The sequence below is a fragment of the Pseudomonas sp. UMAB-08 genome (assembly GCF_900095225.1).
GTDB lineage: Bacteria > Pseudomonadota > Gammaproteobacteria > Pseudomonadales > Pseudomonadaceae > Aquipseudomonas.
This window is the reverse complement of sequence record NZ_LT607424.1, coordinates 31597-86978: the sequence shown is the minus strand read 5'-3', so window position 1 is coordinate 86978 and position 55382 is coordinate 31597. Positions and strand designations below refer to the sequence as shown.

The following is a 55382-nucleotide window of genomic DNA, read 5'->3' as shown; positions in this document are numbered from 1 at the left end:
TTCTTGCGCTTCATGTATTCGCGGCATTCCATAGTGGATATTTATGCGAGAGTGCTGCGCTTGAGGATGCGACCCACAGGTTTAGCGGTAAAGCCCATGCAAAACAATACCTAGGATAAGCTCAGCTTATGTATGACGCTCTTGGTGATCTTTCACTGGATCTGCTGCGTGCTTTTGAAGCCGCCGCGAGGCTGCGCAGCTTTACGGCGGCAGCTGTCGAGCTGGGCACCACGCAGCCAGCCGTCAGCCAGCAAATAAAACGCCTGGAAGAGCAGCTTGCGACCCGGCTGTTCGACCGCATCTACCGGGGCATCGAGCTGACAGAGGCGGGCGAGGTGCTGTTCGGTTATGTGCAAGCCGGGTTGCAGTCCATCGACGGCGGGCTCAATGCCGTCACCGCCCAGCGCCAACATGAGGTGCTGCAGGTCGCCACTGACTTTGCGTTTGCCGCCTATTGGTTGATGCCGCGTCTGCATCGGTTTCACCAGGCCAATCCGGACGTGGACGTCAGCCTGGTCACCAGTGAGCGTAGTTACAACATGTTGCGCGCCGATGTCGACGTCGCGGTGTTGTTCGGCGATGGGCGTTTCAAGCAGGGCGAAAGCCGTTGGTTGTTCAGCGAAGAAGTGTTCCCGGTGTGCAGCCCGCAATTGCTTGTTGGGCGTTCTTTGCCCTTGCCCACGGAAGCGCTACTGGAGCTTCCGCTGCTGCACTTGCGCGGCGAAGGCAGCAGCAACTGGTTCGACTGGAACGGCGTGTTCCGTGCGCTGAATATTCAGCAGGCACCTGCCCCCGGCCAATTGCGCTTCGACAATTACACCCTGCTGATCCAGGCTGCAATTGCCGGTCAGGGCGTGGCCATCGGTTGGCGGCATCTGGTCGACGCGCTGCTGGAGCAAGGGCTGCTCTGTCGCCCCATCGCCGCCACCGCCATCTCGGCCCACGGTTATTACGTCGTACTGCCCCAGCGAAAACGGCGAGTGCAACTGGTGCAGCAATTCGTCGACTGGCTGGCGACCGAGCAGGCGCAGAGTGGAGACTTGCTGGCGGGCAGGCCGTTGCCATCGATTGCGGTGTGATCCGGTAGTCGCCTGCACATTTCATTTAGCACACAAAATTCACGTGCTCTCGCACATGCAGGTTCAAGAGCAATTCATCAGCGATGCCTGCGGCCACTCGAGCCAGCCGCTCCAGGGGTTCAGCCAGGCCCGGTTCAAGGGTGTCGCTGATCTGGCTAAAGTGCTCGATGCTCAGCCCGAGCACGCCTTGGGGAGCGTTGACCAGCGTCCAGTTCAGGTCACTGTCGCGCAATAACTCGACGATTGTTTCCGCCGCGTTTCGCTGTTGCTCGTCAGTTTCAGGCGCCTCGTCAAGCACGGCGAAGTTGCCCGCCAGCACCAGTCGCTTGATACCCATGCGTTGCATGCCTTGGATCAAGTTCCGGGTGGCGCTGATTTGATCTACTGGCCCCGGCGTTATCGCGGGTCGCGTTGCACCGCTGCCCACCGGCAATACGTGGGCGTCCAGCAGGCAAATGACCGCCGAGCAGCCGGCTACGCTTTGACTGACACGCTCGGCGTCGAACAGGTTGCCGACTTTGGTGCGCAAACCCGGACGCGGTGCCAAGGCGTTCAAATCATCGAGAATGGCGATGACTTCATGCTGGCGCCGCAGGAATTCTGCCATCAAGGCGCTGCCAAAACTGCTGATGGCACCGTACAAAACCAGCTTCAGAACCGGAGTTTCGGCATTCTTCATGGCGAGTAATCCTTGTCTGTGGATAACGTCTCTCTAAGGTTCTGACCCTTTTTATCCCGCAGCAGTTCGCGTCCGCGCAGCGGTTATTTGGAGATTGAGCAATGCACGGTGTTGAGGGCTACCACGCCCACGTTTATTTCGACGAACAGACCATCGATCAGGCCCGTGCAGTGTGCGAAGAGGCTGCGCAGCGTTTTGGGGTGAAGATGGGGCGGATGCATGAAAAACGGGTGGGTCCGCACCCGAACTGGAGCTGCCAGCTGGCGTTTGATCACGCCCAGTTGGCGGATGTGCTGCTGTGGCTGGCGCTTAATCGCAAGGGGTTGGTGGTGTTGCTGCACCCGCTGACGGGCGATGAGCTGGCTGACCACACGGAGCATGCGATCTGGATGGGGGCGGTGCGGGATCTGGATGTTTCGATGTTCAAGCGATCAGAAGGTTAGTTAGCGCGAAGAATCTGCAGGAGCAACCGCGACGGGCAGTCGTATTGGCTCCTGCAGAGAATCAATCAGTTCAACACGCCATTGAGGATGGTGTAGATCACACCGGTGGCCACCGCGATCAACACGACGTCGGGGCCCACGCGACGCCATTCGTAACCGTCATAACGCGGCAGGTATTGCAGCGAGCGGCTGTCCAGGCGTTTGCCGTAACCGCGAGGTAGCGGATGACCTTCACGGATGTAAATGCCTGGCGGAAGCGGCTGACCACGGCCGATCATGTCGCGGTGCTGATGAAAGGTCTGACGAACCTGGTCGAAATTCTGTGGCGGACGGTTGCCACCACGGTTGTCCTGATGGCCCTGCTGCTGACGATTGTCGCCGCGGTTGTCACTGTGGTTGTCCTGGCGGTCCGGTTGCTGATGATTGTCACCGGGACCCCGGTCGTTGCCGTGTTGATCGTTGCCACCGTTTTGCGGACCCTTGCCATGATCAGCGCCTTGCTGTTGGCCTGGACGATTATCATCAGGGCCACGCTGATCTTGTGGAGCTGCTTGCAACAACGGACTGGCACTGATCATCAAGATACCCAGACCTGCAATCAAACGGGTTGGTACTTTCATGTGTCGCTCCTGGAAATTCGGAAAGCAAAAAGGGGTTCAGTGCCATTGGCACTGAACCCCTTTTGCCTAACTACTTAGTGTGCGTGCCGAGGTATAGATTCCTCGTCAGTCCAATCTTTACTCTTAATTGACACGGGCCTTGCGCACGCCTTCGGCCAAGGCCGAGCACAGGCTCAACACGTCGTCGATTGCCTGCTCCGGTGACGCGGCGGTCGCAATCTTGTCCACCAGTGCCGAGCCCACTACAACGCCGTCAGCCAGCCTGGCAATCGCGGCCGCCTGCTCTGGGGTACGGATACCGAAACCGACGCTGATTGGCAGGTCGGTGTGGCGACGCAGACGTTCGATGGCGGTTTTAACTTGATCCGAGGTCGCGGAACCGGCCCCGGTGACACCCGCGACCGACACGTAGTAAACGAAGCCGGAACTGCGTTCGAGTACGCGTGGCAGGCGCGCGTCATCGGTGGTCGGTGTGGTCAGGCGAATGAAGTCGATGCCCGCGGCCTGGGCCGGGGTTGCCAGTTCGGTGTCATGTTCTGGCGGCAGGTCGACGATGATCAAACCGTCGACCCCGACTTCTTTGGCTTGAGCGACGAACGCTTCGACGCCAAAGCGGTGGATCGGGTTGTAGTAACCCATCAGCACAATCGGTGTGGTCTGGTCATTGACGCGGAACTCGCCAACCATTTTCAGGGTTTTTGCCAGCGTCTGCCCGGCGTCCAGCGCGCGCAGGGTCGCCAGCTGGATTGCCACGCCGTCGGCCATTGGATCGGTGAAGGGCATGCCCAACTCAATCACATCAGCACCCGCTGCCGGCAGGCCTTTAAGAATGGCCAGCGATGCATCGTAGCCAGGGTCGCCAGCAGTGACGAAGGTCACCAGTGCCGCACGGCCTTCGGTTTTCAACTCGGCAAAGCGTTGTTCCAGGCGGCTCATACCCGTTTCTCCTGAGTCTTGGCGTCGGCGGCCATATGGTCCATCACGGTTTGCATGTCTTTGTCGCCACGGCCCGAGAGGCAGACCACCATCAAGTGGTCATCGCGCAGATTGGTTGCGCGTTTCATGGCTTCGGCCAGGGCGTGCGCGGTCTCCAGAGCGGGGATGATGCCCTCCAGGAGGCAGCAGTGGTGGAAGGCTTCGAGGGCTTCGTCATCCGTGATGCTGACGTATTCAACGCGCTTCACTTCGTGCAGATAAGCGTGCTCAGGGCCAATGCCAGGGTAATCCAGGCCGGCTGAAATCGAGTGCGCGTCGGTGATTTGACCGTCGGCATCCTGGAGCAGATAGGTGCGATTGCCGTGCAATACGCCGGGAACACCGCCATTCAGGCTGGCGGCGTGCTTGCCAGTATGAACCCCGTGACCACCGGCTTCGACGCCGATGAGCTGGACGCTGGCGTCATCGAGGAACGAGTGGAACAGGCCCATGGCGTTGGAACCGCCACCGACACATGCGATAAGGCTGTCTGGCAGGCGGCCCTCTTTTTCCTGCAGTTGTACTTTGGTTTCTTTGCCGATGATCGACTGAAAGTCGCGGACCATCGCTGGATACGGGTGTGGGCCGGCCACGGTACCGATCATGTAGAAGGTGTCGTCGACGTTGGTCACCCAGTCGCGAAGGGCTTCGTTCATGGCGTCTTTCAGGGTGCCGGTGCCGGAGGTGACCGGGACGATTTCCGCGCCCAACAACCTCATCCGGAACACGTTGGCCTGTTGACGCTCAATGTCGGTAGCACCCATATAGATCACGCACGGCAGACCGAAGCGGGCCGCGACGGTGGCGGTGGCCACGCCATGCATGCCAGCGCCGGTTTCAGCGATCAGGCGCTTCTTGCCCATGCGCTTGGCCAGCAACACCTGACCAATGCAGTTGTTGATCTTGTGCGCGCCGGTGTGGTTCAGCTCTTCGCGCTTGAAGTAGATTTTCGCGCCGCCGCAATACTCGGTCAGGCGTTCCGCGAAATACAGCGGGTTTGGACGGCCGATGTAGTCGCGCTGGAAATAGGCCAGTTGCTCAATAAATTCAGGGTCAATCTTGGCGGCTTCGTACTCGCGGTTCAGGTCGAGTACCAGTGGCATCAGGGTTTCAGCCACGTAGCGGCCGCCGAATGAGCCAAACAGGCCGTTGGCATCAGGGCCGCTGCTGAACTTGGTCTGGGTCATGGGACCTCCAGGTGATTTGACGAAAAGGATTAGCCAATCAGGCAATGAGCCCACTTTAACCAGCACGAGCATCGATGAAAACCGATAAGATCGACGCAACCTGTCAGGAAAACTCACAGATACCATGAGCCGCGATCTCCCTCCTCTCAACGCCCTGCGCGCTTTCGAAGCGGCGGCGCGTTTGAACAGCGTCAGTCAGGCTGCCGAGCAGCTGCACGTCACCCACGGGGCGGTCAGTCGCCAGCTTAAAGTGCTTGAAGAGCATCTGGGGCTGGCCTTGTTCGTCAAGGATGGGCGCGGCCTTAAACTCACAGATGCCGGCATTCGTTTGCGAGATGCCAGTGCCGAGGCATTTGAACGGTTGCGTACCGTGTGTGCGGAGCTGACCCACGATAAGGCCGATGCGCCTTTTGTTCTCGGCTGTTCGGGCAGCCTGCTGGCGCGCTGGTTTATCCCGCGCCTGGGGCGACTGAATGCCGAGCTGCCGGATCTTCGTCTGCACTTGTCGGCGGGCGAAGGCGATCTAGACCCGCGTCGACCAGGTCTGGACGCGTTATTGATCTTCGCCGAGCCGCCTTGGCCTGCGGACATGCAGGTCTATGAACTGGCCAGCGAGCGTATCGGCCCGGTCCTCAGCCCACGGTTTGCGCGTTTCGAGCACCTGCGCCAAGCGCCAGCTCAAGCGTTGCTGAGTGAGGCATTGCTGCAAACGACGTCGCGTCCGCAAGCATGGCCTCTTTGGGCGCAGCAAAACGGCATCGAGCCTGCGGCTTTGCATTACGGGCAGGGTTTCGAGCATTTGTATTATTTGCTGGAGGCAGCCGTCGCCGGGCTGGGCATCGCCATTGCCCCGGAACCCCTGGTTGCCGATGACTTGCGCGCTGGACGCCTGGCTGCGCCTTGGGGCTTTAGTGAAACCCCGGCGCAGCTGGCGTTATGGGTACCTAAACGCGCCGCAGACGGGCGTGCTCAGCAGTTGGCGCAGTGGCTCAAGACTGAGCTTGAGCGTGCTGCCAGCGGCTGATCAATGAGCGCGTTTGCACAATAGGTAGGCTGCCAGCAGACCGACAGCGCCTACGGCCACACCTGCGGTGGTCCACGGGTGTTCTTGAGCGTAATCGCGGGTAGCGACACCGGTTTCACGGGTCTTTTCTTTGACGTCTTCATACACATCACTGAGCAGGTGGCGTGAATGGCTCAGTGCGCTTTCGGCGTTGGCTTTCAAGGCTTTCAGGGTTTTATGCGACTCTTCCGAGGCATCGGACTTAAGGCTCTCAAGGGACTTGAGAAGGCTTTCGATCTCGGCTTCCATGCTTTGCAACGAGGCTTTACGTAAAGAAGTGTTGGCCATGGTGGATCTCCTGCATTGATGAGAGGCGTGTGTTCTTTCGGACTGCGGGGTTCGAGGAAAGTGCAGTGTAGATGAGCATTTCAAAAGAATTTGCCCACAAAGCTGCGAGCAATTTCACTGCTACGCTCTTACGGACACCTTCAGGAGAACTACCATGACTGATCACCATACCTACAAGAAAGTCGAGCTGGTCGGCTCATCGTCCACAACGATTGAAGACGCCATCAATAATGCAATCACTGAAGCCGCCAAGAGCATCAAGCATCTGGAATGGTTCGAAGTGCTGGAAACCCGAGGCCACATCAGAGAGGGCAAGGTTGCGCACTATCAGGTCACCCTGAACGTCGGCTTCCGGATTGAGAATAGCTGACCGCGCTGAACTTTCGCGCTGGCCGATTGCCATAATCTCCGCTACATACAGAGAACCCGCTGTCGCGAAACCGTTGGCGCGGTTAATGACTTGGGTTGTTTTTCAACCCAGTTAACCTAACGAGGGAGTGTGACCGATGAAGAAGTTTCTACTGGCGGTTGGTTTGTTGAGCATGGCGGGAACCACGATGGCGGCGGGCAAGTCCTGTGATGATTTGAAGTCGGAAATCGACGCGAAGATCAAGGCAAAAGGCGCCTCGACCTACACGCTGGAAGTCGTCGCCAAAGGCAGTGCGGCCGACGGGAAAGTGGTCGGTACCTGTGAAGGCGGCACCAAGGAAATCGTGTACAAACGCGGCTGATTTATCACTGATTCATAAAAAACCGACGCACATGGCGTCGGTTTTTTATGTCCAGTGAAAGGGTTTTCCCCCTACCCTTTTTTGGGGTGAGCCTCAGCCCTGCACGGTTTGCGCGAGAATTTCATACGAGCGCAGTCGATCCGCGTGTTCATACAGGTCACAGGTGAAAATCAGCTCATCGGCTTGGGTCTGCTCCAGCAGCACATCCAGCTTGGCGCGGATTTTCTGCGGGCCGCCGACCATCGCCAAGCCGAGGAAACTCGCGACCGCTTCGCGCTCATGGGGCAACCACAGGCCGTCCATGGTCTCGACCGGCGGGCGCTGCATCAGGCTTTGGCCGCGCATCAACGCCAGAATCCGCTGATAGACCGAGGTTGCCAGGTAATCAGCTTGCTCGTCGGTATCGGCCGCCACCAAGGGCACGCCGAGCATGACATACGGCTTTTCCAGATAGGCCGAGGGCTTGAAATGGTTGCGGTAGACGCGAATGGCTTCGTGCATGTAACGCGGCGCGAAGTGTGAGGCGAAGGCGTACGGCAGACCGCGCTCCCCTGCCAGTTGCGCGCTGAACAAGCTGGAACCCAACAACCAGACCGGAACGTTAGTGCCCGAACCTGGCACAGCGATCACTTTTTGATCAGGTGTGCGCGGGCCGAGATAGCGCAGAAGCTCGGTGACGTCTTCAGGGAAATCGTCGGCGCTGCCGGATCGCTCACGACGCAGGGCGCGAGCGGTCATTTGGTCGGAACCGGGTGCGCGACCGAGGCCCAGATCAATCCGGCCTGGGTACAGGCTGGCGAGGGTGCCGAACTGTTCGGCGATCACCAGCGGTGCATGGTTCGGCAGCATGACGCCGCCCGCCCCGACCCGAATCGTCGAGGTGCCGCCGGCCAGATAGCCGAGCAGCACCGCCGTCGCCGAGCTGGCGATGCCGTCCATGTTGTGGTGCTCAGCGACCCAAAAACGGTTGTAACCGAGCTTTTCAACATGCTGCGCCAAATCCAGCGAGTTACGCAGAGACTGTGCCGGGCCGGCATCCTGGCGCACGGGCACCAGGTCGAGCGTTGATATTTTGATATCCGCTAAACGTTTCATAAGCCGCTAAATAGCCTCTGGAGTGTGTCTTGCAGGCTTGACCGGTGAAATCCGATGATGACCAAAACCCATCCTGATCTCTAATGAGTGTGGGCAAATCTCTGAGTTTCAATGGCTGGGCAGGAAAAGACCTACTAAAACACTGGGTTTTTCCGACAGTTGAACTTTATTGAGACGACTATCCTCAGAACCTTTGTCCCTGTGCGAACCCCCTCGCACACTGTCATGAGGAGAGACCATGAGCATAATCAAGAAAGCATCGGCACATTGGGAAGGCGATCTGAAGAGCGGTATTGGTAGCCTCTCCACCGAAACCAATGTCCTTAACAAAGCACCCTACGGCTTCAAGGCGCGCTTCGAAGGCGGCAAGGGCACCAATCCGGAGGAGCTGATCGGCGCGGCTCATGCGGGCTGTTTCTCTATGGCGCTGTCGATGATTCTCGGCGAAGCCAATCTGAAAGCCGACAGCATCGATACTGAAGCCCAAGTGACCCTGGAGCAATTGGCTGACGGTTTTTCCATCACTGCCGTGCACCTGATCCTTAAAGCGAAGATCCCGGGCGCCACGCAGCAGCAGTTCGACGAACTGACCAGGAAAGCCAAAGAAGGCTGCCCGGTGTCCAAAGTCCTGAACGCGAAAATCACCCTGGACGCAACGCTGGTCAGCTAATCGACCTCGTTGCCACGACCAACTCCGCACAGCTCAGCCTGTGCGGGTTGTTCACTCGCTCTGCCCTCCGTATTCAGCCGCTATTGACGTCACACGTGGCCGACGTAATGAAAGTCGAATGGATCGTTGCAGCGTTAGCGCAGTACTCTGTGCGCCGTATCGAAGGAGTCGAGCATGAAACGTTTCGTTTTAGCTGTTATCTGTACCGTATCGGCCACCAGTGTGCTGGCGGCAGTCAAACCCTGCGAGGAACTCAAGGCCGAGATCGAGTCCCGAATCCAGGCCAATAATGTGAGTTCCTACACCCTGGAAATTGTCAGCAATGACGAAGTGCATGACCAGAACATGGTCGTTGGCACGTGCGAGGGCGGCAGCAAAAAAATCATCTACCAAAAGAACGACAAGTGATCACAGGCAGGTGACCTCGTGGTCTTCGGCGACCATCTGGCGCTGGGCGTCATACAGGCGGCCGCTGATGGTGATGCCAGCCGAGCGTCCTTCGAGCCGGTAACGTTGCCCTGGAGCGAAGTGGTCATAACGCACGACGATGTAACACGTCCGCTGCGTGCTCTCGAACATCCCGCCAAACCCGCCGCCATAGATCTCGTAGTCATACCGCATCTGCAACTCATGGCTGCCGGGAGGCACTTGAAAGTAACGCCCGTCGTCCAGTCGCTTGCCGTCGAGCTTGTCGGCCATCACCAGGTTCCCGGTGTAGGTGAACATCTCGACCCACGCCTGTTGCGGGTCAGCGGGGGGCACAGGGCTGGCGCACCCGGCGAGGGCAATCAGGGCAGATATCAACAGTGGCTGGCGCATGGCAGGCTCCGTGATCGAACACGTGTTGATGATAGTTGCGTCAGGGGTCGACTGTCCGGCATAACGCGTACTCAATAAGACATTAAGGCCGGGGCATGATTCGACACGACAGGTTGTTTCTCAGCCATGGTTTTGCGCTACTGATGTTGCTCTTGCTTGGTGGCTGCTCCAGCATCGATTACTACAGCCAACTGGCCAGCGGCCAATGGCGCTTGCTGCATGCCCGTGAACCGGTGGCCGAGGTCATCGCCGACCCCAATAGCGCCCCGGCATTGCGCGAGCATCTGATCAAATCGCAGCAGGCTCGGGCTTTCGCCAGTCGTCAGCTGCACCTGCCGGATAACCCCAGCTACCGCCTGTATGTCGATGTCGGCCGACCTTATGTGGTGTGGAATGTATTCGCGACAGGGGCGTTCTCGCTGGACCCGGTCACCCATTGTTTTCCCGTCGCCGGGTGCGTCGCGTATCGCGGTTACTACAGCCAGGGCGCAGCCAGAGGCGAGGCCGCGTTGCAGCGTCAGGCAGGCATGGATGTCTACGTCAGCGGGGTAGAAACGTATTCCACGCTGGGCTGGTTCGACGATCCCATTCTGAGCTCGATGCTCAGCCGAGGTGACGAGCGCATGGCCGCGCTGATTTTTCATGAGCTGGCGCATCAGCGTTTTTATGTGAAGGACGACACTGAGTTCAACGAGTCCTACGCCAACTTCGTCGAGCAGGAAGGCGCCCGCCAATGGCGCGTGGCACGAGGGCTGGCCCCGCAAAGCCTGGCGGCTTCGAAACAGAATGATCAGTTTATTCAGTTGGTTCTGGATGTGCGGGAACGCTTGAAAACACTGTACGGTCAGCCACTCGCGGCGGAGGTAATGCGTGAGCGCAAAGCGGCGGAGTTCGAGCGGTTGCGCCGTGATTATCGGCAGATGCGCGATGCTCAATGGGCAGGCGATAAACGCTTCGATCCCTGGATCAATGCGCCGATGAACAACGCCAAACTGCTGCCCTTTGGGCTCTACGACCAGTGGGTGCCGGCATTCACCGCGCTGTTCAAGCAGGTCAACGGTGACTGGCCCGCGTTCTACAGCGCGGTGGAGAAGCTGGGAGCGCTGCCGATGGAACAGCGCAAGGCGGCGTTGCGGAGGCTGGCTGGATCAGACACATGACTGTAGGAGCTGCCGAAGGCTGCGATCGACCGGGAACCGGTCGCTTTCTTGAGACCGCTGAAGGTCGTACCGACCTTATCGCAGCCTTCGGCAGCTCCTACGGGGACCCGGTTTGCTGCGCGACAGCGCGGCGTCGCAGACGGGGCGACAGCTCCTAGGATTTGCGATCAACACACTTCCCGGCACTCATTCATGTCACCGCAGGTTTTGCGGCAGTTACTTCGTCTTCAAAAACGCCGCATGCAACTCGGCCAACGTCGCGAAGTGATAGGTCGGCGACTCGGCCACCAGCTCGTCATGACTGCCAAATCCATAACCTACGGCGGCGACGTCCAGGCCGTTACGCTGGGCGCCGATCAAGTCGTGTTTGCGATCACCGATCATCAACGTTTGCCCGGGGTCCAGACCTTCTTCGGCCAGCAGATGGCGGATCAGTTCGACTTTGTCGGTGCGGGTGCCGTCCAGTTCGCTGCCGTAAATCACTTTGAAATGCTTGGCGAAGTCAAAATGCCGGGCGATTTCATGGGCGAATACCCACGGTTTTGAGGTCGCGATGTACAGCGCACGGTTCTGGCTGGCGAGGGTTTCCAATAGCCCGAACACACCGTCGAATACCTGGTTTTCATAGAGACCGGTGACTTTGAAGCGCTCGCGATAGAACCCCACCGCTTCCCAGGCTTTGGCTTCGTCGAAGTCGTAGAACTGCATGAATGCCTGCAACAAGGGTGGGCCGATAAAGTGCTCGAGCCTGGTGAGGTCCGGCTCATCGATACCCAAGCGGCTCAGGGCGAACTGGATCGAGCGCGTTATCCCCAGGCGAGGGTCGGTCAGGGTGCCATCGAGGTCGAACAGAATATTTTGGTAATGCATGGTCTTCCCGTTTCTAATGCGTGGACGTGGCCTGTGGATAACTCAACGAGTCATTCACAGCGGCTGATCGTAACCTTCGGCCAGGTGTTGATCCTTGAGCTTCACGTAGTTGCTGGCGCTGTAGCTGAAGAACGCGCGTTCTTTGTCTGTCAGCGCCCGCACCTGTTTCACCGGGCTGCCGACGTACAGAAAGCCGCTCTCCAATCGCTTGCCAGGCGGTACCAGGCTACCCGCGCCGATGATCACCTCGTCCTCGACCACTGCACCGTCCATGACGATGCTGCCCATGCCGATCAGAATACGATTGCCGACTGTGCAGCCATGCAGCATGACTTTATGGGCGATGGTCACTTCATCACCGATCAGCAACGGGAAGCCGTCCGGGTTGAACGGGCCTGCGTGGGTGATATGCAGCACGCAACCGTCCTGGACGCTGGTGCGCGCGCCGATGCGGATGCGGTGCATGTCGCCGCGAATCACCGTCAGCGGCCAGATCGAACTGTCGGCGCCGATCTCGACATCGCCGATCACCACCGCCGAATAGTCGACAAATGCGCGCTCGGCGAGCACTGGAATGTGGTGCTGATACTTGCGAATAGCCACGATAGGTTCCTTCTCTGAGACTTATAGATGGGTCTGAGTGCTGCGGTCAGCGTCGATTGTAATTAAGATGTGCCAGTGATTCTTCCAGCCAAGGTGCTAAACCGTGAGCGCGAACAACCCTCTTTTGCAGCCGTATGACTTGCCACTCTTCTCGGCGATCCGCGCCGAGCACGTCAAACCGGCGATTGACCAGATCCTTGCCGACAACCGTAGCGCGATTGCCGAGATCCTCGTTACCCAGGCCAAACAGCCGACCTGGGCCGGCCTGATCCTGGCCATGGACGAGCTCAATGACCGCCTGGGCGCGGCCTGGAGCCCGGTCAGCCACCTGAATGCCGTGTGCAACAGCGCCGAATTGCGTGAGGCCTATGAGTCTTGCCTGCCAGCGTTGAGTGCCTACTCTACCGAGATGGGCCAGAACCGCGAGCTGTTCCAGGCCTTCGAGGCATTGGCCAGCAGCCCGGAAGCCGCAAGCTTCGATGTGGCGCAAAAAACCATTATCGAGCACTCGCTGCGTGATTTCCGCCTGTCGGGTATCGATTTGCCGCCTGCACAGCAACAGCGTTATGCCGAGGTGCAGAGCAAATTGTCTGAACTGGGCAGCCGCTTCTCCAACCAACTGCTCGACGCGACGCAGGCGTGGACCAAGCTCGTCACCGACGAGGCCGCCCTCGCCGGCCTGACGGATTCGGCCAAAGCGCAGATGGCCGCTGCCGCCAAGGCCAAGGACCTCGATGGCTGGTTGATCAGCCTGGAATTCCCGAGCTACTACGCGGTGATGACCTACGCCGAAGACCGTGCCCTGCGTGAAGAGATTTACGCGGCCTATTGCACCCGTGCGTCCGATCAAGGCCCGAATGCCGGTCAGAACGACAACGGTCCGGTCATGGTCGACATCCTCGACCTGCGCCACGAACTGGCCCAATTGCTTGGTTTCACCAGCTTCTCCGAGTTGAGCCTGGCGACCAAGATGGCTGAGACCAGCGATCACGTATTGAGCTTCCTGCGTGATCTGGCCAAACGCAGCAAGCCGTTCGCCGTTCAAGACCTGCAACAGCTCAAGGCTTATGCCGCCGAGCAAGGCTGCGCCGATCTGCAAAGCTGGGACAGCGGGTTCTACGGGGAAAAACTCCGTGAGCAACGCTACAGCGTCTCCCAGGAAACCCTGCGCGCTTACTTCCCCATCGATAAAGTGCTGACCGGTCTGTTTGCTATCGTGCAACGCCTGTATGGCATCGAAATCGCCGAGCAAACAGGTTTCGACACCTGGCACCCGGATGTTCGCCTGTTCGAAATCACAGAAAACGGCCAACACGTCGGGCGCTTCTTCTTCGACCTCTATGCTCGCGCCAACAAACGTGGCGGCGCCTGGATGGACGGCGCACGGGATCGTCGCCGCACCGCTAAAGGTCAGCTGCAAAACCCGGTAGCAAATCTGGTGTGCAACTTCACACCAGCGGTCGGTGGCAAGCCTGCGCTGCTGACCCACGACGAAGTGACCACCCTGTTCCACGAGTTCGGTCATGGCCTGCATCACCTGCTGACCCGCGTCGAACACGCGGGCGTGTCGGGTATCAACGGCGTGGCATGGGATGCGGTCGAGTTGCCGAGCCAGTTCATGGAGAACTGGTGCTGGGAGCCTGAAGGTCTGGCGCTGATCTCAGCGCATTACGAAACCGGCGAAGCACTGCCGCAGGACTTGCTGGAAAAAATGCTCGCTGCGAAGAACTTTCAGTCCGGGCTGATGATGGTGCGCCAGCTGGAATTCTCGCTGTTCGACTTCGAACTGCACGCCACCCATGGCGACGGTCGCACTGTGCTGCAAGTGCTTGAGGGCATTCGCGATGAAGTGTCGGTGATGCGTCCGCCGGCCTATAACCGCTTCCCCAACAGCTTCGCGCACATCTTTGCCGGCGGTTATGCGGCGGGTTACTACAGCTACAAGTGGGCTGAAGTGTTGTCGGCCGATGCGTTCTCGAAGTTCGAGGAAGAAGGGGTGTTCAACTCCGACACCGGTCGCGCGTTCCGCGAAGCGATTCTGGCGCGCGGCGGCTCACAGGAGCCGATGGTGCTGTTCGTCGACTTCCGCGGACGTGAGCCGACGATTGACGCACTCTTGCGCCATTCAGGCTTGAGTGAGGGAGCGGCACTATGACCGAGGCATCGGTAACGATCACCAAAAGGCGCTTTATCGCCGGGGCTGTCTGCCCGGCGTGCAGCGAGCCTGACAAGTTGATGATGTGGAGCGAGAACGACGTCCCTCACCGCGAATGCGTGGGCTGCGGTTACTCCGATACCCTCAACGAGCAGGGGCTGTCCGTGCCTAAAGAGCTCGGCACGCGGGTTAACAAACCGGTGGTAAAACCGGCAGATCCAAAGGTGCAGGGTGTGCAGTTTTTCCCTAATCCCAAGCTGAAAAAGCCAGTCGACCCGAGCTGACCTTTCTGTAGGCGCTGCCGATGGCAGCGCCTACAGACGCTTTTATCTCTCAGTTCGCGCCAGCGGACTTGAACAACGCTTTCATCGCGCAAATCGCAAACGGGCTGGTGCTGCATGCACCACTGGCCAGCGCACTGCGCAGCGCGTCTACATCGGCACCTTTAAGGTATTTGATGGCGTATTTTAGCTGCGCTATATCGCCAAAACCGCCTTGGGTCATTTCATCCAGCGCGGCCTCCTTGCTCCACCCCTGCACGACCACGCGATACATGGCCGACACTATCCCGGTGCGGTCGAGCCCGTGTTTGCAGTGAATCAATACCGGACCTTTGAGTTCAGCGGCCTGAATCGCCCGCAGCGAGGTCAGGATGTCGGCGTCATCGATATGGACGGTTCGCAGCGGGATCTGCACTTGCGTTATTTCTGGCGATGACAACCAGCTCGAATCGCTTTCCTTGAGGAAGTCGATCACGGTCACCACACCCAGCTTCTGCAGCAACGGGAGAGCCTGTGCGTCAGGCAACTTGCTGCGATACAGCGTGGGCGTCATTTTGTAGAGGTTGTATTTAGGGTCTATCGATTGCGCCCATTGGGTTGGACGTGGGCTCAATCCTGGGGTGGCGTCGTCAGCCTGCGCCAATGGCGCGAGCAGCGGGGCGATGAAAGCAAGGCACAGCGTAAGGAGCAGCTTATTAGGCATCGGGAGAACCGTCTGACAGGGCATGGTTGACCGGCGAGACTGAGGTTTTGGGGGTCAACGCTGTGTGAGAAAGATGTCAAAGAACTGTGATTTGCAGACTGATACCGGTTTCATTTGTCGGAATGATCTGATTTTTTGATGCTGAATCGATTTTTCTTATCGTTAGCCTGCTACCATTTGTAACTTAAGTTCGCCGGCGCGTTCTGTACTTAAAGTCGTGGCACCTTGTCTGTGCGACCCAACAGCCCCGAAAAGACTGGCCGCCCAAGAGCGGCTCCTTAACCGTGATCGCAAGATGAGGCATCCCATGTCTGAGCAAGACAATCCGCGGCGTGAGTTTCTGCGCAAAACCCTGACGTTGATCCCCGTGGTAACGGTCGCCAGTGCGGGCTTCGGTCTGGGCAGCAGCGTCGTGCTGGCTCAACCACCGGCCGTGACCACCGCGACACCGCCGCCCGAAGCCCCTGCCAGTAATAAGGTGTATGAGCCGAGCTATTTCACGGCTGAAGAATGGGCCTTCATCAATGCGGCGGTCGCGCGCCTGATTCCGGATGACGAACAAGGCCCTGGCGCCCTTGAAGCCGGGGCGCCGGAATACATTGATCGGCAGATGAACACGCCGTATGCCAACGGTGCGCTGTGGTTCATGCAAGGGCCTTTCGTGGCCGACGCGCCGAAGGAAATGGGTTGGCAGAGCAAGCTGGTGCCCAAAGACATCTACCGTCTGGGCATCGCTGCCTGCGACGTCTGGTGCAAACAGCAACACGGCAAGGTCTTCGCTGAGTTGAGCCCGTCTGCGCAGGACGAGGCACTCAAGCAGCTGGAAGCAGGCAAGGCGACGTTCGACAGCGTGCCGCCGAGTCTGTTTTTCAATCTGTTGCTGCAAAACACCAAGGAGGGGTTTTTCTGCGACCCGATCCACGGTGGCAATAAGGGCCTGGTCGGCTGGACCATGGTCGGTTTCCCGGGCGCTCGCGCCGATTTCATGGATTGGGTCGAACGCAACGAGCCTTACCCGTTCCCGGCAGTGTCTATTCGCGGCGAGAGGGCTTGAGCATGGCAACCATCATGAAGAAGGTCGATGCAGTGATCATCGGCTTTGGCTGGACCGGCGCAATCATGGCCAAGGAACTCACCGAAGCCGGGCTCAATGTGCTCGCCCTTGAACGCGGACCGATGCAAGACACCTACCCGGACGGCAACTATCCCCAGGTGATCGACGAACTGACCTACAGCGTGCGCAAAAAGCTGTTCCAGGACATCTCCAAGGAAACCGTGACCATCCGTCACAGCGTCAATGACGTGGCCCTGCCTAACCGCCAGCTCGGTGCGTTTCTGCCTGGCAATGGTGTGGGCGGCGCGGGTTTGCATTGGTCCGGTGTGCATTTTCGGGTCGACCCGATCGAGCTTCGCATGCGCAGTCATTACGAAGAGCGCTACGGCAAAAGCTTCATCCCCAAGGACATGACCATTCAGGATTTCGGCGTCAGCTATGAAGAGCTGGAGCCGCACTTCGACTTCGCCGAGAAAGTCTTCGGCACCTCTGGTCAGGCGTGGACGGTCAAGGGCGAAAATGTCGGCCAGGGCAAAGGTGGCAATCCATATGCACCTGATCGCTCCGATCATTTCCCACTGGTGCCGCAGAAAAGAACCTACTCCGCGCAGATGTTTCACACAGCTGCCGGCGTCGCGGGCTACAAGCCGTATGACCTGCCCTCGGCCAACACCTCAGGGCCTTACACCAACCCTTATGGCGCGCAGATGGGGCCGTGCAATTTCTGCGGATTTTGCAGCGGTTACGTGTGCTACATGTATTCCAAAGCATCGCCCAACGTGAACATTCTGCCGGCGCTCAAACAGACCCCGACGTTCGAGCTACGGCCCAACGCCCATGTGCTGCGGATCAACCTCGACAGCAGCAAAACCAAGGCCACCGGCGTGACCTACGTCGATGCGCAGGGCCGGGAAATCGAGCAGCCGGCGGATCTGGTGATCCTCGGTGCGTTTCAGTTTAATAACGTGCGCATGCTCCTGCTTTCCGGGATCGGCAAGCCTTACGACCCGAAAACCGGAGAAGGCGTGGTTGGCAAAAACTTCGCCTACCAGAACATGGCAACCATCAAGGCGTTCTTCGACAAAGACGTGTACACCAACAACTTCATCGGTGCGGGTGGCGCGGGCGTTGCGATTGATGACTTCAACGCGGACAACTTCGATCACGGGCCGCACGGTTTCGTCGGGGGCTCACCGATGTGGGTCAACCAGGCGGGCAGCCGGCCGATTGCCGGTACGTCCAACCCGCCGGGCACGCCAGCCTGGGGCAGCGCCTGGAAGCGCACCACCGCCGATTTTTATTCGCACCAAGTGTCGATGGACGCCCACGGCGCGCATCAATCCTACCGGGGTAACTACCTGGATCTCGATCCGACCTACCGCGATGCCTACGGCCAGCCTTTATTGCGCATGACCTTCGACTGGCAGGAAAACGACATCAAGATGAACCAGTTCATGGTCTCGAAAATGAGCAAAATTGCCGAAGCCATGAACCCCAAAGCCATCGCCTTGCTGGGCAAAAAAGTGGGCGAGCACTTCAACACTGCCGCTTACCAGACCACCCACCTTAACGGTGGCGCGATCATGGGCACCGACCCGAAAACCAGTGTGATCAATCGCTACCTGCAGAGCTGGGACGTGCATAACGTTTTCGTCCCGGGGGCGTCCGCTTTCCCACAAGGTCTTGGTTACAACCCGACAGGTCTGGTGGCTGCACTGACCTACTGGTCGGCCAAGGCGATTCGCGAGCAGTACCTGAAAAACCCAGGCCCGCTGGTTCAGGCATAAGGAGCGATGATCATGAAAAATCTGCTTATCGCGACCTTGGCCCTGTGTTTCGGCGTCCCTGCTTTTGCTGTTGATAACCCGGACCCGGCGTTGATCAAACAGGGCGAGTACCTGGCGCGTGCCGGTGACTGCGTGGCTTGCCACACCGCGAAGGATGGCAAGCCATTCGCCGGTGGGCTGCCCATGGAAACGCCCATTGGCACGATTTACTCGACCAACATCACCCCGGACAAGACCGGCATAGCCGCCTACAGCTTCGAGGACTTCGACAATGCCGTGCGTCAGGGCGTCGCCAAAAGCGGCAGCACCTTGTACCCCGCCATGCCGTATCCGTCGTATGCGCGAGTGACCGAAGCCGACATGCAGGCGTTGTACGCGTACTTCATGAAAGGTGTAGAGCCCGTTGCTCAGGACAACAAGGCCGTCGACATCCCTTGGCCATTGAGCATGCGCTGGCCGTTGACGGGCTGGCGCTGGATGTTCGCGCCGAAGGTCGAGGCCTATCAGGCACCGGCTGCGCAAGATGCCGTGGTCAGTCGTGGCGCCTACCTGGTTGAAGGCCTTGGCCATTGCGGCGCGTGCCACACACCACGGGCCATCAGCATGCAGGAAAAAGCCTTGAGCGCGAATGAAGGCAACACATTCCTGTCCGGCAGCGCACCGCTTGAAGGCTGGATCGCCAAAAGCCTGCGTGGCGATCATAAAGATGGCCTGGGGAGCTGGTCCGAGGCGCAACTGGTGCAATTCCTCAAAACCGGCCGCAGTGACCACAGCGCCGTGTTCGGCGGTATGACCGATGTGATCGTGCACAGCATGCAATACATGAGCGATGAAGATTTGACCGCCATTGCCCGCTACCTGAAAGCCCTGCCCGCCAACAACCCTGACGATCAGCCCCATCAATACGATGAGCAGGTCGCCAAAGCGCTGTGGAAAGGCGATGACAGCAAAGCCGGCGCTGCGGTCTACATCGATAACTGTGCCGCCTGTCACCGCACCGACGGTCATGGCTATACCCGCGTGTTCCCGGCACTGGCGGGCAACCCGGTGTTGCAGTCCGAAGACGCGACCTCGTTGATTCACATCGTCCTCAAAGGCGGCACGCTGGCGGCGACCCATACCGCGCCGTCGACCTTCACCATGCCTGCCTACGCCTGGCGTCTGTCGGACCAGGAAGTGGCTGACGTGGTCAATTTCATCCGCAGCAGTTGGGGGAATCAGGCCAGCGTGGTCAAGGCGGAAGATGTCGCAAGCATCCGCAAGGCGGGTTGATAAATGTGTGTGGGAAGGGAACCGCTCGCCCGGTGGTGCTAGGCAAAAGAGTCGATCGCAGATACTGTATGCATACACAGTATCTGGAGAGCCCTCATGTCCACTGCTCTGCCTCCCCGCGGGCGCGGAACCGCCAGTAATCCACACAATCGCTTCGCGCCCAACCGCTCGGTCGCGGAGGATGACGGCTGGTATCAGGAAGTGCCGCTGACCCAAGGCACCGAGGTGCGTAGCGAGACGGCGAAAACCATTATTACGCGCAACACTTCGCCGGACATCCCTTTCGACCGCTCCATCAATCCTTACCGGGGCTGTGAGCACGGCTGTATTTATTGTTATGCGCGGCCCAGCCACGCCTATTGGGACATGTCGCCGGGGCTGGATTTTGAGACCAAGCTGATCGCCAAGACCAACGCTGCTGCGGTGTTGGAGCAGCAGTTGTCCAAGCCAGGATACCGCTGCGCGCCGATCACGCTGGGGTCCAATACCGATCCTTATCAGCCGATTGAGCGTGAATACAAAATCACCCGCGCGACCCTGGACGTGTTGTTGCGCTATCGTCATCCAGTGACGATCATCACCAAGGGTTCGTTGATTCTGCGTGACCTTGATCTGCTCGCCGAGTTGGCAAAGCAGCGGCTGGTGTCGGTGTTTATCAGCCTGACGACCCTCGATGATGAGCTCAAACGTATCCTTGAGCCTCGTGCGGCGGCGCCCAAGGCGCGGCTGAGGGCGATTCGGGTGATGCGTGAGGCGGGCATTCCCGTTGGCGTGTTGTGCGCGCCCATGATCCCGATGATCAACGACAGTGAGCTGGAAAGCTTGCTGGCCGAAGCCAAAGCGGCCGGTGCATTGAGCGCAAGCTACGTGATGCTGCGTTTACCGCTGGAGGTCGCCCCGTTGTTCGAGGAGTGGCTTCAGGCGCACTATCCACAGCGGGCAGCGCATGTCATGAGCCTGATTCGACAGAGTCGCGGCGGCGAGGTGTATGACAGTCGTTTTGGCGTACGAATGCGCGGTGAAGGACCATTCGCAGATTTGCTGGCCCGGCGTTACAGTGTGGCGATCAAGCGGCTGGGCTTGAACCGGCGCGAAGGCTTTGATCTGGATTGCGAGGCGTTTTGTCCACCAGGGGGGCAGATGTCGTTGTTGTAGTGAGGCAGCCCCCATTGGCCCCGGGAACCGCGGCCTAGAGCGTTATATTAAGTTTCAATTAAGCTTGGACGGCTACTGTCGACCCTGGAGTGACTGATCAGTCGCGTTCCAGGAGCAGCAGGAAAATCCACATCAATCCGTCAGAGAGAACCAGACATGAGTGACAGGGATAAACAGCCTCCAGCTGCGTCGGCCAGCGCCTCGCCAGAGACGGAAAATGCCGAGGCAGCGCTTCAGCATATCGTTGACGGTTTTTTGCATTTTCGTCATGAGATCTTCCCGCAGCAGGAAGAACTCTTCAAAAAGCTCGCCACGGCCCAGCGTCCTCGGGCCATGTTCATCGCCTGCGCCGATTCACGCATCGTCCCTGAGTTGATCACCCAAAGCGCCCCCGGCGACCTGTTCGTTACCCGCAACGTCGGGAATGTCGTGCCACCTTACGGCCAGATGAATGGCGGCGTTTCCACCGCCATTGAATACGCGGTCATCGCCTTGGGCGTGCAGCACATCATCATTTGCGGGCACTCCGATTGCGGCGCCATGCGCGCCGTCCTCAATCCTCAAACCCTGGAGAAAATGCCCACGGTCAAGGCGTGGCTGCGGCATGCCGAAGTCGCCAAGACGGTGGTCGAAGACAACTGTCATTGCGCCAACGAGCAAGAAAGCATGCACGTGTTGACCCAGGAAAACGTCATCGCCCAGTTGCAGCATTTGCGCACGCACCCTTCGGTGGCGTCGAAGATGGCCAGCGGTCACTTGTTCATCCACGGTTGGGTCTACAGCATCGAAACCAGCGAAATCCTGGCTTACGATGCCTCGCAAGACCGGTTTCTGCCGCTTGATGGCACCCATCCGATACCGGTGGCAACACCCAGAGCACGGTTTTAGGCGCTCGCGTCTGATTCACAGCTGACTTTCATAAAATCCTTCTTGGGCCTTTAGCGGCAGCGCTTCCTATGCGCTGGCGGGCCTTGTCACGTCTGAAGAATCCCGGAGAGTCATCATGGGTACTGCAGAACTGAAATCCGTTTTGCCTCGGGAGCTATTGGCTTCCGTGGTGGTGTTCCTCGTCGCCCTGCCCTTGTGCATGGGTATTGCGATTGCCTCGGGCATGCCGCCTGCCAAAGGGCTGATCACTGGCATCATCGGTGGTCTGGTGGTGGGTTGGCTGGCCGGCTCGCCGTTGCAGGTCAGCGGTCCGGCCGCAGGCTTGGCGGTCCTGGTCTTTGAAGTGGTGCGCGAGCACGGGATGGCGATGTTGGGACCGATCCTGCTTCTGGCGGGTCTGCTGCAGGTTTTGGCGGGACGCTTCAAGCTGGGCTGCTGGTTTCGGGTCACCGCGCCTGCGGTGGTCTACGGCATGCTCGCCGGGATCGGCGTGCTGATCGTCCTGTCTCAAGTGCATGTGATGTTTGATGGCGGACCCAAACCGTCTGGGCTGGATAACCTGATCGGGTTCCCCGCGACCTTGATTCAGGCCATCGGGCCGGGCACCGGCTTACAGGCCGGGATGCTCGGGCTGGGTACGATTATGGTGATGTGGCTGTGGGACAAATGGCGACCAACGGCGTTGCGCTTTGTACCGGGCGCGTTGCTGGGTGTCGGTCTTGCGACCCTTGTCAGCCTGGCGTTCGCCCTGCAAATCAAGCGCGTCGAGGTGCCGGCCAATCTCGCCGAAGCCATTGACTGGTTGCGCCCCGCCGACCTGCTGAGTCTGGCGGATCCGGGTATTTTGATCGCGGCCTTCGCGGTGGCATTTATCGCCAGTGCCGAGACGCTGTTGTCCGCTGCTGCGGTGGATCGCATGCACAACGGCCCGCGTTCGGATTTCGATCGGGAACTGACCGCCCAAGGGGTGGGCAACATGCTCTGCGGTTTGCTCGGCGCGCTGCCGATGACCGGCGTGATAGTGCGCAGCTCGGCCAACGTCCAGGCCGGCGCTCGCACCCGGCTGTCGGCGGTTTTTCATGGCGTCTGGTTATTGGCCTTCGTGTTGCTGCTGTCCAGTGTGCTGCAAAGCATCCCGGTCGCCAGCCTGGCGGGCGTTCTGGTCTATACCGGGTTGAAACTGGTCGACCTCAAGGCCTTTCGCGGGCTGGGTCGCTATGGGCGGATGCCGATGTTCACCTACGCCGCAACCGCAGTGGCGATCATCTTCACCGACCTGTTGACGGGTGTATTGATTGGCTTTGGTTTGACCCTGGCCAAACTGGCGTGGAAGGCATCGCGTTTAAAGGTCAGCCTGGTTGATCTGGATGCCGAGGGGGAAATGGAGCTGCGATTGATGGGCGCTGCGACCTTTCTCAAAGTCCCGGCGTTGACCCGGATTCTGGGCACCGTTCCGCACGGCAGCACGGTGCATGTGCCGCTCAATAACCTGAGTTATATCGACCACTCGTGTCTTGAGCTGCTTGAAGAGTGGGGACGCGCCAATGCGGCGACAGGCTCGCGGTTGATTATCGAGCCTCGTGGCCTTAAGCGTCGACTGGAGGGGAGATTGCGCACAACGGCAGGCGTCGGTTCGGCCTGAGTCGTGCGCAGTGTGGCGGTGCGCTGCAAGCAGTGATGTCAGACGGCGCGGGTTTGCTCTAGATCAAGCCCGACGCCCAGCTGGCGCGACAGGCACGGCCAACGCTTCCACGCGGCTTCGGTGTCCGGGCTGATCAGGCGGTCGCGATAGGCTTCGACGGAATCGAGCGCGAAGCTTTCATCGTCGAGCATTTCGTCTACGGCATGATGGACCGCTTCGTCCAGTTGATTGGCGAACGCTTCGCCAATCAACTGGTGGGCAATCACGCTGGCCACGGTGGTATTCGATGGAATCAGCGGTTGGCCGAAGTGCTTGATGTAGAGGTCATTCACTTCTTCGACCAGACGATGGGCCAGATAGGCTTCATCCAGCAGGCTGTCCAGGCCCTCGTGGCCGGCCATGATGCTCGGCGGCTGAAGAAAAAAGTGTTCGGCGATCTTCAATACGGGTTTGATTTGATCCTCGATACCGGCTTCGAGCGCAACCTCGTGGGCGGCGTCGAGCAAGTCCGGAACCAGTTCGATATAAGCTGCAACAAAACGTGTCAGAACACCCTTTGCGTCCAGTTCAGGTAGGTGAATGGCAGGGTGAAGGTGAGGCAATTGAGTTTCCAGCTGACGCGACAATTGGCCGGTTTCGGCCTCATGTTGATGCGCACGTTGAATCTGCTCGCGCAAAGCGGCGGTGTTCATGAAGGCTCCTGAAAGCAGTGAAGCAGGATTGAAAAGAAAACGAAGTCATACGGTAGCGCGCTTATAAAATTTGCTAAGACGCATTTGTCATAACAAATTCACATTTATGTGAATGAGATCTAAGACGCGTCCGATTGCGTTACACATTTCGCGCCCGATATAGCCCCGAATCGACAATTTAGCCAGCTAACTAGTTTTCCCACATCGCATTGCGAGGTCTGAGTCGCTGTCTATACTCGGGGCTGAAGGAAGATTAGCTGGTGACGCCCGACTGCATTTGCAGCCCTGGCCCCGACCGCCAAGTCCCCATTCTTGGCCGCCGCTCCCTTGGCCGCAGGTGAAAGCCGGCGGGATAACAAGAACGATAAGGGGAACCCGCAATGATGCGACATCCACATGTCTGGATGGGCCTCCTGTTGTGGTCGGTATTCAGCCAGGCACAAGCCGCCTGGACCACGAATATGGCGCCGGGAGCGACTGTAGTCAGTCACGAAGTATTCGACCTGCACATGACCATTTTCTGGATCTGTGTGGTGATTGGCGTTGTGGTATTTGGCGCCATGTTCTGGTCGATGATCGTCCACCGTCGCTCCACCGGCCAGGTGGCAGCCAAGTTTCATGAGAGCACGACCGTCGAAATTCTCTGGACGATTGTGCCCCTCCTGATCCTTATCGTAATGGCCATTCCGGCGACCAGAACCCTGATCAAGATGTACGACACCAGTGAGTCGGCGCTTGATATTCAGATCACCGGTTATCAGTGGAAATGGCATTACAAATACCTGGGGCAAGACGTCGAGTTCTTCAGCAACCTGGCGACTCCGGCTGATCAGATTCATAACAAAGAAGCCAAGGGCGAACACTACCTGCTGGAAGTTGACGAACCGCTGGTGGTTCCGGTGGGTGTGAAAATACGCTTTTTGGTGACTGCCGCCGACGTGATCCACTCCTGGTGGGTGCCGGCCTTTGCGGTCAAGCGCGACGCCATCCCGGGGTTCGTCAACGAAGCCTGGACCCGCGTCGAGACGCCTGGCATCTACCGCGGCCAGTGCTCTGAACTGTGCGGCAAGGACCACGGTTTCATGCCCATTGTGGTCGAGGCCAAGTCCCAGGCCGATTTCGATACCTGGCTGGCGGGCCGCAAAGCCGAGACTGCCAAACTCAAGGAACTGACCTCCAAAGAGTGGACGCTGGATGAACTGGTCGCCCGTGGCGACAAGGTTTACCACACCACCTGCGTGGCGTGTCACCAGGCCGAGGGCCAGGGTTTGCCGCCGATGTTCCCGGCGCTCAAGGGTTCGAAAGTGGCCACCGGGCCTAAGGCAGACCACTTGAGCACGGTCTTCCATGGCCGGCCAGGCACAGCCATGGCGGCGTTCGGCAAACAGCTTTCCGAGGTCGATATCGCGGCGGTGGTGACCTACGAGCGTAATGCATGGGGTAACAACAAAGGCGACATGGTCACCCCCAAAGACGTGCTGGCTCTGAAACAGGCGGACAGCAAATGATCCCTTCAATTGCCTATTCCTCTCGTTTCGCCCTGGCGTGTTTCGCTCCCCGTTTTGCAGGAGACAGGACATGAGTGCAGTGATCGATGACCATGGCCACGCCGGCCATGATGAGCACGCTCACGGCCCCGCAAAAGGCCTGATGCGTTGGGTGCTGACGACTAACCACAAAGACATTGGCACGCTGTACCTGTGGTTCAGCTTCTGCATGTTTTTACTGGGCGGCTCTTTCGCCATGGTCATTCGTGCGGAGCTGTTCCAGCCGGGTCTGCAAATCGTCGAGCCGGCCTTCTTCAACCAGATGACCACCATGCACGGGCTGGTGATGGTGTTCGGTGCAGTGATGCCCGCGTTCGTCGGCCTCGCCAACTGGATGGTCCCGTTGATGATCGGCGCACCGGACATGGCCCTGCCGAGGATGAACAACTTCAGTTTCTGGTTGCTTCCGGCGGCGTTCCTGTTGCTGGTGTCGACCCTGTTCATGCCGGGTGGCGGGCCGAACTTCGGCTGGACCTTCTACGCCCCGCTGTCGACCACCTACGCGCCGGAAAGCGTGACCTTCTTCATCTTCGCCATCCACTTGATGGGCATCAGCTCGATCATGGGCGCGATCAACGTGATCGCGACCATTCTCAACCTGCGTGCGCCCGGCATGACTTTGATGAAAATGCCACTGTTCGTCTGGACCTGGCTGATCACGGCCTTCCTGTTGATTGCGGTGATGCCGGTGCTGGCGGGTTGCGTGACCATGATGTTGATGGACATCCACTTCGGTACCAGCTTCTTCAGTGCGGCGGGCGGCGGTGACCCGGTGTTGTTCCAGCACGTGTTCTGGTTCTTCGGGCACCCTGAGGTGTACATCATGATCCTGCCGGCATTCGGCGCGGTCAGCTCAATCATCCCGACCTTCTCGCGCAAACCGCTGTTTGGCTACACGTCGATGGTTTATGCCACGGCGAGCATCGCCTTTCTGTCGTTCATCGTCTGGGCCCACCACATGTTCGTGGTCGGTATCCCGCTGGTGGGCGAGTTGTTCTTCATGTATGCCACCCTGCTGATCGCGGTGCCCACCGGGGTCAAGGTGTTCAACTGGGTCAGTACCATGTGGCAGGGGTCGCTGAGCTTCGAGACCCCGATGCTGTTCGCGGTGGCGTTCGTGATCCTGTTCACCATCGGCGGTTTCTCCGGGTTGATGCTGGCGATAGCCCCGGCGGACTTCCAGTATCAGGACACCTACTTCGTGGTCGCGCATTTCCACTATGTACTGGTGCCGGGTGCGATCTTCGGGATCTTCGCGTCGGCCTATTACTGGCTGCCGAAATGGACCGGGCACATGTACGACGAAACCCTCGGCAAGCTGCATTTCTGGCTGTCGTTCGTGGGCATGAACATGGCCTTCTTCCCGATGCACTTCCTTGGTTTGGCGGGCATGCCGCGCCGGATTCCGGATTACAACCTGCAGTTCGCCAACTTCAACATGGTGTCGTCCATCGGTGCCTTCACCTTTGGCGCGACGCAGCTTTTCTTCCTGTTCATCGTGATCAAAACCATTCGTGGTGGTCCGCCAGCACCGGCCAAACCGTGGGACGGTGCCGAGGGCCTGGAGTGGAGCATTCCTTCACCGGCGCCCTATCACACCTTCACGACGCCCCCGGAAGTGAAATGACATGAGCGAAGCGCGCTCGATCAAACGCCTGGTGATCCGCCTGTTATTGCTGGTGGTCGTGATGTTCGCCTTCGGTTTTGCTTTGGTGCCGCTGTACGACGTGATGTGCAAAACGCTCGGTATCAACGGCAAGACCGGCGATAAATATGAAGGGTCGCAGGTGGTTGATCTGAATCGCCAGGTGCGGGTGCAATTTGTCTCGAGCAACAACGTCGACATGGCCTGGGACTTCTACCCCAAGGCTGAGGAGCTGATTGTGCATCCCGGTGCGGTCAACGAGATGCTGTTCGTGGCCCATAACCCGACCAACAAGGCGATGACGGCGCAGGCCGTCCCCAGCATTTCGCCGGGCGACGTCGCGGTTTACTTCCACAAGACCGAATGTTTTTGCTTCACCCAGCAAGTGCTACAGCCGGGGGAACGCATTGAAATGCCGGTGCGCTTCATCGTTGATCGCGACCTGCCCAAGAACCAGAAAGAACTGACGCTCGCTTACACGCTGTTCGATATCACCGCTCGCCAACCACCGGCTGCAAAAGTGGCAAGCAATGGCGGTTAGGACCTGGATTCATCCAGGGCGCCCGATAAGGAGAACAATAAGATGGCAATTTACGAGCATTACTACGTTCCCGCGCAAAGCAAATGGCCGATCATCGCCACGGTTGGCATGTTCGTCACGATGTTCGGCCTGGGCACCTGGTTCAACGACATGAAGGCAGGACGGCCCGACTCCCACGGGCCACTGATCTTTTTCGTCGGCGGCCTGCTACTGGCCTACATGCTGTTCGGCTGGTTCGGCACCGTGATCAAGGAAGGCCGCAGCGGTCTGTACAGCGCGCAGATGGATCGCTCGTTCCGCTGGGGCATGAGCTGGTTCATTTTTTCTGAAGTGATGTTCTTTATCGCCTTCTTTGGTGCCCTGTTTTACGTGCGCAACCTGTCGGGTCCCTGGCTGGGCGGCGAGGGCTCCAAGGGCATCGCGCATATGCTCTGGCCTAATTTCCAATACGCCTGGCCGCTGATGAATACCCCGGACCCAAAACTTTTCCCGGGTCCTAAAGAGATCATCAATCCGTGGCACTTGCCGCTGATCAACACCATTCTGCTGGTCAGCTCCAGTGTCACGGTCACCATCGCTCACCATGCGCTGAAAAAAGGCCATCGCGGCGCCCTGAAAGTCTGGCTGGCGCTGACGGTCTTGCTGGGTCTGGGGTTTTTGGCGTTGCAGGCTACTGAATACATCGAGGCCTATCACGAGCTGGGGCTGACCCTCGGCTCGGGCATCTACGGCGCGACCTTCTTCATGCTCACCGGGTTTCACGGGGCCCACGTGACCATCGGCACGATCATTTTGTTTGTGATGCTGATGCGGGTGATGCGCGGGCACTTTGATGCCGATCATCAATTCGGTTTCGAGGCGGCAAGTTGGTATTGGCACTTTGTCGACGTGGTGTGGATCGGCCTGTTTGTCTTTGTCTACGTCTTGTAGAAGCAAGGCTTACCAGCTGACGTGAGAGACCAATTGACCGCTGTAGAAGCCCCACGCAATCAGGATGACGGTGATGGCGGCCAGGCTGACACGCACGGTCAGGGCCCTCACCACCCGGGTGGAACTGCTGTCGTCTTTGACCAGAAAGAACAGGCCGCTGAACAGACTGATCATCGTGGCAATAAGCAATAGAACAATCGCCGCTTTGAGCATGATGAAACTCCATGACGTTGGGGGAGGTATAGGCGATGTATTGCAGTATAGCTACCCGCAATTGGGGCATGCCATGAAGCGCTTCCAACCTGGCCGGGCACCCACGGTGGTGGTGTTTCTGTTACTGCCGATGCTGATTTTTCTCGGCTTCTGGCAGCTTGATCGGGGCGAGGAAAAGCGCGTACTGCTGGCCCATTACGCCGAGCGCCGCGCGGCTGAACCCATGCCCGGCACTCACCTCGAACAAACAGTCGACCCCGCCTATCGTCGCGTGCAGTTGCGCGGCCAGTTCGACGCCGAACACACCCTGCTCCTGGACAACAGCACCCGTGGCGGCAGAGCCGGTGTCGAGTTGATCCAGCCGTTTCACGATCAGGCCAGCGGGTTGTGGCTGCTGGTCAATCGCGGCTGGTTGCCTTGGCCAGAGCGCCGCACGCCGCCGGTATTCACCACCCCCAGCCAAGTTCTGAACCTCAACGCCTGGGTGTATGTGCCGTCTGGCGCCACCTTCCAATTGGCGCCCGACCCTGCGGGTGCCCCATGGCCGCGTTTGGTCACAGCGGTGGATCCGGCAACGCTCTGGCCCGAACTGGGGCGCCAAGGGTTTGCCGATGAGTTGCGGCTTGAGCCTGGCGTCGCTGCATATCAGCTCGATTGGCCGGTGGTGGCGATGGGGCCGGAAAAACACCTCGGTTACGCCGTTCAGTGGTTCGCCATGGCGGCGGCGCTGTTCGGCCTTTATCTGTACCTCGGATTACACAACGCCAAGGAGAAAACCCATGGGAGCGGCCATGAATCCACACAACATGTCTGAAACACGCGCACCGCAGAGTCGCCGCAAGGGACGTTTGCAACTGATTCTGGTGTTGCTGGTGGCCCTCGGCCCGATCCTTCTGGCGACCGGCATGTACAAACTGCAGTTCTGGGTGCCGGACGGCCGCAGCTACCACGGCGAGCTGATCGGTAACGGGCAAGGTCGCGCCGACCTCGGGGTGCCGGCCGACGAGCCCCGTTGGCAACTGCTGGTCAGTGCGCCGCAGGGCTGCGCGGCAGACTGCCAACAGCTGGTCTATCTGGCGCGGCAGGTACAGATCGGTCTGGGCCGTGACGCGACTCGCGCCAGCCACGCGCTGGCGACCGCCCAACCGCTGGAGGCCAATTACTCGGCGAAGCTCGCGCGCGAATACCCGCAGTTGCAGCGCTACCCGCTGGATCTATCGCGGTACAACACCCTTGCACCCGGCGTTGAAGCGCCACACCTCTGGATCGTTGATCCCCACGGCAACCTGGTGCTGCGTTACGACGCCAAGGTCGACGGCAAGGACCTGCTCAACGATCTACGCCAACTGTTGAAACTGTCGAACATCGGATAGGGCATCGTCATGGCCAGACCTGGATTTCGCCTCGCTTTGCTTGCCACGCTGCTTGCGCTGGTTGTGGTGTTACTCGGCGCCTACACCCGGCTGACCCACGCAGGGTTGGGATGCCCGGACTGGCCTGGCTGTTACGGTTTTATCAGTGTGCCCAACAGCGAGGCGCAACTGGCGCATGCCGAATTGCACTTTCCCGAGGCGCCCGTCGAAGCCCACAAGGGCTGGAACGAGATGGTCCACCGTTACTTCGCGGGTACGCTGGGGTTGATGATCATGGCGCTGGCGGCGCAGGCCGTGCGTCGTCGCCATAACGCCGGGCAGCCGCTGAAATTGCCGCTGCTGATGCTCTGCGTGGTCATCGCTCAGGCCGCGTTCGGCATGTGGACGGTAACCCTCAAGTTGTGGCCGCAGGTGGTTACGGCGCATTTACTGGGCGGCGTCGCGACCTTGAGCCTGCTGTTTTTGCTGACGCTGCGTTTGTCCGGGACCTTCGCACCCTTGCCGCAGTTACCCTCTCGATTACGCCGTCTGGCGGCGCTGGGACTGGTGCTGGTGATTGGGCAAATCGCCCTCGGCGGCTGGGTCAGCTCCAACTATGCCGCAGTGGCCTGTATCGACTTGCCCACCTGTCATGGCGAATGGTGGCCCAAGGCAGACTTCGCCAATGGCTTTCACCTCACGCAGCACATAGGCCCGAACTATCTGGGCGGGCAACTGGACAGTGATGCCCGCACCGCGATCCACCTGACGCATCGCATCGGCGCAGTCGTGGTGACGTTGGTATTGCTGGCGCTGGCTTGGCAACTTCAACGAGCCGGGCTCAAAGGCATGGCCACCCTGGTGTTGTTGGCCCTGGCGGCTCAGGTGGGACTGGGTATCAGCAACGTGACTCTTCACCTGCCGCTGCCGATTGCCGTGGCCCATAACGCCGGTGGTGCGGCTTTGATGTTGACCCTGACACTGGTGAATTACCGTACACGTTCATCCCTTGGCTGGGCGACCAAGACGAAACGCCGACACCGCTTTGAAGGTCAGGGATCGGCCCACGGGCAGCTTCAACCCGGCAAATAACCTGGCACAGAATAATAACGAGAAGGAGAGACGCCATGGCTACTCTAATCAGCGAGCGACACAGCCAGGCTATTTGGCGTGACTACCTCGAACTGACCAAGCCCAAAGTGTTGGTGCTGATGCTGATCACCTCACTGGTCGGCATGTTCCTCGCCACACGCGCTGGAGTGCCTTGGACGGTACTGGTGTTTGGCAACATGGGGATCGCTTTTTGCGCGGGCGGCGCGGCGGTGGTCAATCACGTGGTGGATCGACGCATTGATGCCGTGATGGCCCGCACCCACAAGCGGCCAATCGCTGAAGGACGCGTGTCACCTGTGTCGGCCATGACCTTTGCGTTGCTGTTGGCGGTGGCCGGGCAAGCCTTGCTGTTGGCGTTCACCAACCCGCTCACGGCGTGGCTGACGCTGGCCTCGTTGCTCGGCTACGCGGTGATCTACACCGGCTTCTTGAAACGCGCCACACCGCAGAATATTGTGATCGGCGGCCTGGCCGGGGCCGCGCCGCCGTTGTTGGGTTGGGTCGCCATCACCGGGCATGTCAGCGCCGAACCGTTGCTGCTGGTGCTGATCATCTTCGCCTGGACCCCGCCGCACTTCTGGGCGCTGGCGATCCATCGCAAAGAGGAATACGCCAAGGCAGACATCCCGATGCTGCCCGTCACCCACGGCGAGCATTACACCAAGGTGCATATTCTGCTGTACACCTTCGTCCTGCTCGCGGTCAGCCTCATGCCCTACGTGATTCACATGAGCGGCATGCTGTACCTGCTGTGTGCCCTGGGGTTGGGCGCGCGCTTTCTGCAATGGGCCTGGGTGCTGTACCGTGGCACCAAGCCGCACGCGGCGATCAACACCTTCAAGTACTCTATTTACTACTTGTTCCTGCTGTTTATCGCGCTGCTTGTCGACCACTACTTATTGTTGAATCTATGACTCGAGTTCAGAAAACCGTTTTTATTCTGGTCGCCCTGGTGGCGTTGGTCCTGGGCCTTACCGTCAACAAGGTGCTGTCTGGCAGAGGACAGGGCGATCCGACGGCGCTGATTGATGCAGGCATCATCCTGCTGCCCACCAGCCGCAGCCTGCCTGACGTGAAGATGACCAATCAGGACGGCAAGCCGGTCGTCATGAATGAGTTGAAGGGTAAATGGACGATGCTGTTTTTCGGCTACACCTTTTGCCCGGACATCTGCCCAACCACCCTCGCCCAGCTGCGCCAGATCAAAAGCGAATTACCCAAGGACGTCGTGGGCAAGCTGCAAATCGTGCTGGTCAGTGTTGACCCCAATCGCGATACACCGCAGCAGCTCAAGCAATACCTGGGCTACTTCGACCCCGAGTTCCAGGGCGTGACCGCGCCCGTCGACGACATCCAGAAACTCGCCAACGCAGTGAGCATCCCATTCATTCCTGCCGACACCAGTAAGCCCAACTACACCGTCGACCACAGCGGCAACCTTGCCCTGCTTGGCCCGGACGGCACCCAGCGCGGGTTTATCCGGTCGCCGTTGAATAACCAGAAAATGATCGCGCAATTGCCGGGGTTGTTGATGCGGGAGTAACCGGACGCGGATGGCCGCTTCGCGAATGAATTCGCTCCTGCAGAGGTTTTGATCTGCCTTTGGGATTTGGAGTGAATTGATTACCAAATTACGGTGAGGCCCCTTTTCCAGAAGGCTGAGCGCAGGCGTTGCGCAGGGGGTAACGAGGCAGGACGCCGAGTTAGCCGCACGGGGCCAGGGACGGCCCCTTGCGGCGACCCCCGGAGCAACGCAGGAGCGAGGGAAATCCGAGCCTAAGCGAGGATCCGTATGGAGGGGCAAGCGTTTTGGGGTACCTTTTTGGCGTCTGAAAAAGGTTCCTCGCTGTAAGAGCGAAACCGTAATTCCAGCACACTCAAATGCCGGATATACACATCAAGACCAGCGCCAACACATTGTTTTTAAAGGGTTAAAAATCAGTTTGATAGAAGCCAATTCATTCGCGAAGGCGACATCACTTGGCAAACAACTGCCCGATGTCTTTGAAGGCTTTGAACTCCAGCGCATTGCCACACGGATCGAGTAGGAACATGGTCGTCTGCTCGCCCACCTGGCCCTTGAAGCGAATGTATGGCTCGATAACGAACGTGGTTTCCCGGGATTTGAGTCGATCGGCCAGCGCCTCCCATTGATCCCATTCCAGCACCACGCCGAAATGCGGCACGGGCACATCATGGCCGTCCACCGGATTGCTCAGGGCTTGCTCTTGTGATGTGCTTTTGGCTTGGTGGTGAATCACTAACTGGTGGCCGAAGAAATTGAAGTCGACCCAATGCTCGCTGCTGCGGCCTTCGCTGCAATCGAATACATCGCCGTAGAAATGCCGGGCAGCCGCCAGATCATAGACCGGTACCGCCAGGTGGAAGGGGGTCAGCGCCATGACAAACATCCTCGCTCAGGGAGTGAAAGTGTCCTGAGTCTAGGCCAATGGCGCGTGGTGGTGTTTGATCAGAATGCCGGAACGATAGCACCCTGGTATTTTTCCAGCATGAATTGCTTCAGTTCCGGGCTGTGCAAGGCGACGACCAGTTTTTGCATGGCAATCGAGTCTCTGTTTTCCGGACGCGCCACGAGGATATTCACGTAGGGCGAGTCGCTGCCTTCGATGAGCAACGCATCTTTGGTAGGGTCCAGTTTGACGCTCATCGCGTAGTTGGTGTTGAGCAACGTCAGGTCAACCTGAGTGACCACGCGCGGCAGTGTGGCCGCTTCCAGCTCGCGGAATTTCAGGTTTTTCGGGTTCTCGGCGATGTCTTGAGGCTTCGACAGGATGTTGCCCGGATCTTTAAGCGAGATCAGCCCGGCTTTTGTCAGCAACAGCAAGGCGCGTCCTTCGTTGGCGGGTTCGTTGGGCAGGGCGATGTTGGCGCCATCGGGCAGGTCGCCGATCTTTTTTAGCAGGCCGTTCGAGTAAGCGCCCATGGGCTCGACGTGAACCTTGGTCACGGCAATCAGATCGGTGCCGTTGCTTTTGTTGAACTCATTGAGGGCCGGCTGATGCTGGAAGAAGTTCGCGTCGAGGCTTTTATCCGCGAGCAGCGCATTGGGCTGGATGTAATCGCTGAACACCTTGATTTGCAGGTCGATCCCTTCCTTGGCCAACATCGGCTTGATGAACTCAAGGACCTCCGCGTGGGGCGTAGCCGAGGCGCCGACGGTCAAGGTTTCATCGGCGTGCGCGCCCAGAGCAACAACTGCAGCCAATGCGGCGAGTAGCTTTTTCATGCACCAACTCCGTTGAAACGGCCGCCTGCTGACGAGGCGGCTCTGGCCGGTCGGGCCTTGGCGGATCGGCGACCCGCCACTGTGTTTAGCGATTGCTGTTATCGGTGGGTGAAGTGCGCCACCAGCTTGTCGCCGATGGTTTGCAGGATCTGTACCAGCACCAATAACAATACGACAGTGACAAACATCACATCGTTCTGGAAGCGCTGATAACCATAGCGAATAGCCAGGTCGCCCAAGCCGCCGGCACCGACTGCACCTGCCATCGCGGTGAATGACACCAGGGCGATGGCCGTGACGGTTATGGCCGCCAGGATGCCGGGCCGCGCTTCGGGCAACAGTGCCTTGATAATGATCTGCCGGGTCGTTGCGCCCATGGCCTGGGTCGCTTCAATGATGCCGCGATCCACTTCCCGCAGTGCGGTCTCGACCAGACGGGCGAAGAACGGTGTTGCGCCCGCCACCAGCGGCGGCAAGGTGCCGAGGACCCCGAGCGATGTGCCGGTGATGATTTCGGTCAGTGGCATCATCACGATCAGCAAAATGATGAACGGCAACGCTCGCAGCAGGTTGACGATCAATGCCACGCCGGAATACAGACGATCATTTTCCAGCAACTGGCGCGGCGAGGTCAGGAACATCAACACGCCCAGCGGCAGCCCCAGGAGCACGGTAAAGGCCAGGGAAACGCCGAGCATCACCAGGGTGTCGCCCGTGGCGATCCAGATTTCGTACCAGTCGACGTTGGAAAACAGGTGGGTCAGGGCATCCATCAACGCAGCACCTCCATGTGAACATCCGCGGCGGTGAAGCGGGCGAAGGCTGCTTCCATGTCGCCACCGGTAATGGCCAGGGTCAGCTGCCCATAGGGGGTGTCTTTGATCCGGTCGATGCGCCCGGCGAGGATGCTGTAATCGACCCCGGTCTCCCGGGCGACAGTGCCCAGTAGCGGTGCGTAGGTGGCATCACCCTGGAACGTCAGGCGCACGATGCGGCCCTGCACATGGGCGAAATCATCGCGCAGTTCACCTTCGTCGATTTGCTCGTCTTCTTGGACGAAACGCTTGGTGGTCGGGTGCTTGGGATGCAGGAACACATCCGTCACGCTGCCCTGCTCGACGATCCTCCCGGCATCCATGACGGCAACGTGGTCGCAGACGCGGCGGATCACGTCCATCTCGTGGGTGATCAGGACAATGGTCAGATTAAGCTCGCGATTGATCTCGGCCAGCAATTGCAGGACCGATGCCGTGGTTTGCGGGTCAAGGGCGCTGGTGGCTTCGTCGCACAGCAGGATTTTCGGCTTGGTCGCCAGCGCACGGGCAATACCTACCCGCTGCTTTTGCCCGCCAGACAACTGGGTCGGGTATTTCTTTGCCTGATCGGACAGGCCCACGCGCTCAAGCAGTTCGGCCACGCGCTGATCGATCTGGCTGCGTGACATATCACCGGCCAGGGTCAACGGCATGGCAACGTTATCGGCGACGGTCTTGGAGGACAGCAGATTGAAGTGCTGGAAAATCATCCCGACCTGTTGGCGGAAGCCTCGCAGAGCGTTGGCATCGAACGCAGTGACATCTTCACCGTCGACGATGATCTGACCGCCACTCGGGGTTTCCAGCCGATTGATCAGGCGCAGCAACGTGCTTTTTCCCGCGCCGGAATGACCAATCAGGCCGAAGACCTGGCCGTCTTCGACACGCAGGCTGGTGGGGTGCAGGGCGGGAATTTCCCGATCTGCGACCCGATAGGTTTTATGGACGTTATGAAACTCGATCACGTAGCGAACCTTGTGGGGGCGCGGTAAGAAAGGGTGGTGGAAGTGGCCGGATGCTCAGGCGTTCTTACTACCAGCGGACACCGGCTGGATAAGCCGGGCGCGCATTTTAGCCTGTCCAGCTGGAGGTTCTTAGCATTTATTTGATGGCAAACCTGCGAAACGGCAATAACGGGGTCGGTGGCGGCGGATTGCAGTGGTTTGCCTGTTGGTTAGACCAAAGGTCATGAAAAACACGGAACGGCTGTTTTAAGCCTCAGTCAGTAATTAAGCGTCTCGATTTTCCTGAGTACCGTACCAGGAGAGGTTTTGCCGATCAGGCCCCGCGATTCAACCCGCGTCAGGGCCACCCGCAACCGAGGAGTTTTAGTCTGATGGCTACCAAGAAGACCACACCCACTGCCACGACCCGCGCCAGTTCCAATGTCAGCCACAGCCAACTGGCAGGCACTGACACCCTGGACCGTGGCAATACCAACGCCAAGCTGGACAGTCTGGAGCCGTTCCGTTCCGATGCCACCGAGCAGGCGCTACGCACCAATCAGGGCGTAAAAATTTCCAATAACCAGAACACGCTCAAGGTCGGTGATCGCGGTCCGTCCTTGCTTGAAGATTTCATCATGCGTGAAAAAATCACCCACTTTGACCATGAACGCATTCCCGAGCGCATCGTTCATGCGCGGGGCACGGCGGCGCACGGTTACTTTCAGACCTATGAAAACCATGCAGCCCTGACCAAGGCCGGTTTCCTCCAGGACCCGGGGAAAAAGACCCCGGTGTTCGCGCGCTTTTCCACCGTCCAGGGGCCGCGTGGCTCGGGCGATACCGTGCGTGACGTACGCGGCTTTGCGGTGAAGTTTTACACCGACGAAGGCAACTTTGATCTGGTCGGCAACAACATGCCGGTGTTCTTCATTCAGGACGCGATCAAGTTCCCGGACTTCGTTCACGCAGTAAAGCCCGAACCGCATAACGAAATGCCCACGGGCGGCTCCGCTCACGATACGTTCTGGGATTTCGTTTCGCTGGTGCCGGAATCGGCGCATATGGTGCTGTGGACGATGTCCGACCGGGCCATCCCGAAAAGCCTGCGGACCATGCAGGGGTTTGGCATCCACACCTTTCGCCTGATCAACGCGGACGGTAAGTCGAGCTTCGTCAAATTTCACTGGAAGCCCAAATTTGGCGTGTGCTCGCTGCTCTGGGACGAGGCGCAGAAACTCGCAGGCAAGGACACCGACTTTCATCGTCGCGATTTGTGGGAGTCGATTGAAACCGGCGATTACCCCGAGTGGGAATTCGGTGTGCAGATTGTCGCGGAGGAGGATGAGCATACATTCGATTTCGACCTGCTCGACCCGACCAAGCTCATCCCCGAGGAGTTGGTGCCAGTGACGCCGTTGGGCAAAATGGTGCTTAACCGCAACCCGGATAACTTCTTCGCCGAGACCGAGCAGGTTGCGTTCTGCCCTGGGCATATCGTGCCGGGCATCGACTTCTCCAATGATCCGCTGCTGCAAGGTCGACTGTTTTCCTACACCGACACGCAGATCAGCCGTCTGGGGGGACCGAACTTCCACGAGATTCCGATCAACCGTCCTGTCGCACCCAACCACAACGGGCAACGTGACGCGCAACATCGCACCACCCTCGACAAGGGGCGCGCGTCTTACGAGCCTAACTCCATTGATGGTGGCTGGCCGAAAGAGACGCCGCCAGGTGCTCAGGATGGCGGTTTCGAGACCTATCCAGAGCGCCTCGAGGCGCACAAGGTTCGTCGTCGTAGTGAATCGTTCGCCGACCATTTTTCACAAGCGACCCTGTTCTTCCAAAGCATGAGCGACCATGAGAAAGAACACATCATCGCGGCCTACAGCTTTGAGTTGGGCAAGGTGGAGCGCACCTGGATTCGTGAGCGTCAGGTGAATGAGATTCTGGCCAATATCGACCTGAAGCTGGCCGCGCGCGTGGCACAAAACCTCGGTTTGCCTGCGCCGACTGCCGGTACCGTGCCCGGAAAGGCGGCGGTGACTCAATCCCCTGCGCTGAGCCAGGTCAACTTGCTGTCTGGCACCATTGTTTCGCGCAAAGTGGCCATCCTTGCAGCCAACGGCGTCGATGGTGCTGCCATCGCTGCGCTGAAGAAGGCCCTTGAAGTCGAAGGTGCGCACGCCAGGCTGCTAGGGCCTACCTCGGCGCCAGTCACCACGGCGGATGGCAAGCACCTCGCGGTGGATGCCTCCATGGAGGGCATGCCGTCGATCGCTTTCGACGCGGTGTTTGTGGCGGGCGGGGACGAGTCGGTGAAAGCACTGAGCGCCAATGGCGTGGCATTGCACTTCGTGCTCGAGGCCTACAAGCACCTCAAGGCTATTGCGTTGAATGGGGAAGCCAAACAATTGCTGGACGTGCTGCATCTGTCGGCTGATGAAGGCTTGCTGGTCGGCGGCAATGACAGCAAGGCGTTCAAGGCGTTTTTCGCGGCGATGGCCCAGCATCGGGTGTGGGCGCGTGAGCCTAAAGCCAAGGCTGTTCCGGCGTGATGACACACGGTCAACTGTAACTCCAGGAGCGCGCTTGCAAAATCGCGTAACCCGTCAGCGTTTTTGGGACCGCTTCGCGGTCCATCGCGGGCTAGCGCGCTCCTACAGTTTTGCGGGTTTGAGAACGATATGCGCAGGTTGGCTGCGATCGATCTGCCGCTCCAGCTGTAATTCAAAATCAGGATTGATTTTGATGACCCGTTTGGTCAGCAAGGTTGCCAGCCATGGGTAATCATCTGTGCGTGGCACTTGCAGGATCACTTGGCAATTGAAAGCTGCCACGTCTGCGGCAATCGCGTCAAACTGGCGACGTAGTTGCGCCATATCGCCGATTTTAAGGGCGATGGTGGTGCTTTCTGCAGTGGGGTCGATTACCTTCGCGATACGCTTGGCTTCAGCGGCGTTCAGCTCGGCCTCGGCTTTGTCCAGTTCGGCTTTACGTGCCTGGGCAATCGCGCCATTCACGCCGCTGGTCAGCGCCGGGGCCTTGGGCATGAGCGCCCGAGCGCGGCTCAATGCGGTGGCCGCAGCGTTCACATCGCCCTTTTGCAGGACGATTTGACTGCGCTTCAAGTACGCCTCCGCCAACTGGCGTTGGTACTGCTCGATGCGCGGGTCGTCTGGCGTCTGCGTTTGCAGGGCCAGCAACTGGTCTTCAGCGGTGGCCAGTTCGCTGCTGGCGATACTTTGCTCAAGCAGCTCAAAACCCGTGGGCTCGGCGGCAGGCGCGGGTGTTTCGACTGTCGGCGCACTTTGGCAGGCGCCCAACAGGATGGAAAATGCGGCAAGGAGCAGATAACGGGAGGCGAACAGCTTCATTCCTGCGATTCTCTAATTGCGCAAAAAACGAGCAAGTCTACACCGCTCGCCGAGGGAGGACAAAACTCAACAAGAACAACGCGGCGGCGCATACCACTATAGACGGTCCAGCCGGTGTGTCTTTGAACCACGATAAGGCCAGCCCGCCACAGACTGCAACCACGCCAAGCACGCTGGCGCCCAACGCCATTTGCTCGGGGGAGCGAGAGTGGCGTTGCGCGGCGGCGGCAGGAATGATCAGCAGTGAGGTGATCAGCAGGACGCCGACGATTTTCATGGCCACCGCAATCACAATCGCGATCAGCAGCATCAATGTCATGCGCAAGGCCGCGACGGGCAAGCCTTCGACAGTCGCCAGTTCCTCATGCACCGTAATGGCCAGCAGTGGCCGCCACAGGGCGACGATCAACGCCAGTACCGCCGCACTGCCGCCGAGGATCCAGGCCAGATCGGTGGGGCTGATCGCCAGCAGGTCACCGAACAGATAACCCATCAGGTCAATACGAACGTTGTGCATGAAGCTGAGGACTACCAGCCCCAGTGACAGCGTACTGGGCGCGAGAATCCCCAGCAGCGTGTCCGATGCCAGCGCCTGGCGCTGTTGCAGCGTCACCAGGAGGATCGCCAGCAGCAGGCAACCGACGGTAACCGCCAGCGCCGGACTGATATCCAGCACAAAGCCCAACGCCACGCCGAGCAAGGCCGCATGGGACAGGGTGTCGCCGAAATAAGCCATGCGCCGCCAGACCACGAACGAACCCAAAGGGCCTGCGACTATTGCCAGCGCCAGACCCGCGAGCAAGGCATAGAGTAAAAAGTCAGCCATGCTTGCAGTTGTCTCCGTGGACATGAGTAGGGTGTGTGCCGGGCGCTGATGCAGCCTCTTCGACCACTGCGCCGTGTAAGTCATGGGCGTGATCGTGGTGGTGGTGATAGATCGCCAGGCTTTGCGCGTTTTTGCCGAACAGCTCGACAAACGCCGGATCGTTGCTGACTTGCTCCGGGTGGCCCGAGCAGCACACATGCCGGTTCAGGCAAACCACCTGGTCGGTGGTGCTCATGACCAGATGCAGGTCATGGGACACCATCAGCACGCCGCAGCCGTGGCGGTCGCGCAGGCGGGTGATCAAACTGTACAGCTCAGCCTGGCCAGCCACGTCGACGCCTTGCACGGGCTCATCAAGGACCAGTAGCTCGGGTTCACGCAATAAAGCCCGGGCCAGCAGCACGCGCTGCATCTCGCCGCCGGATATCCCTTGCAGCGGGCTGTCGATGACTTTCTCGGCGCCTACTTCGATCAACGCCGCCAGCGCTCGTGGCCGGTCAACGCCGGGGACCAGGCGCAGAAAACGCAGGACCGACAGGGGTAATGTGGGGTCTACATACAGCTTTTGTGGCATGTAGCCGACACGCAACTTCGGCTTGCGCCAGACGCTGCCCGAGTTCGGCTTGAGCAGGCCCAGAACGGCTCGTACCAGCGTGGTCTTGCCTGCGCCGTTAGGGCCGATCAGGGTCACGATTTCGCCCGGCTTGACGCTGAGCTGAATGTTTTCCAGCACGTTTTGCCCGGCGAACGTGACGGTGACCTGATCGAGACGGATCAATGCAGTGCTCATCAGGCCGCCTTGCAGCCCGAACACAGGCCAACAATTTCGACCGTTTGCCCTTCTACGGTGAAACCTACCTCGGCCGCGGCGTCGATGATCGCCTGGCTGATGGCCGGGTGTTGCAGCTCGATAGCGGCACGGCACTCCCGGCAGATCAGGAACTGGCCCTGGTGCGCGTGCGTCGGGTGGTTGCAGCCGGTAAAGGCGTTGAGCGAGGCGATGCGGTGGACGAGGCCGTTTTCCAGGAGGAAATCCAGCGCGCGGTACACAGTTGGCGGCGCGGCGCGGCGGCCGTCTTCTTCACTGAGAACCGCGAGGATGTCGTAGGCGCCCAACGGTTTATGACTCTGCCAGACCAGTTCCAGCACGCGGCGACGCAAAGCGGTCAGGCGCAGACCTTGGCTCGCGCACAGCGCATCAGCCTCGGAGAGCGCGGTGCGCACGCAATGTGAGTGATCATGGGGGCGACTGGCCAGCGGTGTTATGGGCATGGGCGGCGACGACTTTTGTGAGAGACGTTATTATGTTACCTGTTCCTGCCTCCTTGAGTGGTCATCGTGTCCCGTCTTTTTGCCATTTTTATTGCTTTAAGTGCCAGTTTGCTGGTGATCAGCCCCGCTCATGCCGAGGTTCGCGTGCTGACCAGCATTAAGCCGCTGCAGCTGATTGCCGCTGCGGTGCAGGACGGAGTGGGCACGCCAGAGGTGCTCTTGCCGCCCGGTGCGTCGCCGCATAACTACGCCTTGCGCCCGTCCGACGTACGGCGCGTGCGTGAAGTCGATTTGTTTTATTGGATCGGTCCGGACCTGGAAAGCTTCCTGCCGCGTGTGTTGCAAGGCCGAACGTTGCCGGTGGTGACGGTGCAATCGTTGCCGGAGTTGCGCCTGCGTCACTTCGCGGCGGACAGCCAGTCCCATGAGGCTGCCGATCCCGCCGAGCATGACCATGACCATAGCCCCGGCAGTCTGGATGCTCACCTATGGCTGTCATCGGTCAATGCGCGGGTGATTGCGGCGCGTATGGCCACTGATTTGAGCGCGGCCGACCCCACCAACGCGGCGCGCTATAAAAGCAATGTGAAGGTGTTCGATGAGCGCCTCGACGCCATGGATGCGCGGGTAAAGGCTCGGGTTGCGGGTGTCGCAGGCAAACCGTTCTTCGTGTTCCATGAAGCATTCGATTACTTCGAGGATGCCTACGGCCTTAAGCATACGGGCGTGTTCAGCGTCGCTGCTGAAGTGCAGCCCGGCGCGCAGCACGTTGCCGCCATGCGCACGCGGTTGAGCGAAGTGGGCAAGACCTGCGTGTTCAGCGAGCCGCCGCTGCGCCCGCGTCTGGCCGAAACCCTGACTGCGGGCCTGCCGGTCAAACTGGCGGAGCTCGATGGATTGGGTGGCTACACCGCTGCCACCGCTCAGGGTTATGAGCAGATGATGGAAAAGCTGGGTAATGATTTGGCAGGGTGTCTGGAGTCGCTTTGATGGCGGTGTCTGGGCCATTGCTTTTCAAGCGAGTGAGTTCGCTCCCACAGAGGGAGAGCGAACTCATTCGTGAAGCGTCCGCCGCTGATTACAGGGCGAACGGCAGCGGCGTATGCACGTGCTGGCGCTGGGCCAAACGTTGCTGAAACTCCATCGGGTCATGGATCAGTACGTCCTGCCCGGCAAAGGATTCCGCCGCGATCAGGCGTGACAGCCAGAAACGCACGCAGGCTACGCGCAGCATGGTCGGCCACAGTTCGGCTTCGCTGGCGGTGAACGGACGCAAACCGGCGTAGGCACCGAGCAAGGCGCGAGCGCGGGCGCCGTCGATCTGACCGTCTTCTTCGGAGCACCAGTCATTGAGGGCAATGGCCAGGTCGTAAAGCATCGGCCCGGAGCAGGCGTTGTAGAAGTCGATCAGCCCGGTCAGGTGCGTGCCTTCGAACAAGGCGTTGTCGCGAAACAGGTCGGCGTGCAGGTTGGCGCGTGGCAAGGCCATGATTCTCGGCGTGAGCCGCTCAAACTCTTCAAGTGCCGCCTGCAGCAGTGCGCTTTGCGTCGTGTCCAGGTGCGGCATCAACGTCGCGCCTTCGGCCTGCATCCAGTCCAGCCCCCGATCAGTCTTGCGTTCCAGCACATGCTCATGCGTGGCCAGGTGCAAATGCCCCAGCAATTCGCCGATCTGCACGCAATGCTGGGTATTCGGTTCGCTCACGTGTTTGCCCGGGAGCCTTGGCTGCAGCAGTGCCGGCTTGCCCGCCAGCTCGCGTAATGCGTGGCCGTCGGTGGTGCGTAGCGCGTAAGGCACCGGCAGATTGGCGTCGTGCAGCACGTCGAGCAGCTCGATGAAAAACGGCAAATCCTTGACCGGTCCGCGTTCGACCAGGGTCAGGACAAACTCGCCCTGCTCCAGGCTGACGAAGAAATTGCTGTTCTCGCTGCCGGCAGCAATGCCCTGAAAATCATGTAGACGGCCGAGCCCATAAGGGGCGAGAAACGTTTCCAGCTCAGGTCGAGCCAGTGGGGTAAACACGGACATGGTCAAAACTGCCAGTAAATAAGGTGAATGTTAGGCACTACCACTCGAAGATTTTCCATTCTGGAATCAGCATGTCCGGTTGGTCCGAACGAATGAAGTTGGCCTGTGTGCCATCGGCGCGCACCAGGAAGTACGGTTTGCCAATTTTTGGCGTGATCTTGATTGCATAAAGAAATCCGTTTTGGCGGTATTCCTGAATGGTTTTGTCGCCTTCGGTGCGGATGGTAACGTCTGGATCCGCCGAAGGAGCACCCGTATCAGCAGCAACTGCAACCAGCGGGCATAGTGCCAACAGGCTGGCCAGCAACAGGCGATTTGTTGTGCGCATGATAACCTTGTCCTTTTGTCGTCATTGGTCCTCGCATTCTAGCGCCGACCCCGCTGAAAAGGTTGATCTTGCTCATGAACCAAGCACCCCTCGTCCTGGTGGACGGTTCTTCCTATCTTTACCGTGCCTTTCACGCGCTACCGCCGCTCGCTACGTCCAGGGGATTGCCTACGGGTGCGGTCAAGGGCGTGCTGAACATGCTCAAAAGCCTGCGTCGGCAGTACCCTGAAAGCCCGTTTGCCGTGGTTTTCGACGCCAAAGGCGGCACGTTCCGCGATGAGTTGTTCGCCGAATACAAGGCCAATCGCCCAAGCATGCCCGAGGATCTACGGGTGCAGGTCGACTTGCTTCACGCCTGCGTCAAAGGTTTGGGCTATCCGCTGCTCTGCGTCGAAGGCGTCGAGGCCGATGACGTGATCGGTACGCTGGCTCGCAGCAGCGCTGCCGCCAACCGCCCGGTGGTTATCTCCACCGGTGACAAGGACATGGCGCAACTGGTCGATGGGCACATTACCTTGGTCAATACGATGACCGGTAGCGTGCTGGATGTGGCTGGCGTGAAAGAGAAGTTTGGCGTCGGTCCTGAACACATCATCGATTACCTGGCGCTGATGGGCGACAAAGTTGACAACATTCCGGGCGTTCCGGGTGTCGGTGAAAAAACCGCGGTCGGCCTGCTGGTCGGTATCGGCGGTGGTCTTGTCGAGCTGTACGCAAACCTGGACAAGGTTGCCGTGCTGCCGATTCGCGGGGCGAAAACCCTGTCGGCCAAGCTTGAAGAACACAAGGACATGGCGTTCCTGTCCTACGAGCTGGCGACGATCAAGATCGACGTGCCATTGGACGTTGAACTGGACGCCCTGCACTGTGGCGAACCGGATCGCGAGAAGCTGGTCGAGCTGTACACCGAGCTGGAGTTTAAAAGCTGGATCGACGAATTGCAGCGCGAAGCCAAGCGCGCCGGTGAGGAAATCGTCGTTGCACCGGAGCCAGTGGTCACCGAGGCGCGCTACGAAACCATTCTTGAACAGGATCAGTTCGAGGCCTGGCTGAAGAAGTTGAGCGACGCCAAGCTGTTTGCCTTCGTCACCAAAAGCAATGGCCCAGACGCACAAAAGGCGCAGTTGGTCGGCATGTCGTTTGCGGTCAAGACCAACGAAGCGGCTTATATCCCGCTGACGCACTCGTACATGGGCGTGCCGCAGCAACTGGACCGAGACACCGTGCTCAAGGCGCTTCAGCCGCTGCTTGAGGACTCCGGTAAGGTCAAGGTCGGTCAGCACGCCAAGTTTGATATCAATATCCTCGCCAACTGCGCCATTGGCGGTGATCAGCGCCAAGGCATCACCGTGCGGGGCCTGGCGTTCGACACCATGCTCGAATCCTATGTGCTCGACTCCACCGCGACCCGGCACGACATGGACAGCCTGGCCCTCAAATACCTGGGCCATACGACCACAAGCCTGCAGGACATTGCCGGCAAGGGCGTGAAACAACTGACCTTCGATCAGATCGCGCTGGAGCAAGCCGCGCACTTTGCCGCCGAAGACGCGGATGTAACCCTGCGGTTGCATGAAGCCTTGATGGAAAAACTTGGCCTGACACCGAGCCTGGTGCCGGTACTCACCGACATCGAAATGCCGTTGGTGCCAGTGTTGGCACGAATAGAGCGTCAGGGTGCGTTGGTCGATGCCAAGCTGCTGGGCATTCAGAGCGTCGAGCTGGGCGAGAAGATGATCGCTCTGGAGCGAGAGGCGTTTGCTATCGCCGGCGAGGAGTTCAATCTCGGCTCACCCAAGCAGCTCGGGGTCATTTTGTACGAAAAGCTCGGTCTGCCGGTCCTCAGCAAGACAGCCAAAGGCCAGGCGTCTACCGCAGAAGCGGTGTTGGCCGAGTTGGCGGAGCTGGATTACCCGCTGCCTAAAGTGCTGATGCAGTACCGCTCCATGAGCAAACTGAAGAGCACCTACACCGACCGTTTGCCGGAGCAGATCAACCCACGCACCGGGCGCGTTCATACGTCCTACCATCAAGCGGTTGCGGCGACCGGGCGCTTGTCGTCCAGTGATCCCAACCTGCAGAACATCCCGATCCGCTCGGCCGAAGGGCGCCGGATTCGTCAGGCTTTCGTCGCACCCAAGGGCTACAAGCTGCTGGCTGCGGACTATTCGCAGATCGAGCTGCGAATCATGGCGCACCTGGCCAAGGACGAAGGGTTGCTGCATGCCTTCCGCAACAACCTGGATGTGCACCGTGCGACGGCGGCTGAAGTGTTTGGCGTCGAGCTGGAGGACGTCACCACCGACATGCGCCGCAAGGCCAAGGCGATCAACTTCGGTTTGATCTACGGCATGAGTGCGTTTGGTCTGGCGAAACAGATCGGTGTCGACCGCAAACAGTCGCAGGCGTATATCGACCGCTATTTTGCGCGCTATCCCGGTGTGCTGGATTACATGGAGCGCACGCGCGCGCAGGCGGCCGAGCAAGGCTTTGTAGAAACCCTTTTCGGGCGTCGGCTCTATCTGCCGGACATCAATGCCAAGAACCAGGCCCTGCGCAAAGGCGCGGAGCGTACTGCGATCAACGCGCCCATGCAGGGCACCGCAGCCGACATCATCAAGAAAGCCATGATTGCGGTCGATGGATGGCTGACTGACTCCGGTCTGGATGCCAGGGTCATTCTTCAGGTTCACGATGAATTGGTGCTGGAAGTGCGCGAAGACCTCGTCGAGCAGGTGCGTGAGGAGATTCGGCACTACATGAGCGGGGCAGCGACACTCGATGTGCCGCTACTCGTCGAAGTCGGTGTTGGCAACAACTGGGACGAAGCTCACTGATGTGCTGAATAAACCCGCCCGGACTGCGACTTAACGTCGCAGTCCGGCAGGTGTTTTAACCCCGGTTATTCAGCTTATTCCTGAAATGAAGCATCGCTATAGCGAACCGCATCTAGATACTCAGGAACTAAATCGGTGAACTCCCGGTCAGAGATTGGGAATGGCTGGTGAAGCCCTTCAATGCTCTAGTTGTGTTAAGTGTTGGCAGATATCTGGACCACGCCCTAATGGTCTAGACCTTGAACCCCGAACTTCCCCCTCCCCATAAGAAGTCCGGGGTTTTTTTTGCCTGCGATTCTACGTCGCGGAGGGCTCTGCACCCTTGTCTGCCAGCTCCATCCACCCCGCCAATACAGTGTAGGCGTCTTCCAGACCCATGCGCTTGGGGGCTGAAAATAACTGGATGCTCACCGCATTGCCCCAGCCTTTATGAATCTCGGCCTGCACTTTGAGCAGGGCATTTTTCGCTGCGCCGTACGTCAGTTTGTCGGCTTTGGTCAGCAAAATATGCATAGGCATATGGCTGGCGACGGACCAATCGAGCATCAGCAGGTCGAAATCGGTCATTGGATGACGGATATCCATCATCAGAATCAAACCTTTAAGGCTTTCGCGGCTGCCCAAATAGGCTTCCAGGTGACGCTGCCAGTGCAATTTAAGCGGGATTGGTACCTTGGCATAGCCGTAACCGGGCAAGTCCACCAGGCGACGTTGATCATCGAGACTAAAGAAGTTCAGCAGCTGTGTACGCCCTGGAGTCTTCGATGTACGCGCCAGACTGGCGTGAGTCAGGGTGTTCAGTGCGCTCGACTTACCGGCGTTGGAACGCCCTGCGAAGGCCACTTCAAAGCCTTCGTCGTCGGGACATTGATCGACTTTGGCCGCGCTGAGCATGAAAGTTGCCTGTTGGCACAGGCCGAGGATGGGGTTCTTGAGTTGCATGGGATTTCCGATGAGGGCGGTGCCGGCAAGAGCGCGGCAAGCAGTGTCGTTTCCGTTTCAGTAGCGCCAGTATATAATGCCGCAGATTTTGTGTGCGCTTTGTCCCACCGTAGGATGAAGTTCACGGGAACGAGTGGTTTGAATTGCGCATTAGAACGCAGCACGTTCCCAACCCTGAAAGGTCGTTTTTGAAGAAATGGCTGCTAGCTGCCGGTGTCTTGATGCCGTTTTTCAGCGCTCAGGCTACACAGGATCCGGAAGCTATGTACAACCGTGCTTGCGTGGCTTGTCATGCCGGTCAATTGCCAATGGCGCCGAAACCTGGCGACCGGGCAGTTTGGGCGCCTAGACTGTCGCAAGGTATGGATACGCTGGTGCAACACGTTACCCAGGGTTTCAAGGCAATGCCGCCGCGTGGATTGTGCATGGACTGCAGTAGCGAGGATTACCGTGCAATCATCCAGTGGATGAGCGAGTAACCCCGATACATAACTCTTTCACCCTTAGCCGTAGTTGGATTAGCTGATGAACAAATTAATCGTGAGTCTGCTGTTGACCTTGGGCATCTCTGGTATGGCCCAGGCCGCCGGTGCTGTTACCGGTGTTGTTGGCGACGCTGCTGCCGGTCAGGCAAAAGCGGCTGTGTGTGGCGCTTGTCATGGCCCGGACGGCAATAGTATGGCGCCTAACTTTCCGAAACTGGCAGGTCAGGGGCAACGCTATCTGCTCAAGCAAATGCATGACATCAAGGATGGTAAGCGCACGGTCCTGGAAATGACCGGTCTGCTGACCAACCTGCAAGACCAGGACCTGGCTGATATTTCAGCTTACTTCTCCAGCCAGAAAGGCAGCGTAGGTGCTGCTGATCCGAAGTTGGTTGCGGCAGGCGAAGCGTTGTTCCGTGGCGGTAAACTGGATCAGGGCATGCCTTCCTGCCTCGGTTGCCATTCACCTAATGGCGCAGGTAACGCGGCTGCCGGCTTCCCGCACCTGGGTGGTCAGCACGCTACTTACGTGGCAAAACAGCTGACCTCGTTCCGTGAAGGTGATCGCACCAACGACGGCGATACCATGGTCATGCGTACCATTGCTTCGAAGCTGAGCAACAAGGACATCGCGGCACTGTCGGCCTACATTCAAGGTCTGCATTGATCGCTGCCTGATCAGTCTGCGAACGGCTTACACCTTTCGCAATGATTTCAGGCTCTCCTGCATGGATGCAGGGTCAAAAAGGGTGGCTAAGGCTGCCCTTTTTCGTGGCTGCCAGCGTTACACTAGCGAACTCAAGCCCGCCCGCCCGGTCCAACACTGGTCGCGCCAAGGCGACTTTATTTGCCCAGGAGTAAAGCATGCGTAATCTGATTCTCAGCGCCGCTCTCGTTACCGCCAGCCTGTTCGGGATGACCGCTCAGGCTGCCGAGCCTATCGAAGCCGGTAAACAGTATGTCGAGCTGAGCAGCGCCGTCCCTGTTTCCGAGCCTGGCAAGATCGAAGTAGTTGAAATGTTCTGGTACGGCTGCCCCCACTGCTATGCCTTTGAGCCGACCATCAACCCATGGGCAGAAAAACTGCCTGCCGATGTGCACTTCGTGCGTATCCCCGCCATGTTCGGCGGCCCGTGGGACGCTCACGGCCAACTGTTTTTGACCCTGCAATCCATGGGTGTTGAAAACAAGGTTCACTCTGCCGTGTTCAATGCGATCCAGAAAGAACACAAAAAGCTGACCACTCCAGACGAAATGGCTGAATTCGTCGCGACTCAAGGCGTTGATAAGGACAAGTTCCTGGCGACATTCAACTCCTTCGCGATCAAGGGCCAAATCGTTGCAGCCAAAGAACTGGCCAAGAAGTACGGGATTACTGGCGTTCCGACCTTGATCGTCAACGGCAAATACCGCTTTGACCTGGGTTCTGCTGGCGGTCCTGAGCAAACATTGCAAGTCGCCGACCAGTTGATCGCCAAAGAGCGCGCTGCTGTTGCTGGCAAATAAGAGGCGCTAGCCATGCGACGCTGGGGAACGGAACGCGTTGTTGGCAGGCACGACGCGCATGTCAACGAAGACCACCTGCAAACAAGCGGCTTGCCGGCCGATGGTCGGTTGCGCTTGCTCAGCTTCAACATTCAGGTCGGTATCAGCACTGAGCGGTACCGGCACTACCTGACGCGCGGGTGGCAGCATCTGCTGCCGCATACCGGGCGAGCAGGCAACCTGCAAAAGATCGGTGATCTGCTCGGTGACTTCGATCTGGTCGCCCTGCAGGAGGCCGATGGTGGCAGCCTGCGATCAGGTTATATCAATCAAGTCGAGCACCTTGCCCAGCTCGGGGCCTTCCCGTACTGGTATCAGCAACTCAATCGTAACCTCGGGCGTTTTGGCCAGCACAGCAACGGTGTGCTCAGCCGTTTGCGGCCGTGGGCGATAGAAGATCACCCATTGCCCGGTCCTGCCGGGCGCGGGGCCATCCTGGTTCGGTTTGGCGAAGGGCCGGAAGCGCTGGTCGTGGTGATGATGCATCTGGCACTGGGGGCGCGTACTCGCACCCGGCAACTGGCTTACATTCGCGAGTTGATTGGTGATTATCGCCACCAGGTGTTGATGGGCGACATGAATACTCATGCCACCGACTTGCTGGAAAACTCTCCGCTCCGGGATTTGGGCCTGTTGGCGCCGCAGATCGAAGCGACCTTTCCCAGTTGGCGCCCTCAGCGCTGTCTTGATCATATTTTGCTCAGCCCCACCCTGACGCTGGAGCGAGTGCAGGTCCTGGCTCAGCCCATCTCCGACCATTTGCCCGTTGCCGTGGAGATTCGCCTGCCTGCCTCGTTAGCGGGTGATTCGCTGCCTGTGCCCAGCACGCCTCTTCGTGGAACCCTTGCATGAGCGAAGAAGCAGAACGCTGGAAAGAAAAGTACCTGAAAAGTCTCGAACAACAGGAAAAGCTTGAAAATCGCTGGAATGCGCGACTCGACCTGCTGCGGCGTGGCTTGGTGCGCAGCAGTCTGGCCGCTGAAGGCACTGATCGCGCCGTCGATCAGTGCATGAAAGAAATGCGAGAGGTCGTTCGCAAGGATGACATGGATGCGGCCCTCGCAGCGCTTCTCCCCCGGCTGGAAAAAGCTGTGCTCGATTCGGAGCAACGCCGCGAAACCCGAGTCGGGCAGATGGGCACGGCTTTGAACGCATTGGTTGCTCAGTTGCAGAGCCTGCCCTTGCCTCGAGAGGTGAGTCGACCGCTCAAGCGTTTTGCCAAGCAGTTGGATGAGCGCGTTTCTCAGGCGCGTGAGCTGCCGCTGTTGCTCGCCGAGTTGAGCGGGTTACAGGGCAAAGCGTTGACCCAGCTGGAAAACGCTGATGAGACAAGCTCACGGCCGGGGCTCTTGCAGCGGTTGTTTGGTGGTCGCGAGGCTGCCAATACCGGCACGGAGCCGATGCCCGAGGCTGCGATAGGCTCGGTATTGGCGCCGGTGATGCAGCCTGTCGAAACGCACATTGAAAGCACAAAAGCCCCTGAGCACGTTCAAGTGGTGCAGGTCGCCTCACCCGTGCCGGCTGCTGCCCCTGCAACCGCTCAACGTATTGATGACCCGGTAGAAGACACGCCTGAGCCTGCCGCCATAGCTGTGCCAGTGCCAGTGGCTGTCAGCCCGACTCTGACGGTCGTGGCGCCTGCAGCCCCTGATGCCCGGGCGCCAACCGAGGCGCCAGTTGCCGCAGAGGTTGAGGTTGCGTCCGTTGTCGAAGAGTTGCTTGTTGCACCGGAGCTGATTGAGCAACGTCCAGTAGCGTCGTCTGAACACCCGTCAGAGGCGGCCATCGATACAGGCGCGCTGGCCGTTGAGTCGGCGGCTGAGAGCGTGCCACAGCTCGATCAAGAGAACGTCGAGCAAGATGTCACCTACGACCTGCCCGCCACTCCTGAGCCAACCTACAGCTCTGTAGCGGCACATATTGAAGAAACACTGCTGGGCCTGCTTGACGACCTGACCTTGCCGGAGCGTCACCAGCCTCAAGCACAGTCGATGCGCGAGCGCTTGGCCAAGGGCCTGAACTGGTACGAGTTGTTGCCGCTTCTGGATGACCTGGTCGTGCTGATGCTGGCGATCACTGACAGCGGACAGCATGAGTTCGAGGTGTACCTCAAGCAACTCAACGAACGGCTTGAGTCATTTCAGAGCAGCTTGCAGGCGGCCAGTGAAGGCCAGGCCGATAGCTGCTCTGTTGCCCGCGACATGCAAAACGAGCTGCGTGAACAGGTCGATGGCCTGCAAAGCAGCGTGCAGGACGCAGCCGACCTGGATAGCCTCAAGCACGTCCTGGAGAATCGTCTGGAGGGCCTGCTGGGCACGATGGATCAGCATCAGCAGCAGCGTGACGAGCGTGAGCAGGAAGTCGCGGCACGGCTGCAAGGCCTGGCGAACCGGGTCGCGACCATGGAGCAAGAGGCTCAGGGCTTTCGCGTGCACCTTGAGGAGCAACGGCAGAAGGCCCTGGTCGATCCACTGACGGGCCTGCCCAATCGTGCAGCCTGGAGTGAGCGGCTGGAGCAGGAGGTCGGTCTTCGGCAAAAGAATGGCAATGAACTGCTGCTGGGGATGCTTGATCTCGATTACTTCAAAAGGATCAATGACAACTACGGCCACCTGGCGGGCGACAAGGTACTGAAGATCATCGCCACGGAACTGCGCAAGCGTCTGCGGCCCGGCGATTTTATCGCCCGTTTTGGCGGTGAAGAGTTTGTTCTACTGATCCCGCACACCTCCATGCCTGACGGTATGGCGTTGATGAACAAGTTGCGCAGGGCCATCGAGGCCTGCCCGTTTCACTTCAAGGGCGAGCCGGTGACAGTCACCATTTCCGTGGGGATCACTGCTTTTGGGGTGGGTGAGCGCAGCGAGTGGGTGTTGAAGAGAGCGGACGAGGCGTTATACCGCGCCAAGGATGAAGGCAGAAACCGCATCGAGCGCGGCTGACAGCCCTGGGCCGATTAATGACTAAATATTGCGTAACCCGGCTTTACTAAAGCGCTTCGCCGGCATTACGTTATGCTATTGCATTACTTGCCTATGCGTATTCTGACCTTCCATGAAATTGCTCACCGCTTTGGTATTGCTCATCCTCCTGACCGCGTGCACCAGCAGCGGTCCGAAGCTCGACACCAGTCACCCCTCCGTCAACCATGACAGCCGGATTCAGTTCGTTGTCTTGCATTACACCTCTACGACGCTGGAGCACTCCCTGGCCTTGTTGACCCATGGTGAGGTCAGCAGCCATTACCTGATCGGCGCCGAGCCGCCGACGATCTACAAGCTGGTCGATGAAAACCTTCGCGCCTGGCATGCCGGCGAAAGCGAGTGGCAAGGCCGTACCTGGCTCAACTCCAGCTCCATCGGGATTGAGATCGTTAACCCCGGCTATCGTGACACGCCCACCGGCAAGCTTTGGTATCCCTACACCGAGGGCCAGGTTCAGGCGTTGATTGTGTTGCTGAAGGACATCGTCAAACGCAACAACATCGACCCCCGGGACATCGTGGGCCATAGCGACATCGCGCCATTACGCAAAGTCGATCCGGGGCCGCTCTTCCCCTGGAAGCGTCTGGCAGATGAAGGGTTGGGTATCTGGCCTGATGCCAATGCGGTGGCTCAGCGACAGGCGTCGATGATGGACAACCTGCCGAGCGTCACATGGTTCCAGCAGCAGTTGGCGCAGCTGGGTTACGGGACACCCCAAACGGGCGAGCTCGATGTCGCCACGCGTCACGTGTTAGCGGCGTTCCAGATGCACTATCGCCCGGAGCGATTCGATGGTCAGCCGGATGTGCAGAGTGCAGCTATCCTGCAAGTGCTCAATCACCAACGCTAAAAACCGCCGGCCCGTCTGATAGGGCAGGTTATTTTCTGAGTTGTTGCTATACCTCAGTGATATTCATTTGGATAGACATTGATGTCGATGGCTGCTGCACGCACTCTGATCTTTCGTCCCTGGCTGCTGGCGTTACTGGCGGCATTGCTCAGTGCTGTCTTGTTGTTGGTCGGCAGCTTTGGCTTGGTGATGCATCAAGCCAGGCAGAATGAAAGAGAACAGATGAATGCTCAGGGCGAGCGTTTTCTGGTGCGACTGGAGCAAATGTTCGGCCAATTGCGCGAAGGTCTCGATCAGCTGGAGGCCCAGCCTTTGCGCAGCTGTAGCCCGAAAATGCTGGAACTGCTGCGTCAGGTCAGCGTCAGCTATCGGTTCGTGTATGAAGCGTCGTTTGTCGGCGGGTCGCAGCCGTGTTCGAGTCGGGTGCGGCAAAATCTGGTCGATTCCCCGCGTGCTCCGGACATTCGCGGGCCTACCTATGACTATTGGCTCAATACGTCTGCCCAGCTTGATGACAACCTGGCTGCGCTGATGCTGGGGCGGGGCGATTTCCGGGTGTCGACCTCTCGGGGACACCTCACCGATGTGGTTGATCTGCCCGCCGATGGCAGTCTCCTTGTGGTGCTGGATAAAGGTGCCAGGGCCATACCGGTCTTGGGCCCAGCGCAGGCATGGCCACCGACACCGGACTGGTCGTCCGACACCGTGCAAACCCTGGTCACCACCCCCACCCAACTTATTTACCGGATGCCCACGCAGAGCCCGGAATACCAGCTTGTACTCATCACCTCGCGCACAGGTCTGCAGCCGCAAACGAGTGGTGCCTGGTGGTTGCTGATCCCGGCCAGTCTCCTGATTGCGCTTTGCATCGGTGGGTTGGTGTTGCAGTTGGTGCGTCAGCGCCAGTCATTGGGCGGTGAGCTTCATGGCGCGTTGCGTCGGGGCGAACTGCAGGTGCTCTATCAGCCAATATTCGACCTCAACAGCCGCCGCTGTGTCGGTGCCGAGGCCTTGGTGCGCTGGCGTCGGCCGGATGGCAGTCTGACCAGCCCGGATCTGTTCATTCCGCTGGCGGAGAACACCGGACAGATTCGACAAATCACCGACTTCGTCCTTCAGCAATTACTGGAACAGTTAGGTCAGTTATTGCGCGCGAATCCGCATTTGTACATCTCGGTGAACCTGGCCGCATGTGATGTCATGGCACCACGCATCGGTCGGGTAGCGGCCAGATTGCTGACGCTGCATCGGGTGGCCGCGTGTCAGATTGCGTTCGAGGTGACCGAGCGTGGATTGATCGATGTCGTGGTCGCACGCGATCACCTGCAAGCACTGCGCGACGTCGGCCATCAGGTATTGATCGACGATTTTGGCACCGGTTATTGCAGCCTTGCGTACCTGCAAACCCTGCCTGTGGATTGCCTGAAAATCGACAAGGCGTTCATCGACGCACTGGGGCACGATGCGGCGAGCAGCGGCGTGGCGCCGCACATCATCCGCATGGCTCACGCCCTGCAGTTGCGCGTGATCGCCGAGGGCATCGAGTCCGAGGCGCAGGCAGTGCTGCTCAGCAGTGAGGGTGTCAGCTATGGCCAGGGCTGGCTGTTTGCGCGGCCATTGAGTGCGGCCAAATTCACCGAACTGGT

General features: G+C 59.1%; 59 protein-coding genes (1 of these 59 running past the window's edge). 35 read left to right on the top strand and 24 right to left on the bottom strand.

What is annotated here, in order from left to right:
• A protein-coding gene (gene betC / locus K0F75_RS18120) for a choline-sulfatase (protein ID WP_219063339.1) crosses the window boundary here: on the bottom strand, positions 1–14 show its 5' portion. 1492 nt of this gene lie to the left of the window's left edge; 14 of the gene's 1506 nt are visible here — the first part of the coding sequence; its start codon is at positions 12–14; the stop codon falls past the left edge of the window.
• Positions 15–128: 114 nt separating this feature from the next.
• Between betC and K0F75_RS18115 the strand changes: the two genes are divergently transcribed.
• Positions 129–1079, top strand: a complete 951-nt coding sequence (locus K0F75_RS18115) for a choline sulfate utilization transcriptional regulator (protein WP_219063338.1) — start codon at positions 129–131, stop codon at positions 1077–1079.
• A 25-nt stretch (positions 1080–1104) separates the two neighbouring features.
• Here K0F75_RS18115 and K0F75_RS18110 read toward each other — a convergent pair whose 3' ends face one another.
• On the bottom strand, positions 1105–1758 hold the full coding sequence (locus K0F75_RS18110) for an NAD(P)-dependent oxidoreductase (RefSeq protein ID WP_219063337.1): 654 nt from the start codon (positions 1756–1758) through the stop codon (positions 1105–1107).
• 101 nt (positions 1759–1859) lie between these two features.
• On the opposite strand from K0F75_RS18110, the gene K0F75_RS18105 reads away from it, so the two are divergent.
• A complete protein-coding gene (locus tag K0F75_RS18105) occupies positions 1860–2201 on the top strand; it encodes a DOPA 4,5-dioxygenase family protein (RefSeq protein ID WP_219063336.1) in 342 nt (113 codons plus the stop codon).
• A gap of 65 nt (positions 2202–2266) precedes the next feature.
• Here the strand turns inward: K0F75_RS18105 and K0F75_RS18100 are convergent, their stop codons facing one another.
• From K0F75_RS18100 to trpB, 3 genes are all read right to left on the bottom strand, one after another.
• Entirely contained in the window at positions 2267–2821 is a 555-nt protein-coding gene (locus tag K0F75_RS18100; RefSeq protein ID WP_219063335.1) for an anti-virulence regulator CigR family protein, read from the bottom strand.
• 123 nt (positions 2822–2944) lie between these two features.
• Positions 2945–3757: a tryptophan synthase subunit alpha gene (gene trpA, locus K0F75_RS18095; RefSeq protein ID WP_219063334.1), complete on the bottom strand. Its 813-nt coding sequence runs from the start codon at positions 3755–3757 to the stop codon at positions 2945–2947.
• Positions 3754–4983 (bottom strand): tryptophan synthase subunit beta, encoded by a 1230-nt coding sequence (gene trpB, locus K0F75_RS18090; protein ID WP_219063333.1) that lies wholly within the window; start codon positions 4981–4983, stop codon positions 3754–3756. Before trpB ends, trpA begins: the two co-directional genes overlap by 4 nt.
• Positions 4984–5107: 124 nt before the next feature.
• On the opposite strand from trpB, the gene K0F75_RS18085 reads away from it, so the two are divergent.
• The gene (locus K0F75_RS18085) at positions 5108–6007 is read left to right on the top strand and encodes a LysR family transcriptional regulator (protein WP_219063332.1); all 900 of its coding nucleotides are present in this window, start codon (positions 5108–5110) and stop codon (positions 6005–6007) included.
• Here the strand turns inward: K0F75_RS18085 and K0F75_RS18080 are convergent, their stop codons facing one another.
• Entirely contained in the window at positions 6008–6334 is a 327-nt protein-coding gene (locus K0F75_RS18080) for a YqjD family protein (RefSeq protein ID WP_219063331.1), read from the bottom strand.
• 154 nt (positions 6335–6488) lie between these two features.
• Between K0F75_RS18080 and K0F75_RS18075 the strand changes: the two genes are divergently transcribed.
• The gene (locus K0F75_RS18075; protein ID WP_219063330.1) at positions 6489–6704 is read left to right on the top strand and encodes a dodecin; all 216 of its coding nucleotides are present in this window, start codon (positions 6489–6491) and stop codon (positions 6702–6704) included.
• A gap of 136 nt (positions 6705–6840) precedes the next feature.
• A complete protein-coding gene (locus tag K0F75_RS18070; RefSeq protein ID WP_219063329.1) occupies positions 6841–7065 on the top strand; it encodes a DUF1161 domain-containing protein in 225 nt (74 codons plus the stop codon).
• A 93-nt stretch (positions 7066–7158) separates the two neighbouring features.
• Here the strand turns inward: K0F75_RS18070 and K0F75_RS18065 are convergent, their stop codons facing one another.
• Positions 7159–8160, bottom strand: a complete 1002-nt coding sequence (locus K0F75_RS18065; RefSeq protein WP_219063328.1) for an LLM class flavin-dependent oxidoreductase — start codon at positions 8158–8160, stop codon at positions 7159–7161.
• A 238-nt stretch (positions 8161–8398) separates the two neighbouring features.
• Between K0F75_RS18065 and K0F75_RS18060 the strand changes: the two genes are divergently transcribed.
• The gene (locus K0F75_RS18060; protein ID WP_219063327.1) at positions 8399–8830 is read left to right on the top strand and encodes an OsmC family protein; all 432 of its coding nucleotides are present in this window, start codon (positions 8399–8401) and stop codon (positions 8828–8830) included.
• 174 nt (positions 8831–9004) lie between these two features.
• Positions 9005–9238 carry a DUF1161 domain-containing protein gene (locus K0F75_RS18055; protein ID WP_219063326.1) on the top strand — a complete coding sequence of 78 codons (234 nt, stop codon included), beginning with the start codon at positions 9005–9007 and terminating at the stop codon, positions 9236–9238.
• Here the strand turns inward: K0F75_RS18055 and K0F75_RS18050 are convergent, their stop codons facing one another.
• The gene (locus K0F75_RS18050) at positions 9239–9649 is read right to left on the bottom strand and encodes a hypothetical protein (RefSeq protein WP_219063325.1); all 411 of its coding nucleotides are present in this window, start codon (positions 9647–9649) and stop codon (positions 9239–9241) included.
• A gap of 95 nt (positions 9650–9744) precedes the next feature.
• On the opposite strand from K0F75_RS18050, the gene K0F75_RS18045 reads away from it, so the two are divergent.
• Positions 9745–10809, top strand: coding sequence for an aminopeptidase (locus K0F75_RS18045; RefSeq protein ID WP_219063324.1), 1065 nt, complete (start codon positions 9745–9747; stop codon positions 10807–10809).
• Positions 10810–11025: 216 nt separating this feature from the next.
• Here K0F75_RS18045 and K0F75_RS18040 read toward each other — a convergent pair whose 3' ends face one another.
• Both K0F75_RS18040 and K0F75_RS18035 read right to left on the bottom strand, forming a co-directional pair.
• Positions 11026–11679: an HAD family hydrolase gene (locus K0F75_RS18040; RefSeq protein WP_219063323.1), complete on the bottom strand. Its 654-nt coding sequence runs from the start codon at positions 11677–11679 to the stop codon at positions 11026–11028.
• A gap of 54 nt (positions 11680–11733) precedes the next feature.
• Complete coding sequence (locus K0F75_RS18035) at positions 11734–12282, bottom strand: gamma carbonic anhydrase family protein (protein WP_219063322.1); 549 nt, start codon at positions 12280–12282, stop codon at positions 11734–11736.
• A gap of 103 nt (positions 12283–12385) precedes the next feature.
• Between K0F75_RS18035 and prlC the strand changes: the two genes are divergently transcribed.
• The gene (gene prlC, locus K0F75_RS18030) at positions 12386–14437 is read left to right on the top strand and encodes an oligopeptidase A (RefSeq protein WP_219063321.1); all 2052 of its coding nucleotides are present in this window, start codon (positions 12386–12388) and stop codon (positions 14435–14437) included.
• Entirely contained in the window at positions 14434–14721 is a 288-nt protein-coding gene (locus K0F75_RS18025) for a YheV family putative zinc ribbon protein (protein ID WP_219063320.1), read from the top strand. Before prlC ends, K0F75_RS18025 begins: the two co-directional genes overlap by 4 nt.
• 49 nt (positions 14722–14770) lie before the next feature.
• Here the strand turns inward: K0F75_RS18025 and K0F75_RS18020 are convergent, their stop codons facing one another.
• The gene (locus K0F75_RS18020; RefSeq protein WP_219063319.1) at positions 14771–15421 is read right to left on the bottom strand and encodes a dual specificity protein phosphatase family protein; all 651 of its coding nucleotides are present in this window, start codon (positions 15419–15421) and stop codon (positions 14771–14773) included.
• Between the two features lie 307 nt (positions 15422–15728).
• On the opposite strand from K0F75_RS18020, the gene K0F75_RS18015 reads away from it, so the two are divergent.
• The 6 genes from K0F75_RS18015 (at position 15729) to K0F75_RS17990 (ending at position 23219) form a co-directional block, all read left to right on the top strand.
• On the top strand, positions 15729–16475 hold the full coding sequence (locus tag K0F75_RS18015) for a gluconate 2-dehydrogenase subunit 3 family protein (RefSeq protein ID WP_219063318.1): 747 nt from the start codon (positions 15729–15731) through the stop codon (positions 16473–16475).
• 2 nt (positions 16476–16477) lie between these two features.
• A complete protein-coding gene (locus K0F75_RS18010; RefSeq protein WP_219063317.1) occupies positions 16478–18262 on the top strand; it encodes a GMC family oxidoreductase in 1785 nt (594 codons plus the stop codon).
• A 12-nt stretch (positions 18263–18274) separates the two neighbouring features.
• Entirely contained in the window at positions 18275–19534 is a 1260-nt protein-coding gene (locus K0F75_RS18005; RefSeq protein ID WP_219063316.1) for a cytochrome c, read from the top strand.
• 96 nt (positions 19535–19630) lie between these two features.
• Entirely contained in the window at positions 19631–20689 is a 1059-nt protein-coding gene (locus K0F75_RS18000) for a PA0069 family radical SAM protein (RefSeq protein ID WP_219063315.1), read from the top strand.
• A gap of 156 nt (positions 20690–20845) precedes the next feature.
• A complete protein-coding gene (locus K0F75_RS17995) occupies positions 20846–21577 on the top strand; it encodes a carbonic anhydrase (RefSeq protein ID WP_219063314.1) in 732 nt (243 codons plus the stop codon).
• Positions 21578–21692: 115 nt separating this feature from the next.
• Positions 21693–23219 carry a SulP family inorganic anion transporter gene (locus tag K0F75_RS17990; RefSeq protein WP_219063313.1) on the top strand — a complete coding sequence of 509 codons (1527 nt, stop codon included), beginning with the start codon at positions 21693–21695 and terminating at the stop codon, positions 23217–23219.
• A 38-nt stretch (positions 23220–23257) separates the two neighbouring features.
• On the opposite strand, the gene K0F75_RS17985 is transcribed toward K0F75_RS17990, so the two are convergent.
• The gene (locus K0F75_RS17985; RefSeq protein ID WP_219063312.1) at positions 23258–23911 is read right to left on the bottom strand and encodes a hypothetical protein; all 654 of its coding nucleotides are present in this window, start codon (positions 23909–23911) and stop codon (positions 23258–23260) included.
• A 380-nt stretch (positions 23912–24291) separates the two neighbouring features.
• Here K0F75_RS17985 and coxB point away from each other — a divergent pair, with 380 nt between their 5' ends.
• From coxB to K0F75_RS17965, 4 genes are all read left to right on the top strand, one after another.
• Positions 24292–25419, top strand: coding sequence for a cytochrome c oxidase subunit II (gene coxB, locus K0F75_RS17980; RefSeq protein WP_219063311.1), 1128 nt, complete (start codon positions 24292–24294; stop codon positions 25417–25419).
• A gap of 70 nt (positions 25420–25489) precedes the next feature.
• A complete protein-coding gene (ctaD, locus tag K0F75_RS17975) occupies positions 25490–27085 on the top strand; it encodes a cytochrome c oxidase subunit I (RefSeq protein WP_219063310.1) in 1596 nt (531 codons plus the stop codon).
• Position 27086: 1 nt separating this feature from the next.
• Positions 27087–27644: a cytochrome c oxidase assembly protein gene (locus tag K0F75_RS17970; RefSeq protein WP_219063309.1), complete on the top strand. Its 558-nt coding sequence runs from the start codon at positions 27087–27089 to the stop codon at positions 27642–27644.
• 42 nt (positions 27645–27686) lie between these two features.
• Positions 27687–28574: a cytochrome c oxidase subunit 3 gene (locus tag K0F75_RS17965; protein WP_219063308.1), complete on the top strand. Its 888-nt coding sequence runs from the start codon at positions 27687–27689 to the stop codon at positions 28572–28574.
• Positions 28575–28583: 9 nt separating this feature from the next.
• Here the strand turns inward: K0F75_RS17965 and K0F75_RS17960 are convergent, their stop codons facing one another.
• Positions 28584–28787 (bottom strand): twin transmembrane helix small protein, encoded by a 204-nt coding sequence (locus K0F75_RS17960; RefSeq protein ID WP_219063307.1) that lies wholly within the window; start codon positions 28785–28787, stop codon positions 28584–28586.
• A gap of 73 nt (positions 28788–28860) precedes the next feature.
• On the opposite strand from K0F75_RS17960, the gene K0F75_RS17955 reads away from it, so the two are divergent.
• Genes K0F75_RS17955 through K0F75_RS17935 form a run of 5 tightly spaced genes read left to right on the top strand, consistent with a single transcriptional unit; the run spans position 28861 to position 32795 of the window.
• Positions 28861–29601: an SURF1 family protein gene (locus tag K0F75_RS17955; RefSeq protein WP_219063306.1), complete on the top strand. Its 741-nt coding sequence runs from the start codon at positions 28861–28863 to the stop codon at positions 29599–29601.
• Positions 29567–30160, top strand: a complete 594-nt coding sequence (locus K0F75_RS17950) for a hypothetical protein (RefSeq protein ID WP_219063305.1) — start codon at positions 29567–29569, stop codon at positions 30158–30160. Before K0F75_RS17955 ends, K0F75_RS17950 begins: the two co-directional genes overlap by 35 nt.
• A 9-nt stretch (positions 30161–30169) precedes the next feature.
• A complete protein-coding gene (locus K0F75_RS17945; protein ID WP_219063304.1) occupies positions 30170–31231 on the top strand; it encodes a COX15/CtaA family protein in 1062 nt (353 codons plus the stop codon).
• A gap of 35 nt (positions 31232–31266) precedes the next feature.
• On the top strand, positions 31267–32166 hold the full coding sequence (gene cyoE, locus K0F75_RS17940; RefSeq protein WP_219063303.1) for a heme o synthase: 900 nt from the start codon (positions 31267–31269) through the stop codon (positions 32164–32166).
• Positions 32163–32795, top strand: coding sequence for an SCO family protein (locus K0F75_RS17935; RefSeq protein WP_219063302.1), 633 nt, complete (start codon positions 32163–32165; stop codon positions 32793–32795). Before cyoE ends, K0F75_RS17935 begins: the two co-directional genes overlap by 4 nt.
• 433 nt (positions 32796–33228) lie before the next feature.
• Here K0F75_RS17935 and K0F75_RS17930 read toward each other — a convergent pair whose 3' ends face one another.
• From K0F75_RS17930 to K0F75_RS17915, 4 genes are all read right to left on the bottom strand, one after another.
• A complete protein-coding gene (locus tag K0F75_RS17930; RefSeq protein ID WP_219063301.1) occupies positions 33229–33654 on the bottom strand; it encodes a VOC family protein in 426 nt (141 codons plus the stop codon).
• Positions 33655–33722: 68 nt separating this feature from the next.
• Positions 33723–34499 (bottom strand): MetQ/NlpA family ABC transporter substrate-binding protein, encoded by a 777-nt coding sequence (locus tag K0F75_RS17925; RefSeq protein ID WP_219063300.1) that lies wholly within the window; start codon positions 34497–34499, stop codon positions 33723–33725.
• Positions 34500–34597: 98 nt separating this feature from the next.
• Positions 34598–35272, bottom strand: a complete 675-nt coding sequence (locus tag K0F75_RS17920; RefSeq protein ID WP_219063299.1) for a methionine ABC transporter permease — start codon at positions 35270–35272, stop codon at positions 34598–34600.
• Positions 35272–36279, bottom strand: coding sequence for a methionine ABC transporter ATP-binding protein (locus K0F75_RS17915; protein ID WP_219063298.1), 1008 nt, complete (start codon positions 36277–36279; stop codon positions 35272–35274). The genes K0F75_RS17920 and K0F75_RS17915 overlap by 1 nt, the downstream gene beginning before the upstream one ends.
• A 263-nt stretch (positions 36280–36542) precedes the next feature.
• On the opposite strand from K0F75_RS17915, the gene katE reads away from it, so the two are divergent.
• Positions 36543–38819, top strand: a complete 2277-nt coding sequence (gene katE / locus K0F75_RS17910; protein ID WP_219063413.1) for a catalase HPII — start codon at positions 36543–36545, stop codon at positions 38817–38819.
• 102 nt (positions 38820–38921) lie between these two features.
• Here the strand turns inward: katE and K0F75_RS17905 are convergent, their stop codons facing one another.
• The 4 genes from K0F75_RS17905 to K0F75_RS17890 are packed head-to-tail and all read right to left on the bottom strand — an operon-like array spanning position 38922 to position 41736.
• Positions 38922–39638, bottom strand: a complete 717-nt coding sequence (locus tag K0F75_RS17905) for a PA5502 family lipoprotein (RefSeq protein WP_219063297.1) — start codon at positions 39636–39638, stop codon at positions 38922–38924.
• 37 nt (positions 39639–39675) lie between these two features.
• Positions 39676–40464 (bottom strand): zinc ABC transporter permease subunit ZnuB, encoded by a 789-nt coding sequence (gene znuB, locus K0F75_RS17900; protein ID WP_219063296.1) that lies wholly within the window; start codon positions 40462–40464, stop codon positions 39676–39678.
• Entirely contained in the window at positions 40457–41254 is a 798-nt protein-coding gene (znuC, locus tag K0F75_RS17895; RefSeq protein ID WP_219063295.1) for a zinc ABC transporter ATP-binding protein ZnuC, read from the bottom strand. The genes znuB and znuC overlap by 8 nt, the downstream gene beginning before the upstream one ends.
• Positions 41254–41736, bottom strand: a complete 483-nt coding sequence (locus tag K0F75_RS17890) for a Fur family transcriptional regulator (RefSeq protein WP_219063294.1) — start codon at positions 41734–41736, stop codon at positions 41254–41256. The genes znuC and K0F75_RS17890 overlap by 1 nt, the downstream gene beginning before the upstream one ends.
• Before the next feature lie 66 nt (positions 41737–41802).
• On the opposite strand from K0F75_RS17890, the gene K0F75_RS17885 reads away from it, so the two are divergent.
• Complete coding sequence (locus K0F75_RS17885) at positions 41803–42726, top strand: zinc ABC transporter substrate-binding protein (protein WP_219063293.1); 924 nt, start codon at positions 41803–41805, stop codon at positions 42724–42726.
• 88 nt (positions 42727–42814) lie between these two features.
• Here K0F75_RS17885 and K0F75_RS17880 read toward each other — a convergent pair whose 3' ends face one another.
• Complete coding sequence (locus K0F75_RS17880) at positions 42815–43765, bottom strand: homoserine kinase (RefSeq protein ID WP_219063292.1); 951 nt, start codon at positions 43763–43765, stop codon at positions 42815–42817.
• Positions 43766–43802: 37 nt separating this feature from the next.
• Positions 43803–44093, bottom strand: a complete 291-nt coding sequence (locus K0F75_RS17875; RefSeq protein WP_219063291.1) for a DUF2782 domain-containing protein — start codon at positions 44091–44093, stop codon at positions 43803–43805.
• Positions 44094–44167: 74 nt separating this feature from the next.
• Between K0F75_RS17875 and polA the strand changes: the two genes are divergently transcribed.
• Positions 44168–46930 (top strand): DNA polymerase I, encoded by a 2763-nt coding sequence (gene polA, locus K0F75_RS17870; protein ID WP_219063290.1) that lies wholly within the window; start codon positions 44168–44170, stop codon positions 46928–46930.
• 297 nt (positions 46931–47227) lie between these two features.
• Here the strand turns inward: polA and yihA are convergent, their stop codons facing one another.
• The gene (gene yihA / locus K0F75_RS17865; RefSeq protein ID WP_219063289.1) at positions 47228–47872 is read right to left on the bottom strand and encodes a ribosome biogenesis GTP-binding protein YihA/YsxC; all 645 of its coding nucleotides are present in this window, start codon (positions 47870–47872) and stop codon (positions 47228–47230) included.
• Positions 47873–48060: 188 nt separating this feature from the next.
• On the opposite strand from yihA, the gene K0F75_RS17860 reads away from it, so the two are divergent.
• From K0F75_RS17860 to K0F75_RS17830, 7 genes are all read left to right on the top strand, one after another.
• A complete protein-coding gene (locus tag K0F75_RS17860) occupies positions 48061–48351 on the top strand; it encodes a cytochrome c5 family protein (protein WP_219063288.1) in 291 nt (96 codons plus the stop codon).
• 46 nt (positions 48352–48397) lie between these two features.
• Positions 48398–49024, top strand: a complete 627-nt coding sequence (locus K0F75_RS17855; RefSeq protein ID WP_219063287.1) for a cytochrome c — start codon at positions 48398–48400, stop codon at positions 49022–49024.
• Between the two features lie 197 nt (positions 49025–49221).
• A complete protein-coding gene (locus K0F75_RS17850) occupies positions 49222–49863 on the top strand; it encodes a thiol:disulfide interchange protein DsbA/DsbL (protein WP_219063286.1) in 642 nt (213 codons plus the stop codon).
• A gap of 12 nt (positions 49864–49875) precedes the next feature.
• Positions 49876–50754 carry an endonuclease/exonuclease/phosphatase family protein gene (locus K0F75_RS17845; RefSeq protein ID WP_219063285.1) on the top strand — a complete coding sequence of 293 codons (879 nt, stop codon included), beginning with the start codon at positions 49876–49878 and terminating at the stop codon, positions 50752–50754.
• A complete protein-coding gene (locus tag K0F75_RS17840; RefSeq protein ID WP_219063284.1) occupies positions 50751–52844 on the top strand; it encodes a GGDEF domain-containing protein in 2094 nt (697 codons plus the stop codon). The genes K0F75_RS17845 and K0F75_RS17840 overlap by 4 nt, the downstream gene beginning before the upstream one ends.
• A 112-nt stretch (positions 52845–52956) precedes the next feature.
• The gene (locus K0F75_RS17835) at positions 52957–53736 is read left to right on the top strand and encodes an N-acetylmuramoyl-L-alanine amidase (protein ID WP_219063283.1); all 780 of its coding nucleotides are present in this window, start codon (positions 52957–52959) and stop codon (positions 53734–53736) included.
• An 81-nt stretch (positions 53737–53817) separates the two neighbouring features.
• On the top strand, positions 53818–55382 hold a 1565-nt coding region (locus tag K0F75_RS17830), incomplete at its 3' end, for an EAL domain-containing protein (protein ID WP_219063412.1).

Bases quoted from the DNA above. Each gene is read 5' to 3' on its own strand.
- trpA (WP_219063334.1), bottom strand. From the start codon at position 3,757: ATGAGCCGCCTGGAACAACGCTTTGCCGAGTTGAAAACCGAAGGCCGT.
- K0F75_RS17990 (WP_219063313.1), top strand. From the start codon at position 21,693: ATGGGTACTGCAGAACTGAAATCCGTTTTGCCTCGGGAGCTATTGGCT.
- K0F75_RS17955 (WP_219063306.1), top strand. From the start codon at position 28,861: ATGAAGCGCTTCCAACCTGGCCGGGCACCCACGGTGGTGGTGTTTCTG.
- K0F75_RS18020 (WP_219063319.1), bottom strand. From the start codon at position 15,421: ATGCCTAATAAGCTGCTCCTTACGCTGTGCCTTGCTTTCATCGCCCCG.
- K0F75_RS17945 (WP_219063304.1), top strand. From the start codon at position 30,170: ATGGCCAGACCTGGATTTCGCCTCGCTTTGCTTGCCACGCTGCTTGCG.
- K0F75_RS18060 (WP_219063327.1), top strand. From the start codon at position 8,399: ATGAGCATAATCAAGAAAGCATCGGCACATTGGGAAGGCGATCTGAAG.
- K0F75_RS18100 (WP_219063335.1), bottom strand. From the start codon at position 2,821: ATGAAAGTACCAACCCGTTTGATTGCAGGTCTGGGTATCTTGATGATC.
- yihA (WP_219063289.1), bottom strand. From the start codon at position 47,872: ATGCAACTCAAGAACCCCATCCTCGGCCTGTGCCAACAGGCAACTTTC.
- K0F75_RS18015 (WP_219063318.1), top strand. From the start codon at position 15,729: ATGTCTGAGCAAGACAATCCGCGGCGTGAGTTTCTGCGCAAAACCCTG.
- coxB (WP_219063311.1), top strand. From the start codon at position 24,292: ATGATGCGACATCCACATGTCTGGATGGGCCTCCTGTTGTGGTCGGTA.
- K0F75_RS17845 (WP_219063285.1), top strand. From the start codon at position 49,876: ATGCGACGCTGGGGAACGGAACGCGTTGTTGGCAGGCACGACGCGCAT.
- K0F75_RS17890 (WP_219063294.1), bottom strand. From the start codon at position 41,736: ATGCCCATAACACCGCTGGCCAGTCGCCCCCATGATCACTCACATTGC.
- K0F75_RS18070 (WP_219063329.1), top strand. From the start codon at position 6,841: ATGAAGAAGTTTCTACTGGCGGTTGGTTTGTTGAGCATGGCGGGAACC.
- K0F75_RS18010 (WP_219063317.1), top strand. From the start codon at position 16,478: ATGGCAACCATCATGAAGAAGGTCGATGCAGTGATCATCGGCTTTGGC.
- znuC (WP_219063295.1), bottom strand. From the start codon at position 41,254: ATGAGCACTGCATTGATCCGTCTCGATCAGGTCACCGTCACGTTCGCC.
- K0F75_RS17965 (WP_219063308.1), top strand. From the start codon at position 27,687: ATGGCAATTTACGAGCATTACTACGTTCCCGCGCAAAGCAAATGGCCG.
- K0F75_RS18065 (WP_219063328.1), bottom strand. From the start codon at position 8,160: ATGAAACGTTTAGCGGATATCAAAATATCAACGCTCGACCTGGTGCCC.
- K0F75_RS18050 (WP_219063325.1), bottom strand. From the start codon at position 9,649: ATGCGCCAGCCACTGTTGATATCTGCCCTGATTGCCCTCGCCGGGTGC.
- K0F75_RS17920 (WP_219063299.1), bottom strand. From the start codon at position 35,272: ATGGATGCCCTGACCCACCTGTTTTCCAACGTCGACTGGTACGAAATC.
- K0F75_RS18075 (WP_219063330.1), top strand. From the start codon at position 6,489: ATGACTGATCACCATACCTACAAGAAAGTCGAGCTGGTCGGCTCATCG.
- K0F75_RS18085 (WP_219063332.1), top strand. From the start codon at position 5,108: ATGAGCCGCGATCTCCCTCCTCTCAACGCCCTGCGCGCTTTCGAAGCG.
- K0F75_RS17930 (WP_219063301.1), bottom strand. From the start codon at position 33,654: ATGGCGCTGACCCCCTTCCACCTGGCGGTACCGGTCTATGATCTGGCG.
- znuB (WP_219063296.1), bottom strand. From the start codon at position 40,464: ATGGCTGACTTTTTACTCTATGCCTTGCTCGCGGGTCTGGCGCTGGCA.
- K0F75_RS17960 (WP_219063307.1), bottom strand. From the start codon at position 28,787: ATGCTCAAAGCGGCGATTGTTCTATTGCTTATTGCCACGATGATCAGT.
- ctaD (WP_219063310.1), top strand. From the start codon at position 25,490: ATGAGTGCAGTGATCGATGACCATGGCCACGCCGGCCATGATGAGCAC.
- K0F75_RS17995 (WP_219063314.1), top strand. From the start codon at position 20,846: ATGAGTGACAGGGATAAACAGCCTCCAGCTGCGTCGGCCAGCGCCTCG.
- K0F75_RS17855 (WP_219063287.1), top strand. From the start codon at position 48,398: ATGAACAAATTAATCGTGAGTCTGCTGTTGACCTTGGGCATCTCTGGT.
- K0F75_RS17905 (WP_219063297.1), bottom strand. From the start codon at position 39,638: ATGAAGCTGTTCGCCTCCCGTTATCTGCTCCTTGCCGCATTTTCCATC.
- polA (WP_219063290.1), top strand. From the start codon at position 44,168: ATGAACCAAGCACCCCTCGTCCTGGTGGACGGTTCTTCCTATCTTTAC.
- K0F75_RS17840 (WP_219063284.1), top strand. From the start codon at position 50,751: ATGAGCGAAGAAGCAGAACGCTGGAAAGAAAAGTACCTGAAAAGTCTC.
- K0F75_RS17985 (WP_219063312.1), bottom strand. From the start codon at position 23,911: ATGAACACCGCCGCTTTGCGCGAGCAGATTCAACGTGCGCATCAACAT.
- K0F75_RS17880 (WP_219063292.1), bottom strand. From the start codon at position 43,765: ATGTCCGTGTTTACCCCACTGGCTCGACCTGAGCTGGAAACGTTTCTC.
- K0F75_RS17875 (WP_219063291.1), bottom strand. From the start codon at position 44,093: ATGCGCACAACAAATCGCCTGTTGCTGGCCAGCCTGTTGGCACTATGC.
- trpB (WP_219063333.1), bottom strand. From the start codon at position 4,983: ATGACCCAGACCAAGTTCAGCAGCGGCCCTGATGCCAACGGCCTGTTT.
- K0F75_RS17850 (WP_219063286.1), top strand. From the start codon at position 49,222: ATGCGTAATCTGATTCTCAGCGCCGCTCTCGTTACCGCCAGCCTGTTC.
- K0F75_RS18080 (WP_219063331.1), bottom strand. From the start codon at position 6,334: ATGGCCAACACTTCTTTACGTAAAGCCTCGTTGCAAAGCATGGAAGCC.
- K0F75_RS17970 (WP_219063309.1), top strand. From the start codon at position 27,087: ATGAGCGAAGCGCGCTCGATCAAACGCCTGGTGATCCGCCTGTTATTG.
- K0F75_RS18110 (WP_219063337.1), bottom strand. From the start codon at position 1,758: ATGAAGAATGCCGAAACTCCGGTTCTGAAGCTGGTTTTGTACGGTGCC.
- K0F75_RS17935 (WP_219063302.1), top strand. From the start codon at position 32,163: ATGACTCGAGTTCAGAAAACCGTTTTTATTCTGGTCGCCCTGGTGGCG.
- K0F75_RS17950 (WP_219063305.1), top strand. From the start codon at position 29,567: ATGGGAGCGGCCATGAATCCACACAACATGTCTGAAACACGCGCACCG.
- cyoE (WP_219063303.1), top strand. From the start codon at position 31,267: ATGGCTACTCTAATCAGCGAGCGACACAGCCAGGCTATTTGGCGTGAC.
- K0F75_RS17835 (WP_219063283.1), top strand. From the start codon at position 52,957: ATGAAATTGCTCACCGCTTTGGTATTGCTCATCCTCCTGACCGCGTGC.
- K0F75_RS18045 (WP_219063324.1), top strand. From the start codon at position 9,745: ATGATTCGACACGACAGGTTGTTTCTCAGCCATGGTTTTGCGCTACTG.
- K0F75_RS18105 (WP_219063336.1), top strand. From the start codon at position 1,860: ATGCACGGTGTTGAGGGCTACCACGCCCACGTTTATTTCGACGAACAG.
- K0F75_RS18055 (WP_219063326.1), top strand. From the start codon at position 9,005: ATGAAACGTTTCGTTTTAGCTGTTATCTGTACCGTATCGGCCACCAGT.
- K0F75_RS18025 (WP_219063320.1), top strand. From the start codon at position 14,434: ATGACCGAGGCATCGGTAACGATCACCAAAAGGCGCTTTATCGCCGGG.
- K0F75_RS18115 (WP_219063338.1), top strand. From the start codon at position 129: ATGTATGACGCTCTTGGTGATCTTTCACTGGATCTGCTGCGTGCTTTT.
- K0F75_RS18000 (WP_219063315.1), top strand. From the start codon at position 19,631: ATGTCCACTGCTCTGCCTCCCCGCGGGCGCGGAACCGCCAGTAATCCA.
- K0F75_RS18040 (WP_219063323.1), bottom strand. From the start codon at position 11,679: ATGCATTACCAAAATATTCTGTTCGACCTCGATGGCACCCTGACCGAC.
- K0F75_RS18005 (WP_219063316.1), top strand. From the start codon at position 18,275: ATGAAAAATCTGCTTATCGCGACCTTGGCCCTGTGTTTCGGCGTCCCT.
- K0F75_RS17925 (WP_219063300.1), bottom strand. From the start codon at position 34,499: ATGAAAAAGCTACTCGCCGCATTGGCTGCAGTTGTTGCTCTGGGCGCG.